Genomic DNA, 55740 nt, shown 5'->3' on the forward strand with positions numbered 1-55740 from the left:
CGACTTTGGCGCCAGCGCGAGATAGACCAGCGCCTGAGCAAGGGCCAGTTCACCCTCAGGCGAGCCGAGCCGTTCATAGGTTTCCCAGGCGTGCAGGCAGATGGATTGTGCCTGCGGGTCCGCCAACCCGATATCTTCGACCGCCATCCGCGTAATTCTGCGCGCCAGGTAACGGGGGTCCTCACCTCCGGTCAGCATCCGCGCCAACCAATAGAGCGCCGCATCCGGGTCGGACCCACGCACTGACTTGTGTAGGGCGGAAATCAGGTTGTAGTGCTCATCGCCGGACTTGTCGTATTTTGCAGCACGGCGCATCAATCTGGTCGCCAATGCGTCGGGGTCGAGCGGTTCATCAACCGCCCATGCGGCCACTTGCTCGATCAGGTTCAGCAGGGCCCGCCCATCGCCATCCGCCATTTCCTGCAGAGCATCGCGTGCCGCCGGTGTCAGCGGCAAGGCGCGCTCAAGCTCTTTTTCCGCGCGCTGTGTCAGACGTTCCAGATCGGTCAGATCCAGACGTTCCAGCACCAAAACCTGCGCGCGGCTGAGAACCGCAGCGTTCAGTTCAAAGGACGGGTTCTCGGTCGTTGCGCCCACCAGCAGGATGGTGCCATCTTCCATATGCGGTAAAAACCCGTCTTGCTGCGCCTTGTTGAACCGGTGGATCTCGTCAACGAAAAGCAGCGTGCCCTGCCCGTTCTGCCGTCTGATCTTTGCGGCTTCGAAAACCTTCTTCAGGTCTGGTACGCCGGTAAAAATCGCGCTGATCTGAACAAACTTCAAATCAGTTTCCTGCGCCAGCAAACGCGCAATCGTGGTTTTGCCCACCCCTGGCGGGCCCCAGAAGATCAGACTGGACAGGCTGCCAGATGCCAACATCACACCAAGGGGGGCGTCCGGACCGAGAACCTGCTCCTGCCCGATGACCTCGGACAGAGACTGGGGCCGCAACCTGTCTGCGAGCGGGCGATGCGGGGCCGGTGCGGGATCGGTCGCCCCAGTATCGAACAGATCGCTCACGGGTCAGAGGCGGAATCGCAAGGACAGAGACCGCCCGCCGCGCTGCACGGTCATCTGTACCCTGCGTCCCGGATCGGTCAACGCCGTCACCACGTCCCGCGGTCGCTCCATATCGGTTCCATTGATACCTTCCAGAACGTCACCCTCCCGCAGGCCCGCGCGGCCTCCGTATGGTCCTGGGTCAACCACAACGACGCCGGTTTGAGACAGCAACAATCCCAATCGACTGATCACCGCCGGGTTCACCCGCGAAACGGTCAGCCCCGGCAGGACGGTTCCCTCGTTCAGGGTTGTTTCCTCAGCCGCCGGGGTCTCGGGCGCCTTGACCAGCTCGACTTCAATCTCATCGCTGGCGTCTCCCCTCAACCGGGTCAGCATCGACGTTCCGCCAACGCCCGCAATGGACATGCGAAACTTCATCTCAGCCGGAGAGTTCACTTCATCCCCATCCACATGGGTAACGACATCGCCGACCCGAAACCCTGCCGCGACCAGCGGGCTCAGATCATGCAAGTCGGAAATCACGACACCAAGCGGGATGACAAGCCCAAGAGACTCGGCGATATCCGCGCTCATGTGTTGACCGGCCATCCCGGCCCAGGGGCTGATGAAACTAATATTGCCCGCCCGCGCCTGACGCAGGAACGCCGCCACCAGATTGGCTGGTATGGCAAACCCGATCCCGTTTGACCCACCGGAACGTGTCAGGATCGACGTATTAATTCCGATCAGATCACCGTTCACATCGATCAGCGCTCCGCCCGAGTTCCCCGGATTGATCGCCGCATCGGTCTGTATGAAATATCCACGCGCATTTCCCGTTGCTGTGCCGGTTCGCGCCAGCCCTGAGATTATGCCCGATGACACCGTCTGCCCGACGCCGAATGGATTTCCGATGGCCAGAGCCAACTCACCGACTTCAACTTGATCGGAATCGCGCAGTGGCAGGTAAGGCAGTTCTTGCGCCTCCTCCAGCCGAAGTATCGCGATATCGCTTTCCTCGTCGCCTAGAACGACCTTGGCCGAGAACTCGCGCCGATCGGTTGTGACGACGCGAATCTCAGTCGCCGAGCCGACAACATGGTAGTTGGAGACCACATAACCGTCGTCGGACAGGATCACCCCTGACCCCAGCGAGTTCTGAACCCGCGGCCTGGGGGCACCAAAACCACCGCCAAAGAAGTCCCGAAAAAACGGGTCCGAAAACAAAGTATTTGAACGGCCCTGCCGGATTATCTTGGCATAGATATTGACAACGGCGGGGGCTGCGTCTTTGACGACTGGAGCAAAGCCCAGCGAAATTTCCGTCTGCGACTGCGGCACACGTGTCTCTGCGGTGCCCTGTGAGCTGAGCGTTATCAGGACCAGAGTCAGAACGGCGCGGATCATGCGGTCTCCAATCAAAATCATGAGATGATATGCGGAGGTCCGTGGAAGAATGCAAGTGGACGCTCGTCGCGGTCCCGATCCCAAAATGAAAAAACCTCCGCCCGGTCGCCCGCGCGGAGGTGTTCATTCGGCCATTCGCCGGATTTTAGTCTTCGTCTGCGGCGTCTTCGGCTTCGACACGGGCTTTGTCAGCCGCGCCTTTGGCGTCGATGTCACGGTCAACAAATTCAATGATCGCCATCGGAGCCATATCACCGTAACGGAAGCCAGCCTTCAGGATGCGGACATAACCACCCTGACGCTCGGCGTAGCGGGGGCCCAGAACCTCGAACAGCTTGGCGACGTCTTTGTCTTCTTTCAGCTGCGATGCGGCCTGACGGCGGGCGTGCAGGTCGCCGCGCTTGCCGAGGGTGATCAGTTTTTCAACGATCGGGCGCAGTTCTTTTGCCTTGGGCAAAGTTGTTTTGATCTGCTCATGTTCAATGAGCGAGCCGGCCATGTTCGCAAACAGAGCCTTGCGGTGCTCATGGGTGCGGTTCAGGCGGCGATAACCACGTGCGTGACGCATTTTCTAGTTCCTTCTTTCTCGTTTTGCTTTGTCTGGCCGGCGATGCGTGTCACCGGCTCTCCTTGGGGCGGAAGTGCCCATATTGTCCCCAGCAGCCTGGGCATTGGAGAAGACGCGTTTAGAACGCGTCTTCGAATTTCTTCGCCAGATCTTCGATGTTGTCGGGCGGCCAATCCTCGACATCCATGCCGAGGTGCAGACCCATGCCGGACAGCACTTCCTTGATCTCGTTCAGCGACTTGCGGCCGAAGTTCGGGGTGCGCAGCATCTCGGCTTCGGTCTTCTGGATCAGGTCGCCGATGTAGACGATGTTGTCGTTCTTCAGGCAGTTTGCCGAACGGACCGACAGTTCCAGCTCGTCCACTTTCTTCAGCAGCAGCGGGTTGAACTCCAGACCATCGTCTTCGTCCTGACGGCCAGCCGATTCCGGCTCGTCGAAGTTGACGAAGATCGACAGCTGATCCTGCAGGATACGGGCGGCAAAGGCCAACGCGTCTTCCGGCGTGATCGAACCATCCGTGTCGATCTTCAGGGTCAGCTTATCATAGTCTAGAACCTGACCTTCACGGGTCGGCTGAACGTCATAGGCAACCTTTTTGACCGGCGAATAGATCGCGTCGATCGGGATCAGGCCGATGGGTGCGTCTTCGGGCTTGTTCTTTTCAGCCGAGACGTATCCCTTGCCGGTGTTGACGGTCAGTTCCATGAACAGGTCAGCGCCATCGTCCAGGTGGCAGATGACGTGATCGCGGTTCAGAACCTCGATGCCAGCGCTTTCGCTGATGTCACCAGCGGTGACAACTGCGGGGCCTTTGGCATTGATCGACAGGCGCTTGGGGCCTTCGACTTCCATACGCAGCGAAACGCCCTTAAGGTTCAGGATGATGTCGGTGACATCTTCGCGCACACCGGCAACCGAGCTGAACTCATGCAGAACGTTGTCGATCTGAACGCTGGTGATGGCCGCGCCTTGCAGCGAGCTCATCAGAACGCGGCGCAGCGCGTTACCCAGAGTCAGACCGAAACCACGCTCCAATGGCTCGGCGACCAGAGTTGCCTGACGTGCGGGATCATTGCCCGGCTTGCCGTCAAGCTGGTTCGGCTTGATCAATTCTGCCCAATTCTTATGGATCATGTAATCCCTCCATTCCTGTCTGCGCCCCATGACCAATCAGGTGCAGACGCCCGAGGTTCAAAATGACGTGCTGGGGCAGCGCAAAAACGCAGCCCCAGCTGAATTCCAAATCGCTTAGACGCGGCGGCGTTTCGGCGGGCGGCAGCCGTTGTGAGCGATTGGGGTCACGTCGCGGATCGACGTGATGTTGAAGCCCACCGCAGCCAGCGCACGCAGGGCCGATTCACGGCCCGAACCGGGGCCCTGAACTTCGACCTCCAGCGTCTTGACGCCGTGATCCTGCGCCTTCTTGCCTGCGTCTTCCGCAGCCATCTGTGCGGCATACGGTGTCGATTTGCGAGACCCTTTGAATCCCATGGTCCCGGCAGACGACCATGCAATGGCGTTGCCCTGCACGTCCGAGATCAGGATCTTGGTGTTGTTGAAGGTCGAGTTCACATGGGCAACGCCCGATGCGATGTTCTTGCGCTCTTTGCGCTTAACGCGAGTCTTGTCACGTGCCATCAGTCAGACCCTCCCTTATTTCTTCTTACCGGCAATGGCCTTTGCGGGGCCTTTGCGGGTACGAGCATTAGTGTGGGTACGCTGACCGCGAACCGGCAGGTTGCGGCGGTGACGCAGACCGCGATAGCAGCCCAGGTCCATCAGGCGCTTGACGTTCATCTGAACTTCACGACGCAGGTCACCTTCAACGGTGAAGTTCGCGTCGATATGTTCCCGGATGGCCAGAACTTCGGCATCCGACAGTTCATTGACGCGACGGGACGCGTCGATGCCCACGGCTTCGCAGATAGCCTGCGCCGAGGTGTTTCCGATACCGGTGATATATGTAAGGGCGATTGGGACCCGCTTTGCAGTCGGGATGTTTACGCCGGCAATACGTGCCACGTGTCACTTTCCTTTTCGTTGCGGTTCCGTAGCTCCGGAACCTTTTTTCACAACACTTGACCGTGGCAGCGACGCCAGAGGGCCCAGTATTTATTCGAGGTGGTCGGTGCGCTTGGAGCGAATCCTGCGCGCAATTGTGATTCCCGTAGGGATGGGGGTCGATATGGGCTTTTGAGCTCGCCGTCAAGCCCATTTGAGTTTCAGCGCAGAACAGCCTCAATCGACGCCGTAACTTCCTTGATATCCGCCAAACCGTTCACGGGGCGCAGATCACCTTTGGCGTAGTAATAGCCAATCAGCGGTGAGGTCTTCTTGTAGTACTCCATCAACCGGGTGCGCAGGCTGTCTTCGTTGTCGTCAGCGCGACGGACAAAGTCATTTTCCTTGCCGCAGTTGGTGCATTTGCCATCTGCAGGAATCGGCTTGGTCTTGTCGTTATAGACCTCACCACATCCGCCGCAGGTCGAGCGTGCCGTGATCCGGTCCACCAGCGCGTCATCATCCACGCGCATCTCGATCACCGTATGCAGGGACTGTCCCAGCTTGGTCAGCAGGGCCGACAGGGCATCGGCCTGCGCCAACGTGCGTGGGAAACCGTCAAAGATGAAACCGGCACCTTTTTCGGTGGTCAGTTTCTCTTCGATCAGGCCGATCACGATCTCATCGGTGACCAGCTTGCCCGCGTCCATGATCGCAGCAACCTTCTGGCCCATCTCGGTTCCGCTTGTCTTGGCCTCGCGCAGCATATCTCCGGTGCTGAGTTGCACCATGCCACGGGTCTCAACAAGGTGGCGCGCCTGCGTTCCTTTGCCCGCCCCCGGAGGGCCCAGAAGAATGATATTCATCGACGCGCAGTTCCCTTCTTGCCCCGTTTCTTGCTCTTACCGCGCAGTTGGGACTTTTCGATCAGCCCTTCGTATTGATGCGCCAGCAAGTGGCTCTGGACCTGCTGGATCGTGTCCATGGTCACCGACACGATAATCAGAACCGAGGTGCCACCGAAGTAGAACGGAATTGCAAACTGGTTGCGAAGGATTTCGGGCAGAAGACAGACCGCCGCCAGATAGGCCGAGCCCAGAACCAGAACACGGTTGACCACGTACTCCAGATATTCCGACGTTTTCTTACCGGGGCGGATACCGGGCACAAAGCCATTCTGTTTTTTGAGGTTGTCCGCCACATCATCCGGCTTGAAAGCCACATTGAACGTGTAGAAATACGCAAAGAACACGATCATCGACGCAAAAAACAACAGGTACAACGGTTGGCCTGGACCGAAATTGGCCAGCAACCAGGACATCACCGGTCCATTTGTGGCACCCGACGAGAAGGTCGAGATCGTCACCGGCAGCAGCAGCAACGAGCTTGCAAAAATTGCAGGGATAACACCCGACGGGTTGACCTTGACCGGCAGGTGGCTGGAGCCGCCTTCGTATACCTTCATACCGGCTTGTCGGCGTGGGTACTGGATGTGGATCTTGCGCAGCGCGCGTTCCATAAACACCACGAAGGTGATGACCGCGATGACCATTATGATCACGCCAACGATCACGGCCGGGCTGATGGCGCCCGACCGACCCGAGGCAAAGAACTGTGCCAGCGCCGCCGGAACTTCGGCGATGATGCCGACGAAGATGATTAGCGAAATACCGTTTCCGATGCCACGCGCGGTGATCTGTTCACCCAGCCACATCAGGAACATGGTGCCACCCACCAGAGTGATCATGGTCGACATGCGGAAATAGAGACCCGGATCGGTCGCCAGATCGCCCGATTCCAGCGAAACGGCCAGACCATAAGCCTGAACGGTGGCCAGTGCCACTGTTCCGAAGCGGGTATACTGGTTGATCTTCTTCCGCCCTTGCTCACCCTCTTTCTTGAGTTGTTCGAGCGCGGGAACCATGGACGTCAGCAATTGCACAATGATCGAGGCCGAAATATAGGGCATGATGCCGAGGGCAAAGATGCCCATCCGTCCCAACGCCCCGCCGGTGAACATCGAAATCATGCCGCCGATGCCCTGCCCCGCCTGCTCCATGAACTCGCGCAGCGCCTGACCGTCGATGCCGGGAACCGGAATGAAGGTACCCAGACGGTAGACGATCAGCAATGCGAGCGTGAACAGGATGCGGTTGCGCAGATCGGTGGCTTTGCCAAGGGCAGCCCAGCTTGTGTTGGCGGCCATTTGTTCTGCTGCTGATACCATAAATCGGTCTCTCTTATGCAAACACCGCCCGGAACCGTTTTCCGGCTCGGACGGCGTCTTGGAAAACTCTGAGGTCTATGTAAGCGGGTCTATGCCCGCTCACAAGCGCTTACTCTGCCGCAGCAGCTTTTGTGACCGTCAGTGAACCGCCCGCTTTTTCGACTGCCTCGATGGCAGATTTCGAAGCACCGGTCACTTCCAGGCTCACTTTGGCGCTGATTTCGCCCTTTGCCAGAACGCGAACACCGTCCAGCTTGCGACGGACAAGACCGGAAGCAACCAGTGCATCCTCGGTGATCGCGGCTTTGGCGTCCAGTTTCTTGGCGTCGATGAATTTCTGGATCAGGCCCAGATTGATAACAGCGAATTCCTTGCGGTTCGGCTTGTTGAAGCCACGCTTGGGCAGGCGCTGATACAGGGGCATCTGGCCGCCTTCGTAGCCGTTGATGGCCACACCCGAACGGGATTTCTGGCCTTTGATACCACGGCCACCCATCTTACCTTTGCCGGAACCGGGCCCACGGCCAACGCGGGTGCGTTTCGGTGCGGCGCCAGGATTGTCGCTCAATTCGTGCAGTTTCATATCGCTTCTCCTAAGCCGGATGTGACCCCCGAAGCGTGATGGGCCAACCACGGCATTTCTTGGTTTTGATTCTCGTGGGCACAATGCCACCGGGGGCGTATAGGACTCCAAAAGCTTCTTGGCAAGCCCGCAAGGGCCGGGCCGGGTCAGCCCTTGTCTTCAGTGGCCCCGTTGGCATCCGTTTTGTCAGTCGAAAGAGGCGCCGCATGAGGATCAATTCCGTGTTTTGCCACAAGTTGGCCGATGAGGCTATCGGGGTGCGGGATGCCACCAAACCGGTTTCTGATAAAAGCGCGCATACGCCGCCCATACAGGTGGATTGAAACGGTATCTTCCTTGATAAATGGCTGAATATCCGCTTTCGGTCGCCCCATAACGCGACGACGGGCGTAATTCACGGGGTAAAACACATGCTCAGGCAGGGCATACTTGATTTCGCCAGTCTGTCTCAGCGCCCATGCAAAGGCTTGTGGGCCCCAGGCACCCCAGATTGTCTCGGGAACGCTTAGTGGTTCGCCGTCCTCCTGCGCTTTCAGAAATATGTTCCTGTGACGGGGAGGCAACCAGGGTGGGATCAGATAAGGATCCTGAGTGTGCTCAATCAGCATACTCAAAGTATCGCTGTCCGACGGCAACCCCAGTACTCCGATCGCGACCTCGCCCTGCAGATATCCGTAGTAATGCCCGTTGGATGTGGAAAACGGTTTGATGCAATAGGCGTCCGTGTCAGCCCAGATCAGATCCGGTTCTTGCGCCAGCATTCTGTATCGGAACTTGTCGGAATGTGGCGCGGGACTGCCGGTACGATCATGTGTTACGAACTCTGTGTCAGGCAGGACATCCCTGGCATCGCGCTGCTCGACACCATCCGGAATGCCTGTCACATCTCCGTAGGTATACAGACGTACAGCTTGTCCGACGTCCAGGTAGGACCTTATGCAGAGCTGTTCCAGAAAACTCAGCGGCCCGCCGACCCAGAGCATTCCAATCTGATACTCACGCACACCGCCGTCCTTTCCTGCTTGGCTGCAACGACCAGTCTGGCCCGGTTATCACGGCTTGAACGAAATTACGGTTTTGCGCAACGGCTGCTGATGTGAAAACAGAAACGTGTGGTGTGATGACAAGGATCAACAAAGCAAAGAGGCGCCACATGGCGCCTCAGGGATTGTTTTGATTTTGTTTGGCTTAAGAACAATACACATGCTCGCGTGCGATGTCTGCGATGTCGCAGCGGCGGACGCCGATATCGTCCAGTTCGCGATTGGTCAGGCGCTGAAGCTCAGTGTAGGTGCGGTTGTACTCGCTCGCCCGGGCACGGTTTTCTTTCACGCGCTCAATCAGGTTTGCAAAACGGGCGGTCAAGTTGAAGCCGCTATGTGTCAGTGTTGCTGTGTGTGCCATATCTCTTTTCCTTTCGAAGGTCGGGGCGTATTCCCCGATGTCACTTATTTGTTCCTTGTTCGGACAAGGCTGAGATAGGCGCATGTGGTATCGCTAACAACTCCGGTTTCAGTCTAGCCGGTATGCGTTTGTGGAATGGCGAGCAAAAGTTGCTTGTGCGCCGCAGAATGCTTTCACTGCTCGTTCTGCGGACAAGACAGGCTTAGCTGCTGTCTGCATAAAGGTTTGCTTCGCGCGAACTCACCGACTGAGGTGCCCCTAGATTTGTTGATGCTTTTGCGTCTGCCAGCGATGCCTTTGAACCACCACCTTTGCGGATTATGGGCACTGTTCCAGTGCGCAAGTTCAGGTTAGATCATGATTATGACTGATTTAACTATGAAACCTGCAGCTATTGCTGACGTCCTCGCAGAAGAAATCATCCGGGGCGACATTGCTCAAGGTGCTCGACTTGCTCAGGATCATATCGCTGCACGCTTCAAGTGCAGTCACGTCCCGGCTCGCGAGGCGCTTCAACGCCTTGTACAGATGGAGCTTGCGACCTTCATTCCCAAGCGCGGTGTCCGAGCATTTTCTTTGACTGACGCAGATCAGGACGACATTCTGGAGATGAGGCTTGCGTTGGAGCCATTGGCTTTGACGAAAGCGGTTGCCAACATGACCCCCGCGGCCCTGCAAGAGATGGATCAGCTTCGGCTTGCATGCGATCAGGCAAAAGATCCTATCTCCTGGGAAAAAGCCAACCGGCAGTTTCACCTGGAAATCCTGAAGCCTTGCGCGCGGCCCCTTATTCTGGGGCGCATAGAACAACTTCAGCGTCTTTCCGCACAGCGATTTCACGCCAGATGGCGTGAATCGTGGCAAAGCACCTCGGACAAAGATCACGTGGCGATCCTTCGGGCAATGGAACGGCGCGAAGAGAAAACCGCATCGACGATCCTTAGGCGGCACCTCTCACGCGGGTGATCTCGGGACGCTCTTGCAAATTATCTATAATTATCTTACCCAAAGATCTCTATCGATTCTTTAATAGATAATTAATGAAAGTGTCTCGATGACTTCAACCAAAACCGCGGTCGCCCACAACAATCTCAAATCACTCAATGTGCAGAACCTTACGCTGCCGTGGAAAGTGGCTGCCGTTCTTTTCGGCACCCTTTTCCTTACCGCGTCGTCGTATATCGAAGTTCCAATGATCCCGGTTCCGATTACCATGCAAACCTTTGCGGTAACGCTTGTTGGCGCTTTGTACGGCTGGCGTCTGGGTGGGATCACAATTGCCGCTTGGTTGATGGAAGGAGCCCTTGGTCTACCGGTTCTGGCCGGGGGCGCTGCCGGAGCGCATCATTTCCTGGGTGCAACGGCTGGCTATCTCTTTGCCTTTCCGTTCGCAGGCATGGCTGTCGGATGGTTGACGGCAAGCGGCTGGGACGGACGGCGCGTTTGGCTGTCATTTCTTGCGATGCTCATCGGCAATGCAATCTGTCTGATCTTGGGTGCCGCATGGCTGGCCGTGCTGATCGGTCCAGAACAGGCCATCATGCTTGGTGTCGTTCCCTTTGTGATCGGTGGGGTCCTCAAGTCCGGTCTCGGAGCGATGACACTCAAGCTGTTGACGCGCGATGCCCAGCAATCTGCCGAATGACAGTTCACCTGCGTGCTCATCATCTCCTTTGTATTCTGACCTATATTGGCAAGGGGTACAGCCCCGCCTTCACAGACAACATGACTGTGATCGCGGGGCGCATTTCAGCCGGAGAGACGATCGAGATTGTCGAAGGGCCGGACGAAATCTGCGCGCCGCGTCGGACAGAAATCGACGCGCATTGTTACGACGACAGTATTCGCAATCGAGATCAGAAAGCTGCGATGGACGTGGAGCGGGTATTGCAAACTCCGGTGCATACTGGCGCACAGCTTTCTTTGGATGACTATTCCCTGAAACGACTGCGGGCAGCGTTCACAAAGGATCAGGTTCGATCTGCCTGTAAGGAGTGCCAGTGGAGTGAGATTTGCACGGCCGTGTCCAAGAGCGGTTATCGTGGGGCAATGGTTTGACAGCATTCTCGCTTGCCAACTCCGAAATCCTCTTTTCTGAAACAACCACAAATCATCTTGTTTCACATTGCCACAAACCCCGCTCAACAGCGCAGCGGTTTTTTGAAGTTTTTGCCTCTCTGCTGATAGCAGCCATTCTTGCATGTTGCAGCATTCGGTCACTTTGGGCTCAAAGCGGGCGAACAAGTAACCTCCGCCACAACAAAAAACGCCCCCGACAATGTCGAGGGCGTTTCTAACTCTCCGAAGCAATCGCGCTTAGCCGCGTTCTTCGATGATCTCAACCAGATGCGGGATCTTGTTGACCATGCCGCGGACCGAAGGGGTATCCTCCAACTCACGGGTTTTGTGCATCTTATTCAGGCCCAGACCGATCAGGGTTGCGCGCTGCTCGGCGGGACGGCGGATCGGCGAGCCGATCTGCTTGACGACGATGGTTTTTGCCATTGCTCGCTCTCCTTATGCTTCTGCTTCAGCAGCAGCCGGTGCTTCGTCCCGCTTGGGCAGGATGTCAGCAACCTTTTTGCCACGACGCTGTGCAACCGAACGCGGGCTCTGCTCTTTCTGCAGGCCGTTGATGGTGGCGCGGATCATGTTGTACGGGTTCTGCGAGCCAATCGACTTGGACACAACGTCCTTGACGCCCAGCATTTCGAACACGGCACGCATCGGACCACCGGCGATGATACCGGTACCTTCAGGGGCGGTGCGCATAACCACTTTACCAGCGCCGTGGCGGCCCTCGATGTCGTGGTGCAGGGTGCGACCTTCGCGCAGTTGCACGCGGATCATCTGACGCTTGGCTTGTTCGGTTGCCTTACGGATGGCCTCGGGCACTTCTTTCGCTTTACCCTTGCCAAAGCCGACACGGCCTTTCTGATCGCCGACAACCACCAGAGCAGCGAAGCCAAAGCGCTTACCACCTTTTACGGTTTTCGACACGCGGTTGATCGCAACCAGACGATCTGCGAATTCCGGAGCTTCGTCGCGTTCACGACCACGGCCCCGACGGTTTTCACGTTCTGCCATTTGGCATCCCTTTTCTCATGTGGTGCTCTCGGCACCGTTTAGTTCAATCCAAGTGAGCCCCGACTTTTGCCGAGGCCCCCGGATCATCGGGGCGGATCGAAACCCGCCCGCAAGTCTTAGATCTTCAGACCACCTTCACGCGCAGCGTCGGCCAGAGCCTTCACCTTGCCGTGGAACAAGAAGCCGCCACGGTCGAAATAGGCCTCTTCGACGCCTGCCTTCTTGGCACGCTCGGCGATGGCCGCGCCCACTTTGGTGGCCGCTTCGACGTTGTTCTTGCCAACAACACCCAGATCTTTTTCCAGGGTCGAGGCCGAGGCCAGGGTCACGCCACGTACGTCGTCGATCAGCTGAACAGAGATGTTCTTGTTCGAACGGTGTACGGACAGACGCGGACGACCCGCGTTGACCTTGCGAAGTTTGTTCCGAACGCGCAGGCGGCGCTTCAGAAACAGGGTTCTTTTGCTGTTTGCCATTGTTTGCGTCCTTACTTCTTCTTGCCTTCCTTGCGGAAGATGAACTCGCCCTTATAGCGGATGCCCTTGCCCTTGTACGGCTCGGGACGGCGCCAATCGCGGATTTTCGCCGCCACTTCGCCCACCTGCTGCTGGTCGATCCCTTCCACAACGATCTCGGTCTGCTTCGGCGCGGTGATGGTGACACCTTCCGGGGCAGTGAAATCAACATCGTGGCTGTAACCCAGGTTTAGCTTCAGGGTGTTGCCCTGCATCTGTGCCCGGTAACCAACACCCTGGATCTCCAGCTCTTTCTTGAAGCCGTTGGTCACGCCTTCGACAAGATTGGCAACCATAGTGCGGCTCATACCCCACTGCTGGCGCGCGCGCTTGGACATCCCACGCGGGTTGATCTGCACAACGTTGTCTTCGACCGACAGCGTGACGTCATCGGTTGCGGTGAAGCTGCGGGTGCCTTTCGGACCTTTGACTTCGATGGTCTGACCCGACACAGAGGCGGAAACGCCGCTGGGCAGCTCGACCGGTCTTTTACCAATACGAGACATTGCAGACCTCCTTAGAAGACGGTGCAGAGCACTTCGCCGCCAACATTGTTGGAGCGAGCGTTCTGGTCCGACATCACACCTTTCGGAGTGCTGACAATCGACACGCCCAGACCCTGACGGACCTGCGGGATGTCATTGACGCCCATGTATACGCGACGACCGGGCTTCGAGACCCGCTTCAGTTCGCGAATAACAGGGGTGCCTTCGTAGTATTTCAGGCTGATTTCGATGGCCGGATGACCGTTTTCACCGGTCGTCTTTTCATAGCCACGGATGTAACCTTCGTCCGCCAGCACGTCCAGAACCCAACCGCGCAGCTTGGACGCCGGGGTGGATACGGTGGACTTGCCGCGCATTTGCGCGTTGCGGATACGGGTGAGCATATCGCCGATAGGATCATTCATATCTATGTCTCCCTTACCAGCTCGATTTCACCATGCCGGGGATCTGACCAGCAGAACCCAGCTCGCGCAGCGCGATACGGCTGACCTTCAGCTTACGGTAGTAAGCGTGGGGACGACCGGTCAGCTGACACCGGTTGTGAAGACGGGTTGCCGAGCTGTTGCGCGGCAGTTTCGCCAGTTTCAGACGCGCCTTGAAACGCTCTTCCATCGGCTTGCTCTCGTCATTCGCGATTTCTTTCAGCTCGGCACGCTTTGCGGCATATTTGGCCACCAGGCGCTCGCGCTTCTTCTCGCGTTCGATCATTGCTTTTTTAGCCATGTCTCTTTCCTCCCGGCGCTTAGGCGTTGAAGGGCATGTTGAACGCTTTCAACAGTGCCTTACCTTCAGCGTCGGTTTTCGCTGTGGTGGTGATTACGATATCCAGGCCCCAGACTTCGTCGACTTTGTCAAAGTCGATTTCCGGGAACACGATGTGCTCTTTCATGCCCATGGCAAAGTTGCCACGACCATCAAAAGACGGCTTCACACCGCGGAAGTCACGCACGCGCGGCATCGCGATGGTGATCAGACGATCCAAGAATTCGTACATCCGGTCACCGCGCAGGGTTACTTTCGCACCCAGCGGCATGTCTTCCCGGACGCGGAAACCCGCGATCGACTTTTTCGCCAGCGTCGCAACGGCCTTTTGACCGGCAATCGCAGTCAGGTCCTCGACCGCCGCCTTGGCTTTCTTCGAGTCTTTGACAGCTTCTGCACCACAGCCGATGTTCAGAACGATTTTTTCCAGCTTGGGCAGCTGCATGTCGTTCTTGTAGCCGAACTCTTCTTTCAGAGCGGGGCGGATGGTTTCAGCGTACTGAGCTTTCAGACGCGGGGTATAGTTTGCGGTATCAAGCATCGATCACGTCCCCCGTGGTCTTGGCGAAGCGCACTTTCTTGCCGCCTTCCATGCGGAAGCCAACGCGGGTTGCTTTGCCGTTTGCGTCCAGCAGCGCCAGGTTCGACAGCTCGATCGGGTTTGCCTGAGGCAAACGACCGCCTTGAGAGTTCTGGGTCTGGCGCGTGTGACGGATGGCGATGTTGATGCCGTCGACAACAGCCTTACCGGCTTTGGGGTCAACCGAGGTAATGGTGCCCTCTTTGCCCTTGTCCTTGCCGGCCAGCACGACGACCTTGTCGCCTTTGCGGAGTTTAGCAGCCATGATTACAGCACCTCCGGAGCGAGCGAGATGATTTTCATGAAGTTCTTGCCGCGCAGTTCGCGAACAACGGGGCCAAAGATACGGGTACCGATCGGCTCGTTGTTGTTGTTCAGGATGACGGCAGCGTTGCGATCGAAACGGATCGCAGTGCCGTCTTCGCGACGGACTTCCTTGGCGGTGCGTACGACGACGGCCTTGCGGACGTCCCCTTTCTTTACGCGGCCGCGCGGGATGGCTTCCTTCACCGAGACGACAATGACGTCGCCAACAGAGGCGTATTTACGCTTGGAACCACCCAGGACCTTGATGCACTGAACTCGGCGTGCGCCAGAGTTGTCAGCGACATCCAGATTGGTCTGCATCTGGATCATGTGGTTTCTCCCGACCTGTGGGGGCTGTTCTGCTTAGATCCCCCAGGGTTTCGACAAATGAAAAGTCCTGAAAGCTTACGCCTCCAGAACCTCCCAACGTTTCGTCTTCGATTTCGGCGCGCATTCGATGATGCGGACTGTGTCGCCGACCTTGAAGGCGTTCTTTTCATCGTGAGCCCGGTATTTCTTGGACTTACGGATGGTTTTCTTCAGAACCGGATGCGTAAAGCGGCGCTCGACGGATACGGTTACTGTCTGTTCGTTGGCGTCGCTGGTTACGGTGCCGGACAGGATACGCTTGGGCATCTGATTACTCCTCGGATGCCGCGGCAGCGGCCTTTTCGTTCAGAATGGTTTTGACGCGGGCAGCGTTGCGGCGGGCCGCTTTGATGCCAGCGGTGCTTTCCAGCTGACCGGTTGCCTGTTGAAAGCGCAGGTTAAAGCTTTCTTTCTTCAGGTTGGCCAGTTCCTCGCGGAGCTGGTCCGGAGTCTTTTCACGCAGTTCTTGGGCGTTCATCGCCTTTTTCCTTTGCTCAAAACACCAGAAGGCCCCCTTACAGGGTCACCTTGGACCTGGTGGATGAATGATAGACATACGAATCGCCCGACAACGCCGGGAGATCGCAAGATGCCGCTCTATAGGGGGTTAGGGGGTGGGTGGCAAGGGAAAGTTTCACTATCCAAATGAGACTGCATCCATTGCGTTTCCCATGCAGGGATCAATCCCATTTGTAGTTAAAGCTGACACTGATCCGCTCATCCTCAGCCATGTTCATCGGCACCTCATGGCGCAGCCAACTTTCCCAAAGCAGCACATCACCCACCTGCGGCTTCACATAGATGAACGGCTGCAAATCTCGCCGCCCGCCTTTGATGCGCGTCGGTGCCGCCATCATGCGGCCTGAGCGGGGGTCTTCCAACTTCAGCGCGCTGGCCCCTTTGGGCATCGCCACATAAGTGGTACCCGAGATCACACTGTGAGGGTGCAGGTGGCTGGCATGCATCCCGCCCTCGGGCAGAATGTTGATCCAGATGTCTTCCAGCTTAAGCTCGCCCTCGCCCAGATCGAACTCCAGATCCTTGGCAAAGGCCGCAACATGCTGATCCAGCGCTTTGACCAAATCGGCGAAAATCGGGAACCGCCAGGGCAGATCGGTCAGCGAAGCATAGCTGGTGTAGCCGGGGTAGCCGTTTTCCTCACACCATTCCTGCCCGGACTCATCATCCTCCGCAATGACAAGACAAGAGCTTTCCAACTCTTCCGGATCGATCTTTGGGTCGAATTCGGACAGAGTGGCGCGATAGAGGCGGGTGACGAAGAGTGATTCAATCTGTGGCATGAGTGCGTTCCTATCCAAACCGATCACCGACTGCGAGAGGCAAATTCCCGACGCTTCTTTGACCGCAAAACATCATCACGGCGTTCATTCAGTCACTTGGACATTCTGACCTTCAGCTCCCACAAGAGAAGCAGCACAATGATGGGTGGCACCCAGAAGACATAAGCCACCATGTTAAGGACGTTCATAAAGCTAAAGATTTCAGCAATGGTCTGCGGAATAATACTACAACGGTAGTATGAAAACTTGTCGGTCGCGCAGTCAGCATCAAAAAGAAAATGCAAATTCAACGCTATGCCAAAATAGAGGCCGCCATAACGCAAAAATAGTTTCAAAATCTTGCTTCGAACAATGTAGCTCAAGCCGATTGCAGCTAACGGCACCACGCCGAAAATTACTATTACCGTCAAAACTGTTCCTAGTGACACATGCGCTATAGTCTCGACCGAACAATGATCTTTAATTGACTGCGTATTAGGTAGTTATCGGCTGAGCAGGTTTCAAATGGAAAACCCCCGCCGGTATCCCGACGGGGGTCAATCTTGTCACAAACGGGGCCGAGGCCCCAATCGCTTACCAGTCTTCGCGGACCACAACGCGGGTCTTGATCGGCAGCTTCATCGCAGCCAGGCGCAGAGCCTCGCGCGCGATGTCGTCATTGACGCCATCGATCTCGAACATCACACGACCGGGCTTCACCTTCGCGGCCCAGAAGTCAACGGAGCCTTTACCTTTACCCATACGGACTTCGGTCGGCTTCGAGGTCACGGGCGTATCCGGGAAGATCCGGATCCAGACGCGACCCTGACGTTTCATGTGACGGGTCATGGCACGACGTGCAGCTTCGATCTGACGCGCGGTGACGCGCTCGGGCTGCAGTGCTTTCAAACCGTAAGTGCCAAAGTTCAGATCAGAGCCGCCCTTGGCTTCGCCCTTGATCCTGCCTTTGTGCATCTTGCGGAATTTAGTACGCTTTGGTTGAAGCATATCTTTCCCTCCTTAGCGACGACCGCCACCAGCACCACGAGGTGCAGGGCCGTCCTGGAGTTCCTGTGCTTTACGGTCACGTGCCTGCGGATCGTGCTCCATGATCTCACCTTTGAAGATCCAGACCTTGATCCCGATGATCCCGTAAGGGGTCATCGCTTCGGCATGTGCGTAATCGATGTCGGCACGCAGGGTGTGCAGAGGCACGCGGCCTTCGCGGTACCACTCGGTCCGTGCGATTTCGGCGCCGCCCAGACGACCAGCAACGTTCACCCGGATACCCAGGGCGCCCATGCGCATGGCGTTCTGAACCGAGCGCTTCATTGCGCGACGGAACGAAACACGACGCTCCAGCTGCTGAGCGATGGACTCGGCAACCAGCTGCGCGTCAAGCTCGGGCTTGCGTACTTCGACAATGTTCAGGTGCAGTTCGCTGTCTGTCATGCGAGCAAGCTTTTTGCGCAGAACTTCGATGTCTGCACCTTTCTTGCCGATGATGACACCGGGACGTGCTGTGTGGATCGTGACGCGGCACTTCTTGTGCGGACGTTCAATGATCACACGGGCAACACCGGCCTGCTTGCACTCTTTGTTGATGAACTCACGGATCTTGAGGTCTTCCAGCAGAAGATCACCGTAGTCCTTGGTGTCGGCGTACCAGCGGCTGTCCCAGGTGCGGTTGACCTGCAGGCGCATGCCGATCGGATTTACTTTATGACCCATTAGGCTTGCTCCTCAACTTGACGCACCTTGATGGTGATCTCCGAGAACGGCTTCATGATCTTGCCGAAACGGCCACGGGCACGCGGACGGCCGCGCTTCATGACCAGGTTTTTACCAACCCATGCTTCGGCGACGATCAGCTCATCAACGTCCAGGTTGTGGTTGTTTTCGGCATTCGCGATTGCGGACTGCAGGCACTTCTTGACGTCCTGCGCGACACGCTTGTTCGAGAAAGTCAGGTCGGTCAGAGCCTTCTCAACTTTCTTGCCGCGGATCATTTGCGCAACCAGGTTCAGTTTCTGCGGGCTGGTGCGAAGCATGCGGGTTTTCGCCATTGCTTCGTTTTCAGCCACGCGGCGGGGGTTCTTTTCCTTGCCCATGACTTACTTCCGCTTCGCTTTTTTGTCTGCGGCGTGGCCATAATAGGTGCGGGTTGGCGAGTATTCACCGAACTTCTGACCAATCATGTCTTCCGAGACGTTGACGGGGATGTGCTTCTGGCCGTTGTACACACCAAAGGTCAAACCCACGAACTGGGGCAGAATGGTGGAACGACGCGACCAAATTTTGATGACTTCGTTGCGGCCCGACTCGCGCGCTGCTTCGGCTTTTTTCAGCACGTAAGCATCGACGAAAGGACCCTTCCAAACAGAGCGAGACATAGATTAACGTCCCTTCTTCTTGGCGTGCCGCGAGCGGATGATCAGCTTCTGGGACGCTTTGTTCTTGTTGCGGGTACGCTTACCCTTGGTGTCCTTACCCCACGGAGTAACCGGCGTACGGCCACCCGAGGTACGACCTTCACCACCACCGTGCGGGTGGTCGATCGGGTTCATTGCAACACCACGAACCGACGGACGAACGCCCTTGTGGCGCATACGACCGGCTTTACCGAGGTTTTGGTTGCTGTTGTCGGGGTTGGACACGGCACCAACGGTGGCCATGCATTCCTGACGGACCATGCGCAGCTCGCCCGAGCTCAGACGGATCTGAGCGTAGCCGCCATCGCGACCAACGAACTGGGCGTAAGTACCGGCCGCACGTGCGATCTGACCGCCTTTGCCAGGCTTCATCTCGATGTTGTGGACGATGGTACCGATGGGCATGCCCGAGAACGGCATTGCGTTGCCCGGCTTGATGTCGGCCTTGGCGGATGCCACGACTTTGTCACCAACAGCCAGACGCTGCGGAGCCAGGATATAGGCCTGCTCGCCGTCTTCGTATTTTACCAGTGCGATGAATGCGGTCCGGTTCGGGTCATATTCGATCCGCTCGACGGTTGCCGTGACATCCATTTTGTTCCGTTTAAAGTCAACGATCCGGTAGAGACGCTTTGCGCCACCGCCGCGGCGGCGTGAAGTGATCCGTCCGGTGTTGTTCCGGCCGCCCGATTTGGTCAAACCCTCAGTGAGAGACTTGACCGGACGTCCTTTCCAAAGCTCCGAACGGTCGATCAGCACCAGCCCGCGCTGGCCCGGCGTCGTCGGCTTGTACGACTTGAGTGCCATGCTTTCTGTCTTCCGTTTAGCAAGTGCGGGGATTTCCCCGCTATGTGATAGGCCCCCGTAGGTGCCAAGGGTATAGGGCCCCGAAGGTCCCCGGTTACAAATATCAGAGGCCCCGGAACGAATCCGAGGCCGCAAGATTGGGAGCGTGTAACAGGGTTGGGGGTGGGTGTCTATAGGTGAACTGATAGATCACCCACTATCCAACACTAAGAATACAAAGCCTGCGGAATAGGGTTTGGAACATTAACGCTCGAGAGATCAGCCAGAAGCGACTTCGCGTTACCAACACGCAAATCTGTAGCCTTTTCCGGCTTACGTTGCGCTGTTTCACTCCAAGGGTCAGGATATCCCTCGTAGGCCAAGAAAACAGCAGTAGCAGCCAATTCCAGTTCAATTGAATCAGCCTTTGATGCAATAGTCGCGAGAGAACTCCGAGCGTCAGTACCTTCTAATTCTGGGGCCTCGTCGACCGTGTAAGTTGAATAGGTGCCTCCCCAAGCTGCGTTGTCTTGACGTTCATGCAAACTACCCAAGAGAGCACCAAACTTAGCAGAGGAAGCAAGTTGCTCGCTAAAAGGACCATAATGTTTATAAGAAAAGCGAAAGCTGTCATCGAGGCCAGTCGCAGCAAGCAAGTATGCTATTTTCTGAAGACGAGTACGGCCTACGATCTTGCCACCCGCATCCTGAATGATCTTCGCCACTTCTTGGATCTTAACATCGGACATCAGTTGATCTCCCCTTCAATGATATCTTGAATGACTTTTTGGGCTTCTTGGTCGGACTCATCATAATATGCGCGGTTAAGCTTATAGACTCTGAGAGAGTCCACAATCTCAGAACGCTGGATAATATCAATCAACTCGCCACCGTCTGTGCGAACATTGATTTGCTCGGTCTGTCCATTGCCACCGCTCGGTTTATACGGCTTTCGCTCAGCAACATCATTGATGATGCGCGGAGCGGCCCCGTTTTGCTTTTCTTGCCACTGTTGTAGCTTTAGGTACACAGAAGCGCAACATTTATCAATTTTGTCTACATCTTGATCAGCACCGGAGTTGTAGGGATCACATCTATGAGCAACCTCTGCCCGGATATCGAAACACTTGTAAAGTTTACGATTCAGCAGTCTTTCAGAAAACTTAGAAAGAACAGGGTCATCCGCTTCGCGCAAAAGATGAAGGGCACCCCAAACAACCGTATCATCCAAAGTCAAGGCTGTATCCACACTCTCAGGATCATAAGCAAACTTAACCAACGGATGGTTCGTAGGTAAGCCTGTCTTAGCGAGCGAACCGTCATTCACCAACTGCACCACACGAACCAGAATTTCTGCAAATAGCTTCTCTGCACCTCGAGTAGTCTTATGAAAATAAATTGTCGGGTATAGTTGGAACAGCCCCATTACGTAAGCTTCCGCTGCCTGTATGGCCTTCGGGCCAATGACAAAAATTGGCATGGAACCAAGCTTTGTATCATCGATGCCCGTCGGAACATCAGCAATGTCTAGATTTGCAAGCAGCCAAGTCAGATCAATAGCCGAATGCTTGCTGCCGGTCATAAGTCGGTCTCGCTGCATATAATCCAAGCGATCTGCGTCAAATTGGCTGGAAACGACGGAATTATGAAGGGTGATTTGCCCTTCTTTCTTTATCATATTGGCGACATTCGATGCGAAACCCGACATTATCTCGGTATTCAAGATTTCTGCAATCTCGCCATTTCGAATAAGTTCATCACTCATCACTTCATGATCAGCCAACTTTAGATCAAGACGCTTTCCAACAGTCTCAAATGCATGACTGAACGGCCCATGCCCAACATCATGCACTAGCGCAGCAGCAAGCGCGATACCCTCCCGCGTTTGGTTGTACGGTGCCTTTTTACGAACGATTTTCATCAGCTCACGAGCAGTATGAAAAACGCCAACGCTATGTGCAAATCGAGTGTGAGTTGCGCCAGGGTAAACGAGTTCAGAAAAGCCAAGTTGCTTAACCCTACGCAGCATTTGAAACGGCTGGCTTTGAAGGAGCCGCCAAACTACCCTTTCGAGCTCCTCACTTGTATCAAATTCGATCAGATCATGTACCGGATCTCTGACTCTTTGAATCGGGTCTTTCACGTTTCTAGTCGCCAATTTGTTCTCTTTTTGTTCTATACACTTTTCACTTAAAGTCAAGCCTACAAGCTCATCAAACATTCACAATCCTAAGTTGTGCGACAAACTGATCCACACTCAGCATCGGAATAGCAAAAAAAGCCCCCGCTTTCGCGGGGGCCTTTATCTCTCTCCAAAGACAGGTTCGATCAGAGACCGGTGCTCACGTCGATGGTGTTACCCTCTTCCAGGGTCACATATGCTTTCTTGACGTCTTTCCGACGGCCCAGCTGACCGCGGAACCGCTTGACCTTGCCTTTGGTCACGGTGGTGTTCACCGCTTTGACCTTCACACCAAACAGCGCCTCAACGGCCTCTTTGATCTGCGGCTTGTTGCTGTCGATCGCCACTTCAAAGACAACCGCGCCATTCTCAGAGGCCATGGTCGACTTTTCGGTGATGATCGGCTTGCGGATCACGTCGTAGTGTTCTGCCTTCGCGCTCATTTCAGACGAGCCTCCAGTGCTTCGACAGCCGCTTTGGTGAGCACCAGAGTGTCACGCTTGAGGATGTCATAGACGTTTGCGCCCATCGACGGCAGGATATCCAGACCTTCGATGTTCTTGGACGCTTTCAGGAACCCTTCGTTCACGGTCGCGCCGTCGATGACCAGAGCGCGTTTCCAGCCCAGGTTTGCAACCTGTTTGGCCAGAGCGGCGGTCTTGCCTTCGGCTTCGGCATTCTCGATCACAACCAGTTCACCTGCCTTGGCTTTCGCCGACAGAGCATGGCGCAGGCCAAGCTTGCGGAACTTCTTGGGCAGGTCGTGGCCGTGCGAGCGCACGACGGGGCCTTTGTAGATACCACCACCACGGAAGATCGGCGCGTTACGGTCACCATGGCGTGCGCCACCGGTGCCCTTCTGGCGATAGATCTTCTTGGTCGAGTAGCTGGTCTCGCGGCGGGTCTTGACCTTGTGGGTGCCGGCCTGCGCGTTGTTGCGCTGCCAACGGACCACTCGGTGCAGGATGTCCGCGCGCGGCTCGAGACCGAACAGGTCCGCATCCAGCTCGATGTTGCCGGCTTTTTTGCCGTCCAGTTTGATTACATCAAGTTTCATGCTTCACCACCTTCCGCGGGCGCTTCTTCCGCAGGTGCTTCGGTTGTTTCAGACACAGCCGATTTCACAGCAGCCGGGAAAGGCAGGCCTTCCGGTGCTTTCTTCTTCACGGCGTCCTTGACGGTGACCCAGCCCGATTTCGGCCCGGGAACGGCGCCTTTGATGAAGACCAGGTTCCGGTCGGCGTCGGTTTTGACAACTTCCAGGTTCTGGGTGGTGACACGGGCAGCACCCATGTGACCGGCCATCTTCTTGCCTTTGAAAACCTTGCCCGGGTCCTGACACTGACCAGTCGAACCGTGCGAACGGTGGCTGATCGAAACACCGTGCGAGGCGCGTAGACCACCAAAGTTCCAACGCTTCATCGCACCGGCAAAGCCTTTACCGATCGAGGTGCCCGAAACGTCAACTTTCTGACCTTCCAGGAAGTGTTCTGCCGAAATCTCGGCACCCACATCAATCAGGCCATCTTCGGAGACGCGGAACTCGGCCAGTTTACGCTTGGGCTCGACCTTTGCAGCGGCGTAGTGACCGCGCATGGCCTTCGAGGTGCGTTTTGCCTTGGCGGCACCGGCGCCCAGCTGAACGGCGGTGTAGCCATCTTTGTCAGCGGTACGCTGTGCAACGACCTGCAGGTTGTCCAGGTGAAGAACGGTCACAGGGATCTGCTTTCCGTCTTCCATGAACAGGCGGGTCATGCCAACTTTTTTTGCGATAATACCAGAGCGCATGAATAATACCCTCCGATCTTACGACTGCAGCTTGATCTCGACGTCCACACCAGCAGCGAGGTCGAGCTTCATCAGCGCGTCAACGGTCTGGGGGGTCGGATCAACGATGTCCAAGAGACGCTTGTGCGTGCGGATCTCGAACTGGTCGCGGGATTTCTTGTCAACGTGAGGGCCACGGAGAACCGTGAACTTCTCGATCTTGTTCGGCAGCGGGATCGGGCCGCGCACGTTCGCGCCGGTCCGCTTGGCAGTGTTGACGATCTCTTGCGTGCTGGCATCCAGAACGCGATAGTCAAATGCCTTCAGCCGAATACGGATGTTTTGGCTTTGCATATTAACAGCCTTTTATCAGGCGTTGAGGTTGAGAGGAGGACAAGCGCGCATCGCCAACCCTCTTCGAACCCAAAAGGCGGGAATCACCCCGCCTTGACGTTCTTGTTGAGAACTCGCGCGTAGTAGTGGGGTTGGAGGGGTTTGGCAAGGGGGAATCCTTGCTCTGCAAACGGAATCATCGCGCGTTAAAGTTGCTTTTGGTATTGGGATTTCTCCATATGGATTATACCAACCGTCGACTAACGTCATTCGAAGGAAACAATATGAAACACCTATTAGGTGCCTCCATTCTAATCATCGTAGCTTGTCGCGCGGTTTTAGCTGGCGAAACCGACTATGAGAGCCTGACTCACAAGATCGCCAAGATGTCTTTGACATCACAGCCGCAGGCAGCCGGACGAAAGAAAACCCAGCAAATCTCCTTTCCACAGAAATGTATATTTTTGATCGCCACGGAAACTTCAGATCAAAACGGTATCTTGCATCAGGGAACCTATTTGAAAACTCCGATTGCAGACCTCCGCATCCTGAGAGCGGATGACCATTACGTTGTATTTAGTGGTGGGGGTGACAATGCCGAAAACTACTCGATTGCGATCATGGAAACCTACAACAACGATGAAGCTCTTCAGCCTGCTGGCCAGCTCATTCGGGAGACAGCCATCGAATGCAATGAAACGCATTGCACGAGTGATTTGGGTAGCTCGCACGCCGAACACTACAATTCAGCAGATAACAATTCACCTCTGATAGAAGCGCTGGAAGAATTGGTTGATATTTGTAAATAGCCAAAGGTCTTCACACAAACAAAAAAGGCCGCCCCGAGGGAGCGGCCTTCTTTAGTTCAACGGTGTGGGCTCTCATTGCTCTTTCAGAGCAACTGCCGCCCACCAGTCGGCAGAGCCGACTTACTCGATGATTTTCGACACAACGCCGGCGCCGACGGCGCGGCCGCCATCGCGGGTAGCGAAACGCAGGCCGTCTTCCATCGCGATTGGGGCGATCAGTTCGACGCTGAAACCAACGTTGTCGCCGAGCATGACCATCTCGGTGCCTTCGATAAGAGTTGCTGTGCCTTTAGTCGCCTGACGACTGGACCGGCGCATATCGGGGCGCAACAACCTTATCGTAGAACACGAAAAACAACGGCGTCAGCACCATCGATAGTGCAACGACGATGATCAGGGTGTTTGCCAGGTCTGCGCTCAGCACATGCGTTGCGACTGAAAAGGACAGCAGAACAAAACCAAATTCCCCGGCCTGCGCCATGCCAAGCGCAAACAGCCAATTACTCGCACCCTTCACGCCAAAAAGGCGACCGAGAATAAGCAGAACCACAGCCTTGATGAGCATCACGCCAAGGGTCAAGGCAACCACCAGACCCAGGTGATCGAACATCAGCCCGAAATTCACCGAGGCGCCGACGCTCACGAAGAACAGACCCAGAAACAAACCTTTGAAGGGCGTGATTTCCTTTTCGAGGGCAGGCCGGTATTCGCTGTTGGCCAGCACGACACCAGCAATGAATGCCCCGAGCGCCGGTGTCAGGCCAACGACCATCATCAACACGGCAACGCCCACGACAATGGTCAGGGCCATCGCTGTAAGCAACTCAGGCAGTTTCGCGGACTCGACATATCGGAACACCGGCCCGGTCAGATAAGAGCCGCCGACGATGACCAGTATGATGGAACTCAGGGTCACGAATGCTCTCAGCCACTCGGGCAATGCCTGAACAAGGTTCAGAGATAATCCGGGGCTTGTCGTCGGTCCGTGGCTCACGGTACTGACGCCCGTCGCCGCGACATCAGGCATCGCCAGCAGCGGGAGAAGCGCCAGAATGGGGATCACTGCAATATCCTGCATGAGCAGGACAGAAAAACTCGACTGCCCGCCGCTGCCCATCAGCAAACCCTTCTCGTGCAATGTCTGAAGCACGATTGCCGTGGAAGACAGGGAAAATATCACTCCAATTGTCAGCCCCGCCTGCCATGGCTGGCCAAGTGCTGTCGCCAAACCCATGATGGCAAGGGTCGTGCAAATCAGTTGCAGGCCGCCTAAGCCCAGAAGCCTGTGCCGCAGGTCCCAGAGTTTTTTTGGTGCCAGTTCCAGGCCGATGAGAAACAGCATCATGACGACGCCAAACTCGGCAAACTGCTCCATGCTCCCAACATCAACATTCAGCGCGGCCAGTGCAGGACCCAGGACCATGCCTGCAATCAGGAACCCCAGAACGGAACCAAGCCCAAGCCAGACGGCGACCGGGACAATGGCAATACCCGTTCCCAGCAGGACAAAGGACAGAAGAAGATAATTTTCCATAGAAATTCAAAAAAATCGCTTGTAAGTTTTGGTACACAATCGCCACATCAGCGGGCTGGGTTAAGCAACTCGATACGATACCAGCCTCTCGTGCCGGGGTCGAGGCAACCGGTCACCAACCATTTCTTTGTTTGTCTTGGCCAGACGGTTCAGAAACAAGGGACTCGGTTTCCAATTCAACCGCAAATCAAACCCATGCAGATGTTGATAAGAGCTACCGGCACCTTTTTATCCATCGGTCCAAGGTAAAAAGGCGTCCCGAAGGACGCCTTTTCAATACTTATCCGGCCTGTGTCACTCGATGATTTTCGAGACGACGCCTGCGCCGACGGTGCGACCGCCTTCGCGGATGGCGAAGCGCAGGCCGTCTTCCATCGCGATCGGCGCGATCAACTCGACGCTGAAACCGACATTGTCACCGGGCATGACCATCTCGGTGCCTTCGGCCAGGGTCACGGTGCCGGTCACGTCCGTGGTCCGGAAGTAGAACTGCGGACGGTAGTTCGCGAAGAACGGGGTGTGACGACCGCCCTCTTCCTTGGTCAGGATATAGGCTTCGGCCTCGAACTTGGTGTGCGGGGTCACCGAGCCCGGCTTACACAGAACCTGGCCACGCTCAACGCCGTCACGGTCGATGCCGCGCAGCAGGGCGCCGATGTTGTCGCCCGCTTCGCCGCGATCCAGCAGCTTGCGGAACATCTCGACACCGGTGCAGGTGGTTTTCTGGGTGTCGCGGATGCCGACGATTTCGATCTCGTCGCCCACATTGATCACGCCACGCTCGACACGACCGGTCACAACGGTGCCACGGCCCGAGATCGAGAACACGTCTTCCACCGGCATCAGGAACGGCTTGTCGACTTCGCGCTCCGGCGTGTCGATGTAGTCGTCAACCGCCTGCATCAGTTCCTTGATCTTCTCTTCGCCGATTTCCGGGTTGTTGCCTTCCATCGCGGCCAGAGCCGAGCCTGCGATGATCGGAACATCGTCGCCGGGGTACTCATACGAAGACAGCAGCTCGCGGATTTCCATTTCCACCAGTTCCAGCAGCTCTTCGTCGTCGACCTGGTCGACCTTGTTCATGAACACAACCATCTTCGGGATGCCAACCTGGCGGCCCAGCAGGATGTGCTCACGCGTCTGCGGCATCGGGCCGTCAGCGGCGTTCACAACCAGGATCGCGCCGTCCATCTGCGCGGCACCGGTGATCATGTTCTTGACGTAGTCAGCGTGGCCGGGGCAGTCGACATGCGCATAGTGGCGCGCGTCGGTCTCGTATTCCACGTGGGCGGTCGAGATGGTGATCCCGCGCGCTTTCTCTTCCGGCGCGCCGTCAATCTGGTCATACGCCTTGAAGTCACCGAAATACTTGGTGATCGCTGCGGTCAGCGTCGTCTTACCATGGTCAACATGCCCAATCGTGCCGATGTTGACGTGCGGTTTTGTACGCTCAAACTTTTCCTTTGCCATGATGGCCTCCTTTTTCGGTAATGAAGGGAGCCCGCCGAGCGCGCACCCTCAAATCTTCGCCTATGCGTATTTCGCCTGGATCTCGTCCGAGATGTTCTGCGGAACCGGATCGTAGTGGTCGAACTGCATGGTGAACTGGGCACGCCCCGACGACATCGAACGCAGCGTATTGATGTAGCCAAACATGTTGGCCAGTGGAACAAACGCGTCGATCGCGATGGCGTTTCCGCGCGGCTCTTGTCCAGACACCTGCCCCCGACGCGAGGTCAGGTCGCCGATGATGCCGCCGGTATATTCTTCCGGCGTGATCACTTCGACCTTCATGATCGGTTCCAGCAGCTTCGCGCCAGCTTTGCGCATACCTTCCCGCATGCACATACGGGCCGCGATTTCGAACGCCAGAACGCTCGAGTCAACGTCGTGGAACTTACCGTCGATCAGCGCAACCTTGAAATCGATCACGGGGAAGCCGGCCAGCGGGCCGCTATCCATGACCGAGTTGATGCCTTTTTCAACACCCGGGATATACTCCTTGGGCACGGCACCACCAACGATGCGGGACTCAAAGGAATACCCTTCGCCCGGCTCGGTCGGCGAGATGATCATCTTCACCTCGGCGAACTGACCCGAACCACCCGACTGTTTCTTGTGGGTGTAGGTATGCTCGACCTCGTGACCGATGGTTTCACGATAGGCCACCTGCGGCGCACCGATGTTGGCCTCGACCTTGAACTCGCGCTTCAGACGATCCACCAGAATGTCCAGGTGCAGTTCGCCCATACCCTTCATGATGGTTTGACCCGATTCCATATCGGTTTCCACGCGGAAGGACGGGTCTTCGGCGGCCAGACGGGCCAGACCCTGGGACATCTTCTCCTGGTCGCCCTTGGTTTTGGGCTCGACCGCGATCTCGATCACCGGATCGGGGAAGGTCATGGTTTCCAGAACCACCGGATCCTTCGCGTCACACAGGGTGTCACCGGTTGTCGTGTCTTTCAGACCCGCCAGCGCGATGATGTCGCCCGCAAACGCTTCTTCGATCTCTTCCCGGTTGTTCGAGTGCATCATCATCATACGACCGATGCGCTCTTTCTTGCCTTTGGTCGAGTTCAGGATCGAGTCGCCCTTCTGCATGGTACCCGAGTAGATACGGGTGAAGGTCAGCGAGCCAACGAAGGGGTCATTCATAATTTTGAACGCCAGACCCGAGAAGGCCATGTTGTCGTCGGCACGACGGGCGATGTCACGAACTTCTTCTTCGTCGCCGGGTTTGAAGCCCATGTAATCAACAACGTCCAGCGGGCTGGGCAGATAGTCGATCACAGCGTTGAGCAGCGGCTGAACGCCTTTGTTCTTGAACGCAGACCCACCCAGAACCGGAACAAACGCGATTTCCAGAGTCCCTTTGCGCAGCAGGGCGCGCAGGGTCGGAACGTCGGGCTCATTGCCTTCCAGGTATTCCATCATCGCGTCGTCGTCCATTTCGACAGCCGCTTCGATCATCTTGCCGCGCCATTCGTCAGCCATGTCCTTCAGGCCGTTGCGGATCGGGGCTTTGATCCAGCTTGCGCCCAGATCTTCGCCCTGCCACAGCCACTCTTCCATGGTCACCAGGTCGATCAGGCCTTCCAACTCGGACTCGGCGCCGATCGGAATACCAACCGGAACAGCGCGTGCGCCGGTGCGGTCTTCGATCATGCGAACGCAGTTGAAGAAGTCCGCGCCGATCTTGTCCATCTTGTTGACGAACACCATACGCGGAACCTTGTAGCGGTCAGCCTGCCGCCACACGGTTTCGGTCTGGGGCTCAACGCCGGCGTTTGCGTCCAGAACGCAGACGGCACCGTCGAGAACCGCCAGCGAGCGTTCGACTTCGATGGTGAAGTCAACGTGGCCGGGGGTGTCGATGATGTTCAGGCGGTGCTTGGGGGTATCGGCGGTCTGACCGTCCTCGGTGCGTTCCCAGAACGTGGTGGTCGCAGCCGAAGTGATGGTGATGCCGCGTTCCTGCTCCTGCTCCATCCAGTCCATGGTGGCTGCACCGTCGTGCACCTCACCGATGTTGTGGGATTTGCCGGTGTAATACAGGATACGCTCCGAGCAGGTGGTCTTGCCTGCATCGATATGCGCCATGATACCGAAGTTACGGTACAGTTCGAGAGGATATTCGCGTGACATTTGTCTAAGCCTCTAGGATTACCAACGGTAATGGCTGAAGGCTTTGTTCGCCTCGGCCATCTTGTGGGTGTCTTCGCGCTTCTTCACAGCGGTACCGCGGGACTGTACAGCGTCCAGCAGTTCGCCGGCGAGGCGTTCTTCCATGGTGTTTTCGTTGCGGCCGCGCGCAGCAGTGATCAGCCAGCGGATGGCCAGTGCTTCGCGGCGCTCGGGGCGCACTTCGACCGGAACCTGATAGGTTGCACCACCAACCCGGCGCGAGCGAACCTCGACCGACGGTTTGATGTTGTCGAGCGCTTCGTGGAACACTTCGACAGGAGCGCGCTTGATCTTGGTCTCAACGCGGTCAAACGCGTTGTAGACGATGCGCTCTGCGACCGACTTCTTGCCGTCGATCATCAGGTTGTTCATGAATTTGGTCAGTACCTTGTCGCCAAATTTGGCGTCAGGCAGGACTTCGCGTTTTTCGGCGGCGTGACGACGTGACATATCAGCCTCTCCTTCTTACTTGGGACGCTTCGCGCCGTATTTCGAACGACGCTGCTTACGGTCTTTGACGCCCTGAGTATCCAGAACACCGCGCAGGATGTGGTAACGCACACCGGGAAGGTCTTTCACACGGCCGCCACGGATCAGAACAACCGAGTGTTCCTGCAGGTTGTGGCTTTCACCGGGGATGTACGAGATGACCTCGAACCCGTTGGTCAGGCGCACCTTGGCAACCTTCCGCATCGCCGAGTTCGGCTTTTTCGGTGTGGTGGTATACACGCGGGTGCAGACGCCGCGTTTCTGCGGGCACTGCTCCAGGTGCATGGACTTCGAGCGTTTTACTTTGGGCTGCCGCGGTTTGCGGATCAGCTGTTGAATAGTTGGCATTCCGGTTCTTTCCCCGTTTTGCAACACACATGACATGCACGCGCGCTGCGTGCGGTTAAATTCGCTGCACTCATGCGTCCACAAGCGCAAAATCCGCGAGCGTTCCCATTCCGAGGTGAACGTCGCGGTTGGTTATCAGAGGACGCGAACGGCAAAATTGTCCGGGTCTTGACCAGTTCATTACTGAAATCGGTTATGGGGCGGCCCCCGGTACCGAGATGTCGCGCGTAATAGGGGGAGTCGGGCCGAGTGTCAACAGCACACCCTGCACATGTTCGAGCCGTCTGGGAGCACACTGTTATCCAGTTAAATCCAAAGTCATAGAGACACTGCCGCATTGCAGGCAACCGAGGGCACCGGCATAGTGATCCCGGAGTTCTACAACGGTTGAATCATGCAAGTCATCGGCCTATGCCGCTTTTCCTACCCGGCCCTTGGCAGTTTCCAAGTCATACACGACACCGTGGAACAGCGACGGCGACACCTCTACCAACCTGACCGGCTTGAGGAACGGTTCCGCCTTTTTGAGTCCTCCACCCTGCCCTGCTTTCGGGAACAGACAGATGGCGATTTTCAGCTAATTGTGGCGATCGGGGATTGCCTCCCCAAGGAGGCATTCGACCGATTGCACGACCTGACCGGGGGAATGAAACAAGTCCAGATCGTGCAGCGCCCGTCTGATACCAGTCTGAAGCACAGGCAGGTGATGAAGAACATTCTGAACGCGGCGCGGACGAGCCCCGATCAGCCGTGCCTGCAGTTTCGTCATGACGACGACGACGCAGTGTCCGTTGATTTCATTGAGCGGTTGCGCAGCGCCGCGGGAGAAAACAAGATCTTGTTGGAGCGCAACCGCACGGTGGGAATCGACTTCAACAGAGGGTTCTTCGCCCGGATGACCGCCGGTGGAATTCTGGCGACCGAAGTGTACAAGCATCTTCTGGGCGTAGGTCTCGGTATGTACATTTCCGGCGGCTGCAAGCAAACCATCATCAGCTTCACCCACCACAGGATCGGGCGGTTCATGCCGGTTGTCAGCTATCCGGATGCACCCATGTGGGTCAGAACCCTGAGCAACTTCAATGACGCCCCCGGAGCCCGCGAAAACAAGAAGGAGCTGTCGCCGCTCACTCCAGAGCAGGAAGGCGAATTCATTGCGCGCTTTGCCATTGATCAAAACACCGTAAGGCAGGTTCACTCGACCGTGTGACGCGCCCGTTCGCGGAACAAGGTGAACATTCCCGCTGCAACAACAAGCGCGGCACCCAGTAGCGTCACACCGTCCGGCCACTCATCGAAAACACCCCAGCCCAGGCCCAACGCCCAGATCAGGCTCGAGTACCGGAACGGGGCGACAAACCCGACGTCGCCGACACGCATGACCATAACGCTGAACAGGTAGCCCATCAGGACAAACACCGCTGCCGATGCCACCAAGGTGCCAGTACCGGTCGTAAGTGGCACCCATCCCTCGAATACCGAGGCGATGGCCGCCGCGAACGCGATAGAAATGGAAGTCGCCAGGGTGACGACCAATGAAGGGACATCCGGTGACATGCGCCGGGTAATCAGGTCGCGGATGGTAACGCACAATACCGCCACGAGGGCATAGGCCGAAAACACACTGAACCCTTCGGGCCCGGGCCGTACGATCAGCAACATGCCCGCAAAACCCATGGCGATGGCCAGAATACGGCGCCAACCTATGTACTCGGAAAAGAACAAGGCGGCCCCCAAGGTCACGGTCAGGGGCAGTGCCTGAAGCACGGCTGTCACATTCGCCAGCGGCATGTTCTTCAGCGCTGTGAGAAAAAAGAAGGTCGCCGACAACTCAGCCAGACACCGCACGGCAACCAACCATTTGTCATGGCGCGAGAAATTCAGATGCAAAGCGCCAAGTGACCGGGCCAACAGGTAGACGAGAAAGGCGGCCAGACACCCGCGCATCGCAACAAGCTGGAACAAGGGCATCTCCTGCAGGGCGACCTTCACCAGCGTATCATTTAGGGTGAACGCCGCCATGCTGCCCATCATCAGCAAGGCGCCCTTAACGTTTGGTGTCATGGCAATTCGAACCAGCCTAAATCAACCGGCACATTGGCCCAGCGAGCGGACACGTTGTCAACTGCCGTACGGCCGTCAGTGGCCAGATTCACCCAGATTCATCCACCGGGATCGTGATCCCCCTGATTACCGACCGCGCCAATCAGTCTGGGCAACCTTCGGGCTTAAAACTCAAAACTATAAGCAAACTCGACTTCGACTTCGTTATACCCGCTCAACCCAATGCCGTCGTAGAGAACACTGGTTGTCCAGCGTCCGCCGTTTTTCGTCAAAAGGTCCGTCCCGGCAGAAAGAGAAGCGACAACATCACCAACGCTCTCGATTTCCAGATCATTGCCCAGAACAAGGCCATCTCCGGGGCGTTCTGCGTACCAATCGACGCCTGCGCCAAAGAACGGAAGCCACTGTACTCCGTTCGATCCGGCAATCGGGTCGACCCACACGTCGACGGCCACTCTTGCAATAAGGGTCTCGGCGTCGTTGCTGGCGACGTTGAATGCGGTGACGCCATCTGTGTATTGATGGTCTGGCATGTCGTCACGTGCGTAAAAGACGCCCAGTTTAGGAAATATCGAAAGGTTGCCTCTGTCTATGCGCCTGGTGAGGTTCGCATCGACAAAGAAACGATCCGCATCAAAAGAAGACCCAAAGGTTCCGATCCTGTTGGTGACTTCCCGATTGGCGTATCCGAGCCAAACATCCACCAACGTGGAATTGTCCGGTCGCCACCCGAGATAGGGACCCACAAAATAGCTGTTTATGTCGGTAGAAACTGTGGTGTTGAAGGAGTTCGAATTGGCGGCCTCCAGTCCGGCTGCAAAACCAATCTGCAAGACGTCGTCTCTCCACATATCCATGCCGAAAATCAGTTGAGCGCTTGAGTCACTTCCATCGCGTGAATACTGATCGTTGTTGGCATAGGAAAAAGTCGTATCAAACCAGGCAAAACTTTCTTCGTTGGTTGAAGAACTTGTCAATTCCTCTGCACCATACGGTCCAAGCGATCGTCTGCTCAAACGTTCGGTAATTGACCAATGTCCCAATAGCGTCGGGGAGAAACCGATGATCGCGCTTTCGGTTATGGTTTGTCCGCCGCCGGCGCCCCCTCCGCCGGCCCCACCGCCCGGAACAGGTGGCAGTGTTTGGTTAGGGCGTGCCAATTGATTGGTTGTCGCAATCGCGCAACCAGTGCTGTCACCCGAAATCTCCAACAGTGTATGGGCTCCGGCAGGTCCTACTGCGACAAACGGAGAGGCCGAGATATGCAAACCGGCACCGGTCCATGTGTCGACACGAGTTGACGATGCTGTAGCGTCCAATGCGAATGCCGAACCTGCTGTCGTCCGGGACAACCAAAGTGATTGGCTTCCATCTTCTGTCGTGCTCAGCGAATACAGATTTCCTAGGCTTGCGCAGGGGCTGGCTTGGGCTTGCACATTCTGCGGCAGAAACCCGACGCAAGCAGCACAACTCAACGCCAACCCAATTCGCAAAGAACCCCTTGAAGAAGCATTAAACTCAATCATTGGAATCCATCCCAAGAATTATTCCAATAATCGCATGGATTTGACGATGGGTCCACTTAAGCTTGTTCTAGAGTTCCTTTACGCAACCTTGGGCGGCAAAAATTTGCTGCAGTGTTTTTTGAAGCGCATTTTCGAACCAAACGAAAAAGGCCCCGCGCGATCGCAGGGCCTTTTCCAATTCTTTGTGACGAGACTTACTCGCGGCTTTCCGGGGTTTCCACCAGAACGTCAAGCTCGTCACCGACCAGATCATCTTCCATCACCGGCGCGGCCAGCGCGGCGGCGGCTTCGGCCTCTTCCCGGCGCGCTTCGATCACCACATTGTCGCGGCTCTGCGCGATGTGACGGACGCTTTGCGTGGCCCCACCGGTACCGGCGGGGATCAGGCGACCGACGATGACGTTCTCTTTCAGGCCGACCAGCTTGTCTTTCTTGCCCTGAACCGAAGCTTCGGTCAGCACACGCGTGGTTTCCTGGAACGACGCCGCCGAGATGAACGAACGCGTCTGCAGCGAGGCCTTGGTGATCCCCAAGAGGATCGGCTCGCCCTGCGCCGGACGACCGCCACGAGAAATCGTTTTCTCGTTGGCCGCGTCGAACTCTTGCTTGTCGACATGCTCGCCTTTCAGCAGGGTGGTGTCGCCTGAATCCAGGATCTCCCACTTCTGCAGCATCTGGCGCACGATGACCTCGATGTGCTTGTCGTTGATCTTAACGCCCTGCAGACGATAGACGTCCTGCACCTCGTCGATCATGTAATCCGCCAGCGCCTCGACACCCATGATGGACAGGATGTCATGCGGAGCCGGGTTACCGTCCATCAGGTATTCACCCTTCTGGATGAAGTCCCCTTCGGCGACCGGGATGTGCTTGCCCTTGGGCACCATGTACTCGATGGTCTCCATGGACTCGTCAGCCGGTTCGATGCTGATGCGGCGCTTGTTCTTGTAGTCGCGGCCAAAGCGCACGTAACCATCGGCTTCAGCGATGATCGCGTGATCTTTCGGACGACGGGCTTCGAACAGTTCGGCCACTCGCGGCAGACCACCGGTGATGTCCTTGGTCTTGGCACCTTCACGCGGGATACGCGCTACAACGTCACCGGCTTCGATGGTCTGGCCGTCTTCGACCGACAGGATCGCATCCACCGACATCGGATAGTGAACCGGGTTGCCCGCATCGTTGCGGACCGGCTCGCCATCTTCGCCGACCAGAATGATCTCGGGCTTGAGGTCGCTGCCTTTGGGGGCCGCGCGCCAGTCGATCACGATCTTCTGGGTCATGCCGGTTGCATCGTCGGTCTCGTCGCGGACGGCGAGGCCCGAAACCAGATCAACGTATTTCGCAGTACCGGCTTTCTCGGCGATGATCGGCAGGGTGTAGGGATCCCACTCGAACAGCTTGTCGCCACGCGCCACCGATGCGCCATCCTTGACGAACAGCTTGGAGCCGTAGCCCAGCTTGTGGCTGGCACGCTCTTCGCCATGTTCGTCCTTGATCACCAGCTTCATGTTCCGGCCCATGACCAGGCTTTCGCCTGCGGCATTGGCCAGGATCTGCGGGTTCTCGAAGGAAACGACACCGTCCTGGCTAGCTTCCTGGAACGACTGCTGACCACCTTGCGCAACACCGCCGATGTGGAATGTCCGCATCGTCAGCTGCGTACCGGGTTCACCGATGGACTGGGCGGCGATGATGCCGACAGCTTCGCCTGTGTTCACCATGGTACCGCGTGCAAGGTCACGACCGTAGCAGGTGGCACAAACGCCTTCCTCGGACTCACAGGTCAGAGGCGAGCGGATGCGCATCGAGGCAACACCCGCCTCATCGATCGTGTCGGCCATACGTTCGTCGATCAGCTGACCAGCGGCCACGATCACCTCGTCCGTACCCGGACGCAGAACGTCATCGGCAGAGACACGGCCCAGCACCCGCTCGGCCAGCGAGGCGACAACCTCACCGTCGTTCACGGCGGCTTCGGCGGTGATCGCACGCTCGGTGCCGCAGTCGATCTCACGCACGATGCAGTCCTGTGCGACGTCCACCAGACGACGGGTCAGGTAGCCTGAGTTCGCCGTCTTAAGCGCGGTATCCGACAGACCCTTACGGGCACCGTGGGTCGAGTTGAAGTACTCAAGAACGGTCAGACCTTCCTTGAAGTTCGAGATGATCGGCGTCTCGATGATATCACCGTTCGGCTTGGCCATCAGACCACGCATACCGCCCAGCTGCTTCATCTGAGTGACCGAGCCACGCGCACCCGAGTGGGCCATCATGTAGACCGAGTTCGGCTCCTGCTCGGATCCGTCCTCTGCCCGATCCGATGCAGAGATTGTGCTCATCATCGCCTCGGTGACGCGGTCGTTACACTTCGACCAGGCATCGACAACTTTGTTGTACTTTTCGCCCTGAGTGATCAGGCCGTCCATGTACTGCTGTTCAAAGTCCTTCACCTGATTGCGGGTGTCATCCACGATGCCCCACTTGTCGCCCGGGATGACCATGTCGTCCTTGCCGAACGAGATGCCTGCCTTGAACGCTTCTTTGAAGCCCATCGACATGATCTGATCACAGAAAATAACCGACTCTTTCTGACCGCAGTAGCGGTAGACGGTGTCGATCACCTGCTGCACTTCTTTCTTCCGCAACAGACGGTTGACCAGCTCAAACGGCGCCTTGTTGTTCATCGGCAGCAACGCACCCAGACGCAGACGGCCCGGCGTGGTCTCAAAACGCTTCTGAACTTCGTTGCCTTCGTCGTCGATCTGCGTGATTCGGGCGGTGATCTTGGTGTGCAGATGCACCTCACCCGCGTCCAGCGCGTGCTGAACTTCTTCGATCGACCCAAAGACCTTGCCTTCGCCCGGCATGCCTTCGCGTTCCAGGGTCACGTAGTAGAGACCCAGGATCATATCCTGCGACGGAACGATGATCGGCGCGCCGTTAGCAGGCGACAGAACGTTGTTCGTCGACATCATCAGAACACGCGCTTCCAGCTGGGCCTCAAGGCTCAGCGGGACGTGAACAGCCATCTGGTCACCGTCGAAGTCGGCGTTAAAAGCCGAGCAGACCAGCGGGTGCAGCTGGATGGCTTTGCCTTCGATAAGGACCGGCTCGAACGCCTGAATGCCAAGACGGTGCAGCGTCGGTGCACGGTTCAGCATGACAGGGTGTTCGCGGATCACCTCGTCGAGGATATCCCACACTTCGGGACGCTCTTTCTCGACCAGTTTCTTCGCCTGTTTCACGGTCGAAGACAGACCCTTGGCTTCAAGGCGCGAGTAGATGAACGGCTTGAACAGCTCCAGCGCCATCTTCTTGGGCAGACCACACTGGTGCAGCTTGAGTTCCGGACCGGTCACAATGACCGAACGACCCGAGAAGTCGACGCGCTTACCCAAAAGGTTCTGACGGAAGCGACCCTGTTTCCCCTTCAGCATGTCCGACAGCGATTTCAGCGGACGCTTGTTGGCGCCGGTGATCACGCGGCCACGGCGGCCGTTGTCGAACAGAGCGTCAACGGATTCCTGCAGCATCCGCTTTTCGTTGCGGACGATGATATCAGGTGCGCGCAGCTCGATCAGACGCTTCAGACGGTTGTTCCGGTTGATGACGCGGCGATACAGATCGTTCAGATCCGAGGTCGCGAAACGGCCACCATCCAGCGGAACCAGCGGACGCAGTTCCGGCGGAATGACCGGGATCACGGTCATCACCATCCACTCGGGCCGGTTGCCCGACTCGAGGAAGGATTCAACAACCTTCAGGCGCTTGATGATCTTCTTGGGCTTCAGTTCGCCGGTTGCTTCGGCCAGATCAGCGCGCAGCTGCTCGGCCTCGGCTTCCAGATCGATCTGGGCCAGCATCTCACGGATGGCTTCGGCACCGATATTGGCGGTGAACGCGTCCATGCCATAGGCATCCTGCGCATCCATGTACTCTTCTTCGGTCAGCATCTGGCCGTAGGTCAGGTCGGTCAGACCGGGCTCGATGACGACATAGTTTTCAAAGTACAGAACGCGTTCCAGATCGCGCAGCGTCATGTCCAGCATCAGACCGATGCGGGACGGCAGCGATTTCAGGAACCAGATATGCGCAACGGGCGCGGCCAATTCGATGTGGCCCATACGCTCACGGCGGACTTTTTGCAGGGTGACTTCCACACCGCATTTCTCGCAGACAACGCCGCGATACTTCATCCGCTTATATTTGCCGCAGAGACACTCGTAGTCTTTGATCGGGCCAAAGATCCGCGCACAGAACAGACCGTCACGCTCGGGCTTGAACGTCCGGTAGTTGATGGTTTCGGGTTTCTTGATCTCGCCATAGGACCAAGACAGGATCCGCTCGGGCGACGCCAACGAGACCTTAATCTCGTCGAAAACCTTCGGGGGCGTCAGCGGGTTAAACGGGTTGTTGGTGATTTCCTGGTTCATCAGGTATCCTTTCCAGATTCCGGGCAACGGAAGGTAAAAATTCTAGTCGACGAGCCACCGTTGGGCATCGATCCGATGAGAAACACAGATTCGTTCAACACCACCTCTTCATGAGCGTCTTCACCGAGCAATCCGCATTGTCGCGCAGCAGCCCACTGAATACTTTCAGAGTTGGATGGTATCTTGTTTGTATATGTTGTTTCCATCAGCACTAATTGATGTGTGTCGCCGTGAGGGGCTTCGGTATTTTCCCGAAGCTCTTCAACAGCGATCAAGCTCTCATGTGCAGTCCCACAAGCTGCGAAGGCTCCAAAAGCCAAAAGAGCTATGAAGGACCGCATAAAGCTCACTCATCGACCTCCGCATCCAGAAGTTCCATATTCAGGCCGAGGCCACGGACTTCTTTCACCAGAACGTTGAACGATTCCGGTACGCCCGCTTCAAAGTTATCCTCGCCCTTGACGATCGACTCATAGACCTTGGTCCGGCCGGCGACGTCATCCGATTTCACGGTGAGCATCTCCTGCAGGGTGTAGGCGGCGCCGTAAGCTTCCAGAGCCCAGACTTCCATCTCACCAAAGCGCTGACCACCGAACTGCGCCTTACCACCCAGCGGCTGCTGGGTCACCAGGCTGTACGGCCCGGTCGAACGCGCGTGGATCTTGTCGTCCACCAGGTGGTGCAGTTTCAGCAGGTACTTGATGCCCACGGTCACCGGACGTGCGAATTGCTCACCAGTACGACCGTCGAACAGAACCGACTGGCCGCTTTCCGAGAAGCCCGCACGCACCAGCGCGTCGTTGACGTCAGCCTCTTTGGCACCGTCGAAGACCGGGGTTGCGATCGGAACACCGCGGGTCACGTTGCCCGCAGCCTCGATCAGGCCATCCTCGTCCAGACCGGTGATGCCTTCTTCATAGACATTCTCGCCATAGGCCAGCTTCATCGCTTCGCGCACCGGGGTCAGATCGCCAGAGCGGCGGTATTCACCCAGAGCCTCGTCGATGTTCAGACCCAGACCGCGCGCGGCCCAACCCATGTGGGTTTCGAGGATCTGACCAACGTTCATACGCGACGGCACACCCAGCGGGTTCAGACAGAAGTCAACCGGCGTACCATCAGCCAGGAACGGCATGTCTTCCATCGGAACAACCTTGGAGATCACACCTTTGTTCCCGTGACGACCGGCCATCTTGTCGCCCGGCTGCAGCTTGCGCTTCACGGCGATGAAGACTTTGACCATCTTCATCACACCCGGCGGCAGGTCGTCGCCACGGCGGACTTTCTCGACCTTGTCTTCAAAACGGGCGTCCAGAGCGCGCTTTTGCACTTCGTACTGCTCGTTCAGAGCCTCAACGATCTGTGCGTCCTGCTCGCCTTCCAGTGCCAGCTGCCACCACTGACCACGGGTCAGGGTTTCCAGCAGGTCCTCGGTGATCACCGATCCTGCCTTGACGCCTTTCGGGCCTTTGACAGCGGTTTTACCCAGGATCAGACCCTGCAGACGCGCATAGATGTTGCGGTCAAGGATCGCCAGCTCGTCGTCCCGGTCGCGGGCCAGACGTTCGACTTCCTCACGCTCGATCTGCAGCGCACGCTCGTCTTTTTCGACGCCGTGACGGTTGAAGACGCGGACCTCTACGACCGTACCGTAATCGCCCGGCTTCACGCGCAGCGAGGTGTCGCGCACGTCAGATGCTTTTTCACCAAAGATGGCGCGCAGCAGCTTTTCTTCCGGGGTCATCGGGCTTTCGCCCTTCGGAGTGATCTTGCCGACCAGAATATCGCCCGGCTCAACATCCGCACCGATGTAAACGATGCCCGCCTCGTCGAGGTTGCGCAGCGCTTCTTCACCGACGTTCGGGATGTCGCGGGTGATCTCTTCCGGGCCCAACTTGGTGTCACGGGCGGCAACTTCGAATTCCTCGATATGGACCGAGGTAAAGACGTCATCACGCGCGATACGTTCCGAGATCAGGATCGAGTCTTCGTAGTTGTAACCGTTCCACGGCATGAACGCGACGACCACGTTCTTACCAAGGGCCAGTTCACCCATATCGGTCGACGGACCGTCAGCGATGACCTCGCCCTTCTGGACGGTGTCACCCACCTTGATCAGCGGACGCTGGTTGATGCAGGTGTTCTGGTTCGAACGCTGGAATTTGCGCAGACGATAGATGTCAACGCCAGCATCGCCCAGTTCCAGATCTTCGGTGGCGCGGATAACAATACGCTGGGCATCGACTTGGTCGATGATACCGGCGCGTTTCGCCTGAATCGCAGCGCCTGAGTCGATCGCAACCTTTTCCTCGATTCCGGTACCGACCAGCGGTGCCTCGGCCCGCAGAAGCGGAACCGCCTGACGTTGCATGTTCGAGCCCATCAGAGCGCGGTTTGCGTCGTCATTTTCAAGGAACGGGATCAGCGATGCAGCGACCGAGACCAGCTGTTTCGGCGACACGTCGATCAGGTCGACGCTCTCGACCGGCGCAAGAGTGTAGTCCCCGGCCTGACGGGTGTTGACCATCTCGTTCTTGAACTTGCCTTTTTCGTCCAGTGTCGCGTTTGCCTGCGCCACGGTGTGCCGCATTTCCTCGGTCGCGGACATGTAGTGGACCTCATCCGTCACCTCCGCGTCTTTGACAACGCGATACGGTGTTTCGATGAAGCCATACTTGTTCACGCGGGCAAAGGTGGCCAGCGAGTTGATCAGACCGATGTTCGGACCTTCCGGTGTTTCAATCGGGCACATCCGGCCATAGTGGGTCGGGTGCACGTCGCGCACCTCAAAGCCCGCACGCTCACGTGTCAGACCACCGGGGCCAAGCGCCGAGAGACGGCGTTTATGGGTGACTTCCGACAGCGGGTTGGTCTGGTCCATGAACTGCGACAGCTGCGACGAGCCGAAGAATTCTCGAACCGCAGCGGCCGCCGGTTTCGCGTTGATCAGATCCTGAGGCATGACGGTGTCGATTTCGACCGACGACATACGCTCTTTGATCGCACGCTCCATGCGCAGCAGGCCAACGCGGTACTGGTTCTCCATCAGTTCGCCCACAGAGCGCACACGACGGTTGCCGAGGTGGTCGATATCGTCCACGTCGCCCGTACCATCGCGCAACTCCACCAGCGCCTTGATGCAGGCCACGATGTCTTCGCGGCGCAAAGTGCGCGTGGTGTCCGGTGCGTCCAGCGCCAGACGCATGTTCATTTTCACACGGCCAACAGCGGACAGGTCATAGCGTTCGCTGTCAAAGAACAGCGTGTCGAACAGGGCCGAAGCGGCCTCGACGGTGGGCGGCTCGCCCGGGCGCATGACACGGTAGATGTCCATGAGCGCGCTTTCGCGGTTCATGTTCTTGTCCTGCGCCATGGTGTTGCGCATGTAGGGGCCGACATTGACGTTGTCTATGTCCAGAACCGGAATGTCGGTGATGCCCGCGTCGATCAACTCCTTGGCGGTACCGCCGATCAGATCGCCGTCCTTGTCGTATTCCAGCGTCAGCTCGTCCCCGGCCTCGACATAGATCGCACCGGTTTCTTCGTTGATGATATCCTTGGCGACGTATTTGCCAACGATGTGATCGAATGGAACCAGCAGGTTGGTGACCTTGCCTTCGTCGATCAGTTTCTTGACCGCGCGCGGGGTCACTTTCTTGCCGGCTTCGGCAATCACTTCACCGGATTTGGCGTCAACCAGATCAAAGGTCGGACGGGTACCACGCACACGCTCGGGGAAGAACAGCGTGACCCACCCCTTCTTCTTGTCCAGCTTGTAGGACACGGTGTTGTAATACGCGTCCATGATCGCTTCCTGATCCAGACCCAGCGCATACAGCAGGGTTGTCACAGGCAATTTGCGGCGACGGTCGATCCGAGCAAATACGATGTCTTTGGCGTCGAACTCAAAGTCCAGCCAGCTGCCGCGATACGGGATGATGCGGCAGGCAAACAACAGCTTGCCCGAGGAATGGGTTTTGCCTTTGTCATGGTCAAAGAACACACCGGGCGAGCGGTGCATCTGGGACACGATCACACGCTCGGTGCCGTTCACAATGAACGTCCCGTTCGGCGTCATCAGGGGCATATCGCCCATGAACACGTCCTGTTCCTTGATGTCCTTGACCGACTTCGCGCCGGTATCTTCATCGACATCAAACACGATGAGACGCAGAGTGACTTTCAGCGGCGCGCTGTAGGTCATGTCGCGCTGCATGCACTCTTCAACGTCGTACTTGGGTTTTTCCAGATCGTATTTCACGAACTCCAGAACAGAGGTTTCGTTGAAATCCTTGATCGGGAAAACCGATTGGAACACGCCTTTGATGCCTTCGCCATCCGTGGGCTGTTCAGCATCGCCGGAGCGCAGGAAAAGATCATAAGAAGATTTCTGTACCTCAATGAGGTTCGGCATTTCCAGCACTTCGCGGATTTTGCCGTAATATTTCCGAAGACGTTTCTGGCCAAGGAACGATTGAGCCATGTCAGATGTCACCTTTCGATGTTCTCAGCGGGCAAAGACACCGTCGGGCCCCGGCATCTTGCACAATCGAGACAACACGTCCGGATCAATTCGTGGCCACCGTCCCGAAGGCAGCCTCCCGATCCGAAAACCGTGTCTTAGAAAACGCCCCATCTGTTGAGGCCCTTTCTAAGACAGGTTCGGCTGGACCCGGATTTCTCCGGGACCAGCCAAATTTCCAGGCACATCAGCGATGCGCCAGTGGGCTGACTTAGGCCAGTTCGACCTCGGCGCCAGCTGCTTCCAGCTTGCCTTTGATCTCTTCGGCTTCTGCCTTGTCCACGCCTTCTTTGATCTTGCCGCCAGCTTCGACCAGCTCTTTGGCTTCTTTCAGGCCCAGACCGGTGATGCCGCGAACTTCTTTGATCACGTTGATTTTCGAAGCGCCGGCGTTCTTCAGAACGACGTCGAATTCGGTTTTTTCTTCCTCAGCTGCACCGCCGGCATCGCCAGCTGCGCCTGCGACCATGACGGCGCCGCCAGCTGCGGGCTCGATGCCGTACTCGTCTTTGAGGATGGTTTTAAGTTCTTGTGCTTCCAGCAGGGTCAGACCAACGATCTCTTCTGCCAGTTTCTTCAGATCAGCCATTGTATCAGCTCTTTCCGTTTACAGTGTGTGTTCCAACGTCAGGGAGTTTTCCCCACGCAGATCATTCAGTGCCAACCGCTTACGCAGCTTCCGCCTTCTCTTCGATGGTGGAAAGGATGCTTGCGATGTTGCTTGCAGGTGCGCCAATTGCACCGGCGATGTTCGAAGCAGGCGCGCCGATACAGCCCACGATCGAAGCAATAAGCTCCTCACGCGAAGGCATTTTCGACACGGCTGTAACACCGGCCCGGTCCAGAGCGTTCTCACCCATTGCGCCGCCAAGAATTTCGAACTTTTGGTTCTCTTTGGCGAAGTCCTCGGCCACTTTGGCGGCTGCCACAGGGTCCTCGGAATAGGTCAGAACGGTCATCCCTGTCAGCAGGTCGGCCATGTTTTCACACGGCTTACCCTCAAGGGCGATTTTGGCGAGCCTGTTCTTGGCAACACGCACGGAGCCACCCGCGTCACGAGCACGTGCGCGAAGGTCCTGCATCTCGGCAACTGTCAGACCGGCGTAGTGCGAAACCACTACGACGCCAGAGCTTTCGAAGATCTGGCCGAGTTCCTCGACCACTTTCTCTTTCTGGGCTCTATCCACAGTTCTCTCCAAGTTAGGGGCGATATCTCACCCCGGCTCATATTTGCCGCAGCTTTCGCTCCGGCGTTCAGGTCCGTAGTTACGGGATTGGCCAAAATGCGCCCGAGGGCGGGACCCTCGAAATTCTTTGGTCTTACCCGTCTCAGGCAGGGAATTAAGACCTGTCGCAAGGTCACCCACCGTCTTGGACGAAACGAAATAAAGCGCACGACGAATCGCACGCTTTATTCCGCAGCTCTCTTTAGGGCAGATGACTCCGGTTTCCAAGAGGTAAATTGCACCACTTGGCGACACTGCAGCGCCCAGGCGAAACGGTCAACTCACTCAACGAGCATCCTTCAGAACAGCCTAAAAAGCACACCTGTCATTGATGCGCGCTTCGTCGGGGCGCTAACAACCTTGCAATAGGCATCTCAATATGAGTTTTTATGCCAAAAATGCGATCAAGCAGGCACCTCGACGATGACATCAGCATTTCGCTTGAAGCAGCGCGCACCGCGCTTCGGAAGCATCTTTATTAGCGTCCTAACGATCACGCTCTATCATCGGTATCTTTGCCTGACGGCTTTCGCAAAGGGTTCTTATGGTTGGACGTATAACGCCCACGAAGGTTTCGACCCCACAGCCGCCTTTTTTGACGACAAGGGACCCGTCCTTTGGCTGGGTGCTGCCGGCGACGTGCTGTTTGCCGCTGTAGCTGCACTGTTGTTTGTGTTTGCCCCCTCTTCGGTTATTGTGATCTCACTCGGTGTTCTGGCGTTTTTCTATGCTTCAAACATCGAACACGTTAAAGCCAATCTGACGTCTATCGATCTTGATCTTCTGGGCTTTGCAACCGACGCAACATTTATTGATGCGCATCTGACCTCGGATGTCATCGTGAACGCAGCTGTCTTCTTCGCCATTGCTCTGGTTTTACTGCGACTGGAACGCATGGGACGTGTTGCCCGACTTGGCGCATTTGCCGGAGCAGCTCTGTGCGTCGCCGCATTGACTTATGTCCCGAACAGTTTTCGCATCAGCGAACCCGCATGGCTGCAATCGCATCCGCTGCTTCCAACACTCGGCCAGTCAAAACTCATGGCCTCGGACAGAACCTTCGATCCGGTCGCTTTTGAGCGCGCCCAATTGATTGATCTTGGCCCGGACCGGTTGAACATACTCGTTGTGTACTTGGAAGGCCTGTCCCGCTTCAGCCTGACCAAAGCGGATATGGAAACCTTGCGCACACTCGCAGACCAGAACATCAGCCTTGAACGTTTTGTCGGGCATCAACTGATCACGTCCAATGGGCTTTACACCACTCTGACCGGAGATGTACCAAGCTTCATCTCCAGCGAACGCAAGTGGAACGATCTGGCAGACAGTGCCGAAGTCACCGCCGAGGCGTTGCCGGTTGTTCTTTCCGGGCAAGGCTATCACACCGCCTTCCTGCAAAGCGCCCCCTTGGCATTCATGTCAAAAGACAAACATCTTGCTGAACTCGGTTTTCAGGAGTTGCGCGGAGATCAAGATTGGCCGTCCGACGGTGATGTGCTCCGCAATGGCTGGGGCATTGATGACCAGTCGCTGTTTCGAAACGTCATCACATACATCGATGGGCTGGATGGAACACAACCCTGGTTTATTTCGGTTCTGACAACAGGCACACATGCGCCGTACAACGTTCCACAAGACTTCCTGCCGCAAGAGCCTTCTGCCCGTTACCGCGCCCTGAAATACCTCGACCTGGCCATTGCTGAGTTGATGCAGAATCTGGATGACCGGGACCTGTTGGAGAGTACCGTTGTCATATTTACCGCGGATGAATCCCGCGAGTCGTCGAACCTTCCAACTTTGGACAATCTAATGCTCCTCAGCTGGCTACCCTTCATCGCGATCCATCCCAGCAGAACGACACAGTCGGTAGAGCACGTCTTGCCAAACAAAATGACCCGGGACCTCGTGCTGGAACTTGCCACGAATGCCACAACACCGGCTCTGCAAACACTGACCGCAAAGACCGACCCTATCATTTTCGGGAACGTTTTCGATGGTCGTATCTTTTGGTACGAACCTAAAACCGGTGATTTCCTTGCCTGCCTAAAAAGTGCGCAACTGGGGTGCGAGCATTGGCGAGATGTGCACGACATTACCCGTCCGACACAGGGCATCAAAACTGGTCAGGCCTATTTTCCGAACCTGGAAAACGCCATTCTGGATCACGAGTAAGACGAAGCCGAACGCACTCAGACCATTGACAGTGACTTTCTGCTGCGTTCACGTCCAACATGGGCACCCAGAAACGGGCGCAGGTTTGAGACACAATGGCGGCAGTCACTCCTGAAGAATACGACAAGGCCAACGCCTGCGCCGATGAATTGGCGCAGCGGTGTCTGAACACTCCGATCACCCAGGTGACGTTTCTCTGCCGGTCGCATGCTTTCCCTGACACCCGTCATGTTTGGAAAGTCGAGAGCTCAGGCCGTCACTACGCGCTGAAACTCGACGCGGTTTCCCCGGAGACCGGGCGCCTGAGCAAAGAGTTCACTCTGCTGGAGCACTTGACCCAGCATTTCAAGGGCAACAAGATCAATCGGGTTGTGCTCCCTGTTTACCTGTCCCCGCGCGATCACTTCATGGTCACAGAATTCGTCAGCCGCCCGACAGCCACAGACATTATCTACAACAGTAAGAACGAAGCCCAAGTCGCACAAATCTATCGACGCGCAGGTTCGTGGCTGCACGATCTACACAGCTTTCAAAGCCAGTCTGATTACGCCTTTCGTCCCCGCTGGATGACTGAGAGTATTCGCGATCTGTCTACCAACTTGCCATCACATGTAACGCAGATCAGCCAGCCCATGATCGACAGCTTTATTGCCGAAGCTGCCGCGCTGAGAAACCGCCCGGATTTGCGGGTTTTCTCGCACGGGGACTTTCATGGCCTAAACTTAATCATGGGCCAAGGTGCCGCAATCGGGCTGGATTTCACGGAAACGCGGGAAAAACTTGCGGTTTATGATATCGTTGATTTCCTGAAGGCCGACATCTTCCGGGACGGAGCTGCCGCGACCGTCGACCGAAGCGGTATCCTCACCCGAAATAAAGAGATGTTCTTTCGCCAATACCGCCACCCAGTAGATATGGAAATTCTCGATTGCTGCCTGCGCGGCCGATTGCTGAAAGACTGGCTACGCTTGTGGCAAACCGATTTCATCTGCAGCGACTTCGAACGTCACAAACGCGACCGGCTGGAGCTGCGTCTAAAACAAGCGTTCCAATAGGCATCAAAGAAAAACCCGAGTGACAACGGCCACCCGGGTTTCAGAACATCTTGATTTCGCGTTCAGGGTTATTCGCCCGACGCAGCAGCTACATCCAGTGTCACGCCCGGGCCCATGGTCGAGCTCAGCGCGATTTTCTTCATGTAGGTGCCTTTGGCGCCCGACGGCTTGGCCTTGGCAACAGCCGAGATAAAGGCACGGACGTTTTCGACCAGCTTGGCTTCGTCAAACGACGCTTTGCCAACGCCAGCATGCACAACGCCACCTTTTTCCGCCTTGAACTGAACTTCACCGCCCTTGGCTGCTTCCACGGCTGCTTTCACGTCCATGGTCACGGTGCCAACTTTGGGGTTCGGCATCAGGTTACGGGGGCCCAGAACTTTACCCAGACGGCCAACGATCGGCATCATGTCAGGGGTGGCAATGCAGCGATCGAATTCGATGGTGCCGCCCTGAATGGTTTCCATCAGGTCCTCTGCGCCAACGATATCGGCACCTGCCGCCTGCGCCTCTTCGGCTTTCGGGCCACGAGCGAATACTGCAACCCGCATTGCTTTGCCGGTGCCGTTCGGCAGGCCGACAACGCCACGAACCATCTGGTCTGCGTGACGGGTGTCAACGCCCAGGTTCAGAGCAATCTCGATGGTTTCATCGAATTTCGAGGTTGCGTTGCCTTTGACCAGGGAAACAGCTTCTTCAACCGACAGGTTTTCCTTGCCAGCGACAGCTTCGCGCGCAGCGCGGGTACGTTTACCGAGTTTTGCCATCTTACTTCACCTCGATGCCCATAGAGCGGGCCGAGCCCAGGATGATCTGCATTGCGCCTTCGACGTCGTTGGCGTTCAGATCTTTCATTTTGGCTTCGGCGATTTCGCGAACCTGCTTCGAGGTCACGGTGGCCACGGTCTCGCGACCTGGGTTTTCCGCGCCACGAGGACGGTTCCGCTTGCCGACCGGCTTCAGACCAGCCGCTTTTTTCAGGTAGTAAGACGCGGGCGGCGTCTTGATGTCCATGGTGAAGGACTTGTCCTGATAATAGGTGATCACGGTCGGGCACGGAGCGCCGGGCTCCATGTCTGCGGTCTTGGCGTTAAACGCCTTGCAGAATTCCATGATGTTGATGCCGCGCTGACCCAGCGCCGGACCAACTGGCGGCGACGGGTTCGCCTGACCTGCAGGAACCTGCAGTTTCATTGTACCAGCAAGCTTCTTGGCCATTTGGTTTTCCTTTCAACTAAGGTGAAACGCGTCTCACCCAGATTATGTTGCGTGGTCCGGTCCGGGATCGCGATCCCAGCGACCTCCCACGAGAGAATCTCGCCCGAAGACGATAGAGGCGGCATCTATAGGGGAACGAAGGGTATGGCAAGTGGTACGCGCCATAATTCGGAACGGACGCCACGAACAAAAACCTAAGTCTTTGGCTCTTTCGCGATCACTGTGGTTACAGTGCGTGTCGTCCGACTTCTGGTGATCGCCATCGCACCCAAAACCAAAGCGCACGCCACAGCTTGGGGCGTTGTGATCGCCTCGCCAAAAGCAAAAAAACCAACAGCAAACATCGTCGGCAACTCGATGCTTCCGATAACCGCAGTTTGAGAAGCGCCGATCAAGGGAGAGCAGATTGTGTATATCAGCTGTGGCACAAGCGCCGTGACCAAACCTATCCCGACGATCAACATCCAGTCAGACTGCCCTTGCGGAAGAAGTCTGGCGATGTCAGCACTCAGTATCAGCGGCAAGAGACCAAGAACCGATCCCAAGGAAACCGAGGCAATACGTGCAAGTGGCGCGATACGGGACAATCGGTGGACCAGGACACAAATGCCGAAGCCGAAACCGATTGGGGCCGCCAGCGATACCAGAAGCGTCGGTATGTGCTGTATTGGCACGGATCCGGGCGAGCCAGCTATGATTGCCGCCAAGACAATAAGGCTTGAGGCGAGCAAAGCACGCTGTGTCGGTGCATCGGCGAATAAAACCCAGGCGATGATCAATGTAAAAACTGGATAGGTCATATAGAGTACGCCCACTGTCGATGCGGGCAATGTCTCCAGCGCGGTGACGTATCCAATCCATCCAAGTCCCATTACCGCCCCTGCCGAAAGACCCCAAAGAATCTCGCGCCATGCTTTGCGGTGCACAATGAGAACGGGCAGCAGCAGGACCGCCGCAACGACATAGCGATAGAATGCGACTGCGTAAGGGGCAACGCCCTGCTCTGTCAGCCCCCGGCTGAAATAGGGAACCAGCCCGAAACAGATTGACGCAAAAAGAACGCCGACAACGGCAAGCGCATACGGAACAGTTGGTCTGGTTTGTGTCGACGTCGCTACCATGGAAGAAGAGCTAGCACAGGTTTGCCAATGTTTAGCAGAGATTCATCGAATGACCGCTTTGCAGTCGGAGCAAAAAGCCGCGTTGCCCAAGACTACGCTACTTGGGAAAATTGGTGAATGGGCTGCTTAACCCTGTCTGGCGACCGGAATAAAGTTCCCTCCACCGGGATTTCCCAGTCGAATTTCGAGACAGCGACCTTCACCTTCCGGTTTTCGCCGACCATGCCGATAAATTTCTCGAACGTCCTGACTTAGACACTGACCTTCTTACGCACCTCGATGGTATTCATCTGCTTCGGCGCTTGCTCACGCCACTGAACACACTTCAACATCCGATTAAACTCACCGCGTTCTCATGATGATGCTTTGTCGGTCGGCGCGGCAAGAAGGTGCTGGAACGCACACATGGGTCCGCCAGAACCTCAGCGATATCGCAAGTTGCCTCGGCTCAACTGATCCAACTTGGTAACGCCCATCAGCTTCATGTCACGTTCGATTTCGGTCCGCAGATTGCCAAGCGCCTTTTCCACGCCCGCCTGACCGGCTGCTGCCAGCGCATAGAGATACAATCGTCCCCCGGAACACGCCTTGGCCCCGACTGACAGAGCTTTGAGCACGTGGGTCCCGCGCTGGATGCCCCCTTCGCAGATGACATCGATTTTGTCGCCGACCGCGTCACAGATCTCGGCCAGTTGATCAAAAGGCGCGCGCGAGCCATCGAGTTGCCGTCCGCCGTGGTTCGAAACCATGATCCCGGTGCATCCGATGTCGACTGCGCGTTTCGCATCCTCGACACTCATGATGCCTTTCAACGCGAACTGACCGTTCCATTGCGCGCATAGCTTCTCGGCATCGTTCCAGTTCATTGACTGGTCCAGCATTGTCGAAAAATAGTCGCCAACCGAAACCGCCAGATTGGTGCCCGCGCTGACATACCCCGACAAGTGCGGCATATCGAATTTCTCCTTGGTCAGGAAATTCCAGGCCCAGGCCGGGTGGGTCGCAAAACTCAACAGCGAAGACGGGGTCAGTTTTGGTGGGGACGTGAATCCGGTGTGCAAGTCCCGTTCGCGGTTGCCTCCGGTGATCGTATCAACGGTCAGCGCCATCACGTTGAAATTCGCAGCGCGTGCACGCTCAAGCAGTGCATCGTTGAGGCTCCGGTCCTTGTGAAAGTAGAACTGGAACATCTTGGGCGTCTCGGTGATTTGAGCGATTTCTTCGACTGTGACGGTTGCCAGCGATGACACCCCAAACATCGTCCCGTACTTGCCTGCCGCGCGGGCGACCGCCCGTTCTCCTTCGTGATGAAACAGCCGCTGCAGGGCTGTTGGTGCGCAATAGATTGGCATGTCCAGTTTCTGGCCCATGACCTCGACGCTCATATCTACGTCCTCGACACCCGCCAGGACATTGGGCACCAGATCGACGTCGTCATAGGCGGAAGTGTTCCGGCGATACGTGATTTCATCGTCCGCTGCGCCATCGATATAGTGGAAAATCGGGCTGGGAAGCCGACGTTTTGCCAGCTTTCGGAACTCCTGGAAGTTATGGCAATTCGCAAGCCCCATCAGACGTCTCCAATTTTGGTAATATTTTTTTACCAATTAGGGAATACGCAAATTTCGAGCGATTTACAAGAAAAAACACCCACCGTTGAGAAACGGCAGGTGTTGCATTCTGTTTCAGGAGGTTCAGTAAGCTTAACTTTGCTTGGTAACCTGCGTGAAATCCAACTCGACCGGTGTTTCGCGGCCAAAGATCGAGACCGAAACTTTCAGCTTCTGGTTCTCGTCGTCCACGCCCTCGACCATGCCGTCGAAGTCTTCGAATGGGCCGTCGTTGACCTTGACTTTCTCGCCCACCTCGAAGGTGATCATCAGCTTGGGCGCTTCTTCACCTTCCTGAACGCGGTTGAGGATCTGGTTCACCTCAGCATCGCGCATCGGCATCGGACGGCCTTGCGGACCCAAAAAGCCGGTGACGCGGTTGATCGAGTTGATCAGGTGATAACCCTGATCCGACATTTCCATGTGTACCAGAACGTAACCGGGCATGAAACGACGCTCGGTGGTGACCTTCTTGCCCCGGCGCACTTCGATCACCTCTTCGGTGGGCACCAGAACCTCGTCGATGTCGTCCTCAAGGCCCTGCTCGGCCACCGACGTGCGGATCTGCTCTGCGATCTTCTTTTCGAAATTCGAAAGAACGCTGACCGAGTACCACCGTTTCGCCATGAACCTGTCGTCCTTGTTTGCCTTTGGCGCATCCGGTCACCCGAGCACACCCTGTTTTGAAATCCTGTTGCGGCTGTCCCGCGTCATCCGGAATAAAAAGCGGCGCGCAGCCCGAATCGCCGCACGCCCATCCCGAAAGGTACCGCGTCACCTACTCTGACATTGCGCGCTGTGCAAGAGGGCAGCAGCAGTTTCGGCGGCGCTACGGCACCGGATTGTCCGCCTCAGCCGAAGGCGCCCAGGATCAGTTGCAAACCGCTGCGGATGCCCAGGTCAACAAGTGCAAAGAACACGGCGGTCAGGGCCGCCATGATGAACACCATCACCGTGGTCAACAGCACTTCACGCCGGGTCGGCCAGACGACCTTCGCAACTTCGGCACGGACTTGCTGAATGAACTGAATCGGGTTGGTGGTGGCCATTTGGCGTTATCTCTCTACTAGCAATGGGCCGGACATAGCCGGGCATTACGGCAATTTCAAGGGCAGTTGGTGACGACAGTATCCCCGGATCACGGCTTGGGCCGGTCATCCCATTCGTCGCTCAGAATCCGGCGGGCGTCGCCTTCGGGGTCTTCGTATTGGTTCGACCGAACGGTGTAGACAAACGCAACCAGTCCAACACCCCCTAACAACAGGGAAATCGGGATCAGATAGGCGAGCACTTCCATTCACGTCACCTCAGCCGCAGGGCGTTCAGGGATACAGTAATCGACGAGGTCGACATCGCCAAGGCCGCGATCAGAGGCGTCGCCAGCCCGGCCACTGCCAACGGCACCGCGATCACATTATAGACAGTGGCAATCTGGAAATTTTCGCGAATCCGTTTGGTAGCTTTGACCGCAGTGCTGCAGGCATCCGCGATAGGGGACAGGTCATTGCCCAGCAGAACGATGTCTGATGCGACCCGTGCCGCGTCGAGGGCCGACGCCGGAGAGATCGACACATGCGCCGCCGCAAGGGCTGCTGTGTCGTTCAGACCATCGCCCACCATCAGAACATGGCGACCCTCATCGTTCAGGGCTTGAATCCGATTGGCCTTGTCCTGCGGCAGCGCCTCGGCAATCCAGTTTTCAATCCCGAGTTTTTCGGCCAGGGTTCTGACCGCGCCGTGCGAGTCACCGGAAATCAGGATGACCCGCTTGCCGGATTGATGGAAGGCCTCGACGGCCTCCGCCGCGCCGGGGCGTAGTGCGTCGTTGAACCGGAAAGCCTGCGGACGCTGGTGCCCAATCGCCAACCATGCGGCGGTCTCGGCCCCTTGATCCGCGCCAATCCAGGCAGCACGCCCCAGGCGGACGCGCTGTCCGCGATATTCACCTTCAGTTCCAAACCCCGGCACCTCTGCAATGTCGCGCACATTGGCTGGTTTTACGCCAGCCGCACGGGCCGCCTGCGCCAGCGCGATTGAGAGCGGGTGTGCGGACGCCGCGGCAAGGGCCAGAGCGACCTCAAGATCGGCACGGCTGTGCTCTCCCAGGTTTGTCAGCTCGGGCGCACCGGAGGTAAGAGTGCCGGTTTTGTCGAAAACAACGGTATCCACTTCGGCCAACCGTTCAAGGGCCGTGGCGTGCTTGATCAGCATGCCTTTGCGGAACAACCGCCCCGAGGCTGCGGTTGTAACCGCAGGTACGGCCAGACCCAGCGCACAGGGGCAGGTGATGATCAGAACCGCCGCCGCAATGTTCAGCGCCGTTCGAAGGTCACCCGAATAGATGTACCACCCGACAAAGCTGAGCGCCGACAGGATGTGTACGCCCGGTGCATAAAGCTTGGCTGCCTTGTCCGCCAAAGAGGTATACCGCGACCGGCCCGACTCGGCGATCGCCACCAGATCCGCCATGCGGTGCAGCGAGGTATCTTCTCCGACTGCCGTTGCGCGGATCACAAGTGGCCCGGTCAGGTTGACCTCGCCTGCACTGACCGATTGACCGGTTTCGGCAAACACGGGCAACGTTTCACCCGTCAGCAGCGACCGATCCAACTCGGATTGACCGGACACGATCTGTCCGTCCACAGGCATGCGGCCACCGGGTCGCACAAGGATAAGGTCACCTAGCTTCAAAGAGGCGACGGCAACTTCTTCCTCGATGTCGTCAACGACGCGAATGGCCCGGGGAACTTCCAGCGCGGTCAGTTCTTCGGCAGCCGAGCGCGCTGCGGCTCGCGTGCGGTAGTCCAGATATCGACCCGCCAAAAGGAAGAAGGTCAGGGTCAGGGCCGCGTCAAAGTAAGCGTGTTTGCCACTCAACGCGGTTTCCCACAAGGACGTGACCAGCGCAAGCAGGATCGCCAGCACAATCGGCACGTCCATGTTCAGGCGCCGAACGCGCAGGGCACTCCACGCGTTTAAAAAGAAGGGTTGTGCCGAAAACGCAATGGCAGGCAGTGCGATGGCTGCCGAAATCCAGTGGAACATGTCCCGTGTTGCATCGGTCGCACCGGACCAGACGGATACCGACAACAGCATCACATTCATCGAGGCAAAGCCGGCAACGGCCAGTCGCATCAACAAATCGCGCCCCGCCTTGTCGGTCTGCGTCGCGGACAAGGCACCCGGGTCAAGCTCGTGCGCCTCGAACCCGGCACGTTCGAGCACGGGGATCAGATCAGCGGCGCGCATCTCGGGCGCTGCTTTGATCATGGCCCGCTTCAGGGTCAGGTTGACCCGCGCGTCTTCCACTCCGGGATGGGCGTTCAACTCGCGCTCGACTGTCGAAATACAGGCCGAGCAATGAATGCCCGGCAATGACAGCGCAATTTGCACATCTTCAGGTATCGGCCGCGCAGGCTCGGTTGGGGCTGCGATGCAGCCCGGGCAGGCCGCCGTGCCGGAAGAAACGCGCGCCGTCACAAGGCTAACCTTTCACGTACAAAGGAACACGCTGCGAAAACTCGGCGCCTTCACCATCGCGCGCCACCAGGCGAATGTTCCAGTTCCCCTCGCCTAGCGTGGCTGGGGTCGCGTAGGTTGTTCCGTCGAATGTGAAATCCGGTGAGAAATCGTCGCGCACATGCGTTGCCCGCCCAACCACGGCCTGCAGTTCGGCCACTTCCACCGGCGCTCCGGTTGCGTCGGTGATATGCAGGATCAGAAGCCCGCCCTGTGTTTCAGCCCGAACGTCCCATCCCAGCGCCTGATGTTCCAGCAAACGCTCGTTGAATTCCTGGCTGGCAACATATGAGTTCTTTACTTCAA

General features: G+C 56.9%; 63 protein-coding genes and 1 pseudogene (2 of these 64 running past the window's edge). 7 read left to right on the plus strand and 57 right to left on the minus strand.

Annotated features, from left to right (window positions below; all coding sequences use genetic code 11):
- The 11 genes from ACR3E0_RS18400 to ACR3E0_RS18450 form a co-directional block, all read right to left on the minus strand.
- Nucleotides 1-1020, minus strand: partial view of a replication-associated recombination protein A gene (locus ACR3E0_RS18400; RefSeq protein ID WP_480480311.1) — the 5' portion only. It extends 291 nt beyond the left edge of the window; the window shows 1020 of its 1311 coding nt (coding positions 1-1020); the start codon lies at nt 1018-1020; its stop codon lies beyond the left edge, outside the window.
- A 3-nt stretch (nt 1021-1023) separates the two neighbouring features.
- The gene (locus tag ACR3E0_RS18405) at nt 1024-2409 is read right to left on the minus strand and encodes a trypsin-like peptidase domain-containing protein (RefSeq protein ID WP_480480313.1); all 1386 of its coding nucleotides are present in this window, start codon (nt 2407-2409) and stop codon (nt 1024-1026) included.
- Nucleotides 2410-2554: 145 nt separating this feature from the next.
- Nucleotides 2555-2977 carry a 50S ribosomal protein L17 gene (rplQ, locus tag ACR3E0_RS18410; RefSeq protein ID WP_480480315.1) on the minus strand — a complete coding sequence of 141 codons (423 nt, stop codon included), beginning with the start codon at nt 2975-2977 and terminating at the stop codon, nt 2555-2557.
- A 118-nt stretch (nt 2978-3095) separates the two neighbouring features.
- Nucleotides 3096-4112: a DNA-directed RNA polymerase subunit alpha gene (locus ACR3E0_RS18415; RefSeq protein ID WP_480480317.1), complete on the minus strand. Its 1017-nt coding sequence runs from the start codon at nt 4110-4112 to the stop codon at nt 3096-3098.
- A 114-nt stretch (nt 4113-4226) separates the two neighbouring features.
- On the minus strand, nt 4227-4616 hold the full coding sequence (gene rpsK, locus ACR3E0_RS18420; protein WP_058283499.1) for a 30S ribosomal protein S11: 390 nt from the start codon (nt 4614-4616) through the stop codon (nt 4227-4229).
- A gap of 15 nt (nt 4617-4631) precedes the next feature.
- Nucleotides 4632-5000, minus strand: coding sequence for a 30S ribosomal protein S13 (gene rpsM, locus ACR3E0_RS18425; RefSeq protein WP_120633900.1), 369 nt, complete (start codon nt 4998-5000; stop codon nt 4632-4634).
- 200 nt (nt 5001-5200) lie between these two features.
- Complete coding sequence (locus tag ACR3E0_RS18430) at nt 5201-5845, minus strand: adenylate kinase (protein WP_480480319.1); 645 nt, start codon at nt 5843-5845, stop codon at nt 5201-5203.
- Nucleotides 5842-7206 carry a preprotein translocase subunit SecY gene (secY, locus tag ACR3E0_RS18435; protein WP_480480321.1) on the minus strand — a complete coding sequence of 455 codons (1365 nt, stop codon included), beginning with the start codon at nt 7204-7206 and terminating at the stop codon, nt 5842-5844. The genes ACR3E0_RS18430 and secY overlap by 4 nt, the downstream gene beginning before the upstream one ends.
- 109 nt (nt 7207-7315) lie before the next feature.
- Nucleotides 7316-7789, minus strand: coding sequence for a 50S ribosomal protein L15 (gene rplO, locus ACR3E0_RS18440; protein WP_480480323.1), 474 nt, complete (start codon nt 7787-7789; stop codon nt 7316-7318).
- 146 nt (nt 7790-7935) lie between these two features.
- Entirely contained in the window at nt 7936-8793 is an 858-nt protein-coding gene (locus ACR3E0_RS18445) for a hypothetical protein (RefSeq protein WP_480480325.1), read from the minus strand.
- Between the two features lie 184 nt (nt 8794-8977).
- Nucleotides 8978-9193 (minus strand): DUF1127 domain-containing protein, encoded by a 216-nt coding sequence (locus tag ACR3E0_RS18450; protein ID WP_480480327.1) that lies wholly within the window; start codon nt 9191-9193, stop codon nt 8978-8980.
- 378 nt (nt 9194-9571) lie between these two features.
- Between ACR3E0_RS18450 and ACR3E0_RS18455 the strand changes: the two genes are divergently transcribed.
- The 3 genes from ACR3E0_RS18455 to ACR3E0_RS18465 all read left to right on the plus strand — a co-directional run bounded on the left by ACR3E0_RS18455 (nt 9572) and on the right by ACR3E0_RS18465 (nt 11251).
- Nucleotides 9572-10159, plus strand: a complete 588-nt coding sequence (locus ACR3E0_RS18455; protein ID WP_480480329.1) for a GntR family transcriptional regulator — start codon at nt 9572-9574, stop codon at nt 10157-10159.
- 88 nt (nt 10160-10247) lie between these two features.
- Nucleotides 10248-10838, plus strand: coding sequence for a biotin transporter BioY (locus ACR3E0_RS18460; protein WP_480480331.1), 591 nt, complete (start codon nt 10248-10250; stop codon nt 10836-10838).
- Complete coding sequence (locus ACR3E0_RS18465) at nt 10835-11251, plus strand: DUF1284 domain-containing protein (RefSeq protein WP_480480333.1); 417 nt, start codon at nt 10835-10837, stop codon at nt 11249-11251. The genes ACR3E0_RS18460 and ACR3E0_RS18465 overlap by 4 nt, the downstream gene beginning before the upstream one ends.
- Nucleotides 11252-11509: 258 nt before the next feature.
- Here ACR3E0_RS18465 and rpmD read toward each other — a convergent pair whose 3' ends face one another.
- The 24 genes from rpmD to rpsJ form a co-directional block, all read right to left on the minus strand.
- A complete protein-coding gene (gene rpmD, locus ACR3E0_RS18470; protein WP_008757946.1) occupies nt 11510-11698 on the minus strand; it encodes a 50S ribosomal protein L30 in 189 nt (62 codons plus the stop codon).
- A gap of 12 nt (nt 11699-11710) precedes the next feature.
- On the minus strand, nt 11711-12280 hold the full coding sequence (rpsE, locus tag ACR3E0_RS18475) for a 30S ribosomal protein S5 (RefSeq protein WP_480480335.1): 570 nt from the start codon (nt 12278-12280) through the stop codon (nt 11711-11713).
- A 116-nt stretch (nt 12281-12396) separates the two neighbouring features.
- Complete coding sequence (rplR, locus tag ACR3E0_RS18480; protein ID WP_058283506.1) at nt 12397-12756, minus strand: 50S ribosomal protein L18; 360 nt, start codon at nt 12754-12756, stop codon at nt 12397-12399.
- 11 nt (nt 12757-12767) lie between these two features.
- A complete protein-coding gene (rplF, locus tag ACR3E0_RS18485) occupies nt 12768-13301 on the minus strand; it encodes a 50S ribosomal protein L6 (RefSeq protein ID WP_480480337.1) in 534 nt (177 codons plus the stop codon).
- Nucleotides 13302-13312: 11 nt separating this feature from the next.
- A complete protein-coding gene (rpsH, locus tag ACR3E0_RS18490) occupies nt 13313-13705 on the minus strand; it encodes a 30S ribosomal protein S8 (protein ID WP_039523381.1) in 393 nt (130 codons plus the stop codon).
- Between the two features lie 13 nt (nt 13706-13718).
- Nucleotides 13719-14024 carry a 30S ribosomal protein S14 gene (gene rpsN, locus ACR3E0_RS18495; protein WP_010437098.1) on the minus strand — a complete coding sequence of 102 codons (306 nt, stop codon included), beginning with the start codon at nt 14022-14024 and terminating at the stop codon, nt 13719-13721.
- A gap of 19 nt (nt 14025-14043) precedes the next feature.
- Nucleotides 14044-14604, minus strand: a complete 561-nt coding sequence (rplE, locus tag ACR3E0_RS18500; protein ID WP_480480339.1) for a 50S ribosomal protein L5 — start codon at nt 14602-14604, stop codon at nt 14044-14046.
- Entirely contained in the window at nt 14597-14908 is a 312-nt protein-coding gene (rplX, locus tag ACR3E0_RS18505) for a 50S ribosomal protein L24 (protein WP_480480341.1), read from the minus strand. The genes rplE and rplX overlap by 8 nt, the downstream gene beginning before the upstream one ends.
- A 2-nt stretch (nt 14909-14910) precedes the next feature.
- On the minus strand, nt 14911-15279 hold the full coding sequence (rplN, locus tag ACR3E0_RS18510; protein WP_068340767.1) for a 50S ribosomal protein L14: 369 nt from the start codon (nt 15277-15279) through the stop codon (nt 14911-14913).
- A gap of 75 nt (nt 15280-15354) precedes the next feature.
- Nucleotides 15355-15585, minus strand: a complete 231-nt coding sequence (gene rpsQ, locus ACR3E0_RS18515; protein ID WP_008757253.1) for a 30S ribosomal protein S17 — start codon at nt 15583-15585, stop codon at nt 15355-15357.
- A gap of 4 nt (nt 15586-15589) precedes the next feature.
- Entirely contained in the window at nt 15590-15796 is a 207-nt protein-coding gene (gene rpmC, locus ACR3E0_RS18520) for a 50S ribosomal protein L29 (RefSeq protein WP_480480343.1), read from the minus strand.
- 202 nt (nt 15797-15998) lie between these two features.
- Nucleotides 15999-16619, minus strand: coding sequence for a 2OG-Fe(II) oxygenase family protein (locus ACR3E0_RS18525; protein WP_480480345.1), 621 nt, complete (start codon nt 16617-16619; stop codon nt 15999-16001).
- 92 nt (nt 16620-16711) lie between these two features.
- Entirely contained in the window at nt 16712-17029 is a 318-nt protein-coding gene (locus ACR3E0_RS18530) for a hypothetical protein (RefSeq protein WP_480480347.1), read from the minus strand.
- Nucleotides 17030-17192: 163 nt separating this feature from the next.
- Entirely contained in the window at nt 17193-17606 is a 414-nt protein-coding gene (gene rplP / locus ACR3E0_RS18535; protein ID WP_170498041.1) for a 50S ribosomal protein L16, read from the minus strand.
- A 12-nt stretch (nt 17607-17618) separates the two neighbouring features.
- Complete coding sequence (rpsC, locus tag ACR3E0_RS18540) at nt 17619-18329, minus strand: 30S ribosomal protein S3 (protein WP_008758042.1); 711 nt, start codon at nt 18327-18329, stop codon at nt 17619-17621.
- A complete protein-coding gene (gene rplV / locus ACR3E0_RS18545) occupies nt 18329-18709 on the minus strand; it encodes a 50S ribosomal protein L22 (protein ID WP_039538267.1) in 381 nt (126 codons plus the stop codon). Before rplV ends, rpsC begins: the two co-directional genes overlap by 1 nt.
- A 3-nt stretch (nt 18710-18712) precedes the next feature.
- Nucleotides 18713-18991 carry a 30S ribosomal protein S19 gene (gene rpsS / locus ACR3E0_RS18550; protein ID WP_005980699.1) on the minus strand — a complete coding sequence of 93 codons (279 nt, stop codon included), beginning with the start codon at nt 18989-18991 and terminating at the stop codon, nt 18713-18715.
- A gap of 3 nt (nt 18992-18994) precedes the next feature.
- Complete coding sequence (gene rplB, locus ACR3E0_RS18555; RefSeq protein ID WP_480480350.1) at nt 18995-19837, minus strand: 50S ribosomal protein L2; 843 nt, start codon at nt 19835-19837, stop codon at nt 18995-18997.
- A 206-nt stretch (nt 19838-20043) separates the two neighbouring features.
- Nucleotides 20044-20565 (minus strand): hypothetical protein, encoded by a 522-nt coding sequence (locus tag ACR3E0_RS18560; RefSeq protein WP_480480352.1) that lies wholly within the window; start codon nt 20563-20565, stop codon nt 20044-20046.
- Nucleotides 20565-22037 carry an HD domain-containing protein gene (locus ACR3E0_RS18565; protein ID WP_480480354.1) on the minus strand — a complete coding sequence of 491 codons (1473 nt, stop codon included), beginning with the start codon at nt 22035-22037 and terminating at the stop codon, nt 20565-20567. Before ACR3E0_RS18565 ends, ACR3E0_RS18560 begins: the two co-directional genes overlap by 1 nt.
- 107 nt (nt 22038-22144) lie before the next feature.
- Complete coding sequence (locus ACR3E0_RS18570; RefSeq protein WP_008757532.1) at nt 22145-22441, minus strand: 50S ribosomal protein L23; 297 nt, start codon at nt 22439-22441, stop codon at nt 22145-22147.
- A complete protein-coding gene (gene rplD, locus ACR3E0_RS18575) occupies nt 22438-23055 on the minus strand; it encodes a 50S ribosomal protein L4 (protein ID WP_480480356.1) in 618 nt (205 codons plus the stop codon). Before rplD ends, ACR3E0_RS18570 begins: the two co-directional genes overlap by 4 nt.
- Nucleotides 23052-23786 carry a 50S ribosomal protein L3 gene (rplC, locus tag ACR3E0_RS18580; RefSeq protein ID WP_480480358.1) on the minus strand — a complete coding sequence of 245 codons (735 nt, stop codon included), beginning with the start codon at nt 23784-23786 and terminating at the stop codon, nt 23052-23054. Before rplC ends, rplD begins: the two co-directional genes overlap by 4 nt.
- A gap of 18 nt (nt 23787-23804) precedes the next feature.
- A complete protein-coding gene (gene rpsJ, locus ACR3E0_RS18585; protein WP_008756422.1) occupies nt 23805-24119 on the minus strand; it encodes a 30S ribosomal protein S10 in 315 nt (104 codons plus the stop codon).
- A 263-nt stretch (nt 24120-24382) separates the two neighbouring features.
- On the opposite strand from rpsJ, the gene ACR3E0_RS18590 reads away from it, so the two are divergent.
- Nucleotides 24383-24907 carry a hypothetical protein gene (locus tag ACR3E0_RS18590; protein WP_480480360.1) on the plus strand — a complete coding sequence of 175 codons (525 nt, stop codon included), beginning with the start codon at nt 24383-24385 and terminating at the stop codon, nt 24905-24907.
- 120 nt (nt 24908-25027) lie between these two features.
- On the opposite strand, the pseudogene ACR3E0_RS18595 reads toward ACR3E0_RS18590, so the two are convergent.
- From ACR3E0_RS18595 to rpsL, 6 genes and pseudogenes are all read right to left on the minus strand, one after another.
- Nucleotides 25028-25195, minus strand: a pseudogene (locus tag ACR3E0_RS18595) (EF-Tu C-terminal domain-related protein); the annotation flags it as partial.
- Nucleotide 25196: 1 nt separating this feature from the next.
- On the minus strand, nt 25197-26441 hold the full coding sequence (locus ACR3E0_RS18600; protein WP_480480362.1) for a cation:proton antiporter domain-containing protein: 1245 nt from the start codon (nt 26439-26441) through the stop codon (nt 25197-25199).
- A 294-nt stretch (nt 26442-26735) separates the two neighbouring features.
- Nucleotides 26736-27911 (minus strand): elongation factor Tu, encoded by a 1176-nt coding sequence (gene tuf, locus ACR3E0_RS18605; RefSeq protein WP_480477048.1) that lies wholly within the window; start codon nt 27909-27911, stop codon nt 26736-26738.
- 60 nt (nt 27912-27971) lie between these two features.
- A complete protein-coding gene (fusA, locus tag ACR3E0_RS18610; protein WP_480480364.1) occupies nt 27972-30089 on the minus strand; it encodes an elongation factor G in 2118 nt (705 codons plus the stop codon).
- A gap of 18 nt (nt 30090-30107) precedes the next feature.
- Complete coding sequence (gene rpsG, locus ACR3E0_RS18615; RefSeq protein ID WP_170446863.1) at nt 30108-30578, minus strand: 30S ribosomal protein S7; 471 nt, start codon at nt 30576-30578, stop codon at nt 30108-30110.
- A gap of 15 nt (nt 30579-30593) precedes the next feature.
- Complete coding sequence (gene rpsL, locus ACR3E0_RS18620) at nt 30594-30965, minus strand: 30S ribosomal protein S12 (protein ID WP_005621086.1); 372 nt, start codon at nt 30963-30965, stop codon at nt 30594-30596.
- Between the two features lie 394 nt (nt 30966-31359).
- Here rpsL and ACR3E0_RS18625 point away from each other — a divergent pair, with 394 nt between their 5' ends.
- Nucleotides 31360-32175 carry a putative rhamnosyl transferase gene (locus tag ACR3E0_RS18625; protein WP_480480367.1) on the plus strand — a complete coding sequence of 272 codons (816 nt, stop codon included), beginning with the start codon at nt 31360-31362 and terminating at the stop codon, nt 32173-32175.
- On the opposite strand, the gene ACR3E0_RS18630 is transcribed toward ACR3E0_RS18625, so the two are convergent.
- The 7 genes from ACR3E0_RS18630 to rplJ all read right to left on the minus strand — a co-directional run bounded on the left by ACR3E0_RS18630 (nt 32160) and on the right by rplJ (nt 44700).
- Complete coding sequence (locus tag ACR3E0_RS18630) at nt 32160-33029, minus strand: DMT family transporter (RefSeq protein ID WP_480480369.1); 870 nt, start codon at nt 33027-33029, stop codon at nt 32160-32162. The genes ACR3E0_RS18625 and ACR3E0_RS18630 overlap by 16 nt on opposite strands.
- 164 nt (nt 33030-33193) lie before the next feature.
- On the minus strand, nt 33194-34555 hold the full coding sequence (locus ACR3E0_RS18635; RefSeq protein WP_480480371.1) for an autotransporter outer membrane beta-barrel domain-containing protein: 1362 nt from the start codon (nt 34553-34555) through the stop codon (nt 33194-33196).
- 194 nt (nt 34556-34749) lie between these two features.
- Entirely contained in the window at nt 34750-38991 is a 4242-nt protein-coding gene (rpoC, locus tag ACR3E0_RS18640; protein WP_480480373.1) for a DNA-directed RNA polymerase subunit beta', read from the minus strand.
- Nucleotides 38991-39341: a hypothetical protein gene (locus tag ACR3E0_RS18645; protein ID WP_480480375.1), complete on the minus strand. Its 351-nt coding sequence runs from the start codon at nt 39339-39341 to the stop codon at nt 38991-38993. The genes rpoC and ACR3E0_RS18645 overlap by 1 nt, the downstream gene beginning before the upstream one ends.
- Complete coding sequence (gene rpoB, locus ACR3E0_RS18650) at nt 39338-43474, minus strand: DNA-directed RNA polymerase subunit beta (protein WP_480480377.1); 4137 nt, start codon at nt 43472-43474, stop codon at nt 39338-39340. Before rpoB ends, ACR3E0_RS18645 begins: the two co-directional genes overlap by 4 nt.
- Before the next feature lie 250 nt (nt 43475-43724).
- On the minus strand, nt 43725-44102 hold the full coding sequence (gene rplL, locus ACR3E0_RS18655) for a 50S ribosomal protein L7/L12 (RefSeq protein ID WP_093964343.1): 378 nt from the start codon (nt 44100-44102) through the stop codon (nt 43725-43727).
- 79 nt (nt 44103-44181) lie between these two features.
- Nucleotides 44182-44700, minus strand: a complete 519-nt coding sequence (rplJ, locus tag ACR3E0_RS18660) for a 50S ribosomal protein L10 (protein ID WP_480480379.1) — start codon at nt 44698-44700, stop codon at nt 44182-44184.
- 462 nt (nt 44701-45162) lie between these two features.
- Between rplJ and ACR3E0_RS18665 the strand changes: the two genes are divergently transcribed.
- Both ACR3E0_RS18665 and ACR3E0_RS18670 read left to right on the plus strand, forming a co-directional pair.
- Entirely contained in the window at nt 45163-46911 is a 1749-nt protein-coding gene (locus ACR3E0_RS18665) for an LTA synthase family protein (protein ID WP_480480381.1), read from the plus strand.
- Between the two features lie 95 nt (nt 46912-47006).
- Nucleotides 47007-47966: a phosphotransferase gene (locus tag ACR3E0_RS18670; RefSeq protein WP_480480383.1), complete on the plus strand. Its 960-nt coding sequence runs from the start codon at nt 47007-47009 to the stop codon at nt 47964-47966.
- A gap of 68 nt (nt 47967-48034) precedes the next feature.
- Here ACR3E0_RS18670 and rplA read toward each other — a convergent pair whose 3' ends face one another.
- The 9 genes from rplA to ACR3E0_RS18715 form a co-directional block, all read right to left on the minus strand.
- Complete coding sequence (gene rplA / locus ACR3E0_RS18675) at nt 48035-48733, minus strand: 50S ribosomal protein L1 (protein WP_480480385.1); 699 nt, start codon at nt 48731-48733, stop codon at nt 48035-48037.
- A gap of 1 nt (nt 48734) precedes the next feature.
- Nucleotides 48735-49184, minus strand: a complete 450-nt coding sequence (gene rplK, locus ACR3E0_RS18680; RefSeq protein WP_010440985.1) for a 50S ribosomal protein L11 — start codon at nt 49182-49184, stop codon at nt 48735-48737.
- Nucleotides 49185-49378: 194 nt separating this feature from the next.
- Nucleotides 49379-50305 (minus strand): DMT family transporter, encoded by a 927-nt coding sequence (locus ACR3E0_RS18685; protein WP_480480386.1) that lies wholly within the window; start codon nt 50303-50305, stop codon nt 49379-49381.
- 422 nt (nt 50306-50727) lie between these two features.
- The gene (locus ACR3E0_RS18690; protein WP_480480388.1) at nt 50728-51876 is read right to left on the minus strand and encodes an alpha-hydroxy acid oxidase; all 1149 of its coding nucleotides are present in this window, start codon (nt 51874-51876) and stop codon (nt 50728-50730) included.
- 132 nt (nt 51877-52008) lie between these two features.
- Nucleotides 52009-52542 (minus strand): transcription termination/antitermination protein NusG, encoded by a 534-nt coding sequence (gene nusG / locus ACR3E0_RS18695; protein ID WP_039539910.1) that lies wholly within the window; start codon nt 52540-52542, stop codon nt 52009-52011.
- A 224-nt stretch (nt 52543-52766) separates the two neighbouring features.
- Entirely contained in the window at nt 52767-52964 is a 198-nt protein-coding gene (secE, locus tag ACR3E0_RS18700; RefSeq protein ID WP_170431185.1) for a preprotein translocase subunit SecE, read from the minus strand.
- An 89-nt stretch (nt 52965-53053) separates the two neighbouring features.
- A complete protein-coding gene (ccoS, locus tag ACR3E0_RS18705) occupies nt 53054-53212 on the minus strand; it encodes a cbb3-type cytochrome oxidase assembly protein CcoS (RefSeq protein WP_480480390.1) in 159 nt (52 codons plus the stop codon).
- A gap of 5 nt (nt 53213-53217) precedes the next feature.
- Complete coding sequence (locus ACR3E0_RS18710) at nt 53218-55395, minus strand: heavy metal translocating P-type ATPase (protein ID WP_480480392.1); 2178 nt, start codon at nt 55393-55395, stop codon at nt 53218-53220.
- A 4-nt stretch (nt 55396-55399) separates the two neighbouring features.
- On the minus strand, nt 55400-55740 hold the 3' portion of the coding sequence (locus ACR3E0_RS18715; RefSeq protein ID WP_480480394.1) for a FixH family protein. Its footprint extends 118 nt past the window's final position; only the last 341 of its 459 coding nucleotides appear in the window; its start codon lies off the right edge, out of view; it ends in the stop codon at nt 55400-55402.

The organism is Ruegeria sp. AJ12, assembly GCF_056536245.1.

Bases quoted from the DNA above. Each gene is read 5' to 3' on its own strand.
- ACR3E0_RS18405 (WP_480480313.1), bottom strand. From the start codon at position 2,409: ATGATCCGCGCCGTTCTGACTCTGGTCCTGATAACGCTCAGCTCACAG.
- rplQ (WP_480480315.1), bottom strand. From the start codon at position 2,977: ATGCGTCACGCACGTGGTTATCGCCGCCTGAACCGCACCCATGAGCAC.
- ACR3E0_RS18415 (WP_480480317.1), bottom strand. From the start codon at position 4,112: ATGATCCATAAGAATTGGGCAGAATTGATCAAGCCGAACCAGCTTGAC.
- rpsK (WP_058283499.1), bottom strand. From the start codon at position 4,616: ATGGCACGTGACAAGACTCGCGTTAAGCGCAAAGAGCGCAAGAACATC.
- ACR3E0_RS18430 (WP_480480319.1), bottom strand. From the start codon at position 5,845: ATGAATATCATTCTTCTGGGCCCTCCGGGGGCGGGCAAAGGAACGCAG.
- secY (WP_480480321.1), bottom strand. From the start codon at position 7,206: ATGGTATCAGCAGCAGAACAAATGGCCGCCAACACAAGCTGGGCTGCC.
- rplO (WP_480480323.1), bottom strand. From the start codon at position 7,789: ATGAAACTGCACGAATTGAGCGACAATCCTGGCGCCGCACCGAAACGC.
- ACR3E0_RS18450 (WP_480480327.1), bottom strand. From the start codon at position 9,193: ATGGCACACACAGCAACACTGACACATAGCGGCTTCAACTTGACCGCC.
- ACR3E0_RS18455 (WP_480480329.1), top strand. From the start codon at position 9,572: ATGAAACCTGCAGCTATTGCTGACGTCCTCGCAGAAGAAATCATCCGG.
- ACR3E0_RS18460 (WP_480480331.1), top strand. From the start codon at position 10,248: ATGACTTCAACCAAAACCGCGGTCGCCCACAACAATCTCAAATCACTC.
- ACR3E0_RS18465 (WP_480480333.1), top strand. From the start codon at position 10,835: ATGACAGTTCACCTGCGTGCTCATCATCTCCTTTGTATTCTGACCTAT.
- rpmD (WP_008757946.1), bottom strand. From the start codon at position 11,698: ATGGCAAAAACCATCGTCGTCAAGCAGATCGGCTCGCCGATCCGCCGT.
- rpsE (WP_480480335.1), bottom strand. From the start codon at position 12,280: ATGGCAGAACGTGAAAACCGTCGGGGCCGTGGTCGTGAACGCGACGAA.
- rplR (WP_058283506.1), bottom strand. From the start codon at position 12,756: ATGGCAAACAGCAAAAGAACCCTGTTTCTGAAGCGCCGCCTGCGCGTT.
- rplF (WP_480480337.1), bottom strand. From the start codon at position 13,301: ATGTCTCGTATTGGTAAAAGACCGGTCGAGCTGCCCAGCGGCGTTTCC.
- rpsH (WP_039523381.1), bottom strand. From the start codon at position 13,705: ATGAATGATCCTATCGGCGATATGCTCACCCGTATCCGCAACGCGCAA.
- rpsN (WP_010437098.1), bottom strand. From the start codon at position 14,024: ATGGCTAAAAAAGCAATGATCGAACGCGAGAAGAAGCGCGAGCGCCTG.
- rplE (WP_480480339.1), bottom strand. From the start codon at position 14,604: ATGCTTGATACCGCAAACTATACCCCGCGTCTGAAAGCTCAGTACGCT.
- rplX (WP_480480341.1), bottom strand. From the start codon at position 14,908: ATGGCTGCTAAACTCCGCAAAGGCGACAAGGTCGTCGTGCTGGCCGGC.
- rplN (WP_068340767.1), bottom strand. From the start codon at position 15,279: ATGATCCAGATGCAGACCAATCTGGATGTCGCTGACAACTCTGGCGCA.
- rpsQ (WP_008757253.1), bottom strand. From the start codon at position 15,585: ATGCCCAAGCGTATCCTGTCCGGCACCGTAACCAGCGACGCCAACGAA.
- rpmC (WP_480480343.1), bottom strand. From the start codon at position 15,796: ATGAACGCCCAAGAACTGCGTGAAAAGACTCCGGACCAGCTCCGCGAG.
- ACR3E0_RS18525 (WP_480480345.1), bottom strand. From the start codon at position 16,619: ATGCCACAGATTGAATCACTCTTCGTCACCCGCCTCTATCGCGCCACT.
- rplP (WP_170498041.1), bottom strand. From the start codon at position 17,606: ATGCTTCAACCAAAGCGTACTAAATTCCGCAAGATGCACAAAGGCAGG.
- rpsC (WP_008758042.1), bottom strand. From the start codon at position 18,329: ATGGGTCATAAAGTAAATCCGATCGGCATGCGCCTGCAGGTCAACCGC.
- rplV (WP_039538267.1), bottom strand. From the start codon at position 18,709: ATGGGCAAGGAAAAGAACCCCCGCCGCGTGGCTGAAAACGAAGCAATG.
- rpsS (WP_005980699.1), bottom strand. From the start codon at position 18,991: ATGTCTCGCTCTGTTTGGAAGGGTCCTTTCGTCGATGCTTACGTGCTG.
- rplB (WP_480480350.1), bottom strand. From the start codon at position 19,837: ATGGCACTCAAGTCGTACAAGCCGACGACGCCGGGCCAGCGCGGGCTG.
- ACR3E0_RS18560 (WP_480480352.1), bottom strand. From the start codon at position 20,565: ATGTCCGATGTTAAGATCCAAGAAGTGGCGAAGATCATTCAGGATGCG.
- ACR3E0_RS18565 (WP_480480354.1), bottom strand. From the start codon at position 22,037: ATGTTTGATGAGCTTGTAGGCTTGACTTTAAGTGAAAAGTGTATAGAA.
- ACR3E0_RS18570 (WP_008757532.1), bottom strand. From the start codon at position 22,441: ATGAGCGCGAAGGCAGAACACTACGACGTGATCCGCAAGCCGATCATC.
- rplD (WP_480480356.1), bottom strand. From the start codon at position 23,055: ATGAAACTTGATGTAATCAAACTGGACGGCAAAAAAGCCGGCAACATC.
- rplC (WP_480480358.1), bottom strand. From the start codon at position 23,786: ATGCGCTCTGGTATTATCGCAAAAAAAGTTGGCATGACCCGCCTGTTC.
- rpsJ (WP_008756422.1), bottom strand. From the start codon at position 24,119: ATGCAAAGCCAAAACATCCGTATTCGGCTGAAGGCATTTGACTATCGC.
- ACR3E0_RS18590 (WP_480480360.1), top strand. From the start codon at position 24,383: ATGAAACACCTATTAGGTGCCTCCATTCTAATCATCGTAGCTTGTCGC.
- ACR3E0_RS18600 (WP_480480362.1), bottom strand. From the start codon at position 26,441: ATGGAAAATTATCTTCTTCTGTCCTTTGTCCTGCTGGGAACGGGTATT.
- tuf (WP_480477048.1), bottom strand. From the start codon at position 27,911: ATGGCAAAGGAAAAGTTTGAGCGTACAAAACCGCACGTCAACATCGGC.
- fusA (WP_480480364.1), bottom strand. From the start codon at position 30,089: ATGTCACGCGAATATCCTCTCGAACTGTACCGTAACTTCGGTATCATG.
- rpsG (WP_170446863.1), bottom strand. From the start codon at position 30,578: ATGTCACGTCGTCACGCCGCCGAAAAACGCGAAGTCCTGCCTGACGCC.
- rpsL (WP_005621086.1), bottom strand. From the start codon at position 30,965: ATGCCAACTATTCAACAGCTGATCCGCAAACCGCGGCAGCCCAAAGTA.
- ACR3E0_RS18625 (WP_480480367.1), top strand. From the start codon at position 31,360: ATGCAAGTCATCGGCCTATGCCGCTTTTCCTACCCGGCCCTTGGCAGT.
- ACR3E0_RS18630 (WP_480480369.1), bottom strand. From the start codon at position 33,029: ATGACACCAAACGTTAAGGGCGCCTTGCTGATGATGGGCAGCATGGCG.
- ACR3E0_RS18635 (WP_480480371.1), bottom strand. From the start codon at position 34,555: ATGATTGAGTTTAATGCTTCTTCAAGGGGTTCTTTGCGAATTGGGTTG.
- rpoC (WP_480480373.1), bottom strand. From the start codon at position 38,991: ATGAACCAGGAAATCACCAACAACCCGTTTAACCCGCTGACGCCCCCG.
- rpoB (WP_480480377.1), bottom strand. From the start codon at position 43,474: ATGGCTCAATCGTTCCTTGGCCAGAAACGTCTTCGGAAATATTACGGC.
- rplL (WP_093964343.1), bottom strand. From the start codon at position 44,102: ATGGCTGATCTGAAGAAACTGGCAGAAGAGATCGTTGGTCTGACCCTG.
- ACR3E0_RS18665 (WP_480480381.1), top strand. From the start codon at position 45,163: ATGACATCAGCATTTCGCTTGAAGCAGCGCGCACCGCGCTTCGGAAGC.
- ACR3E0_RS18670 (WP_480480383.1), top strand. From the start codon at position 47,007: ATGGCGGCAGTCACTCCTGAAGAATACGACAAGGCCAACGCCTGCGCC.
- rplA (WP_480480385.1), bottom strand. From the start codon at position 48,733: ATGGCAAAACTCGGTAAACGTACCCGCGCTGCGCGCGAAGCTGTCGCT.
- rplK (WP_010440985.1), bottom strand. From the start codon at position 49,184: ATGGCCAAGAAGCTTGCTGGTACAATGAAACTGCAGGTTCCTGCAGGT.
- ACR3E0_RS18685 (WP_480480386.1), bottom strand. From the start codon at position 50,305: ATGGTAGCGACGTCGACACAAACCAGACCAACTGTTCCGTATGCGCTT.
- ACR3E0_RS18690 (WP_480480388.1), bottom strand. From the start codon at position 51,876: ATGGGGCTTGCGAATTGCCATAACTTCCAGGAGTTCCGAAAGCTGGCA.
- nusG (WP_039539910.1), bottom strand. From the start codon at position 52,542: ATGGCGAAACGGTGGTACTCGGTCAGCGTTCTTTCGAATTTCGAAAAG.
- secE (WP_170431185.1), bottom strand. From the start codon at position 52,964: ATGGCCACCACCAACCCGATTCAGTTCATTCAGCAAGTCCGTGCCGAA.
- ccoS (WP_480480390.1), bottom strand. From the start codon at position 53,212: ATGGAAGTGCTCGCCTATCTGATCCCGATTTCCCTGTTGTTAGGGGGT.